Annotated in this window: 35 protein-coding genes and 1 tRNA gene (1 of these 36 running past the window's edge); 10 read left to right on the top strand and 26 right to left on the bottom strand. The window is 42.5% G+C overall.

What is annotated here, in order from left to right; genetic code table 11:
• Positions 1 to 390 carry the end of an AraC family transcriptional regulator gene (locus FAZ19_RS01150; protein ID WP_136818768.1) on the top strand. It extends 480 nt beyond the left edge of the window, so 390 of the gene's 870 nt are visible here — the last part of the coding sequence; its start codon lies off the left edge, out of view; its stop codon occupies positions 388 to 390.
• 11 nt (positions 391 to 401) lie between these two features.
• Here FAZ19_RS01150 and FAZ19_RS01145 read toward each other — a convergent pair whose 3' ends face one another.
• The 5 genes from FAZ19_RS01145 to FAZ19_RS01125 are packed head-to-tail and all read right to left on the bottom strand — an operon-like array spanning position 402 to position 12,544.
• The gene (locus tag FAZ19_RS01145) at positions 402 to 3,863 is read right to left on the bottom strand and encodes a malectin domain-containing carbohydrate-binding protein (protein WP_136818767.1); all 3,462 of its coding nucleotides are present in this window, start codon (positions 3,861 to 3,863) and stop codon (positions 402 to 404) included.
• Positions 3,864 to 3,865: 2 nt separating this feature from the next.
• Entirely contained in the window at positions 3,866 to 6,652 is a 2,787-nt protein-coding gene (locus FAZ19_RS01140) for a glycoside hydrolase family 95 protein (protein ID WP_136818766.1), read from the bottom strand.
• Positions 6,653 to 6,659: 7 nt separating this feature from the next.
• Entirely contained in the window at positions 6,660 to 8,231 is a 1,572-nt protein-coding gene (locus FAZ19_RS01135) for a glycoside hydrolase family 28 protein (RefSeq protein WP_136818765.1), read from the bottom strand.
• A 1-nt stretch (position 8,232) separates the two neighbouring features.
• On the bottom strand, positions 8,233 to 9,765 hold the full coding sequence (locus FAZ19_RS01130) for an MGH1-like glycoside hydrolase domain-containing protein (RefSeq protein WP_136818764.1): 1,533 nt from the start codon (positions 9,763 to 9,765) through the stop codon (positions 8,233 to 8,235).
• Positions 9,766 to 9,778: 13 nt separating this feature from the next.
• Entirely contained in the window at positions 9,779 to 12,544 is a 2,766-nt protein-coding gene (locus tag FAZ19_RS01125; RefSeq protein ID WP_136818763.1) for an alpha-d-galacturonidase, read from the bottom strand.
• A gap of 260 nt (positions 12,545 to 12,804) precedes the next feature.
• Between FAZ19_RS01125 and FAZ19_RS01120 the strand changes: the two genes are divergently transcribed.
• From FAZ19_RS01120 to FAZ19_RS01110, 3 genes are all read left to right on the top strand, one after another.
• Positions 12,805 to 13,557 carry a DUF6263 family protein gene (locus FAZ19_RS01120; RefSeq protein ID WP_136818762.1) on the top strand — a complete coding sequence of 251 codons (753 nt, stop codon included), beginning with the start codon at positions 12,805 to 12,807 and terminating at the stop codon, positions 13,555 to 13,557.
• Positions 13,558 to 13,795: 238 nt separating this feature from the next.
• Entirely contained in the window at positions 13,796 to 15,325 is a 1,530-nt protein-coding gene (locus FAZ19_RS01115; RefSeq protein ID WP_136818761.1) for a SulP family inorganic anion transporter, read from the top strand.
• Positions 15,326 to 15,405: 80 nt separating this feature from the next.
• Complete coding sequence (locus FAZ19_RS01110) at positions 15,406 to 16,989, top strand: peptide chain release factor 3 (RefSeq protein WP_136818760.1); 1,584 nt, start codon at positions 15,406 to 15,408, stop codon at positions 16,987 to 16,989.
• 65 nt (positions 16,990 to 17,054) lie between these two features.
• On the opposite strand, the gene gcvH is transcribed toward FAZ19_RS01110, so the two are convergent.
• Positions 17,055 to 17,435, bottom strand: a complete 381-nt coding sequence (gene gcvH / locus FAZ19_RS01105) for a glycine cleavage system protein GcvH (RefSeq protein WP_136818759.1) — start codon at positions 17,433 to 17,435, stop codon at positions 17,055 to 17,057.
• 101 nt (positions 17,436 to 17,536) lie between these two features.
• Between gcvH and FAZ19_RS01100 the strand changes: the two genes are divergently transcribed.
• Positions 17,537 to 18,733, top strand: a complete 1,197-nt coding sequence (locus tag FAZ19_RS01100) for an anhydro-N-acetylmuramic acid kinase (RefSeq protein ID WP_136818758.1) — start codon at positions 17,537 to 17,539, stop codon at positions 18,731 to 18,733.
• 55 nt (positions 18,734 to 18,788) lie between these two features.
• Here the strand turns inward: FAZ19_RS01100 and FAZ19_RS01095 are convergent, their stop codons facing one another.
• The 9 genes from FAZ19_RS01095 to FAZ19_RS01055 all read right to left on the bottom strand — a co-directional run bounded on the left by FAZ19_RS01095 (position 18,789) and on the right by FAZ19_RS01055 (position 28,172).
• Positions 18,789 to 19,451: a DUF2461 domain-containing protein gene (locus FAZ19_RS01095; protein WP_136818757.1), complete on the bottom strand. Its 663-nt coding sequence runs from the start codon at positions 19,449 to 19,451 to the stop codon at positions 18,789 to 18,791.
• Between the two features lie 94 nt (positions 19,452 to 19,545).
• Positions 19,546 to 20,346 carry a phosphatidate cytidylyltransferase gene (locus tag FAZ19_RS01090; RefSeq protein WP_136818756.1) on the bottom strand — a complete coding sequence of 267 codons (801 nt, stop codon included), beginning with the start codon at positions 20,344 to 20,346 and terminating at the stop codon, positions 19,546 to 19,548.
• On the bottom strand, positions 20,336 to 20,566 hold the full coding sequence (locus tag FAZ19_RS01085) for a putative signal transducing protein (protein ID WP_136818755.1): 231 nt from the start codon (positions 20,564 to 20,566) through the stop codon (positions 20,336 to 20,338). Before FAZ19_RS01085 ends, FAZ19_RS01090 begins: the two co-directional genes overlap by 11 nt.
• A complete protein-coding gene (locus FAZ19_RS01080; RefSeq protein WP_136818754.1) occupies positions 20,541 to 21,482 on the bottom strand; it encodes a CPBP family intramembrane glutamic endopeptidase in 942 nt (313 codons plus the stop codon). Before FAZ19_RS01080 ends, FAZ19_RS01085 begins: the two co-directional genes overlap by 26 nt.
• Before the next feature lie 61 nt (positions 21,483 to 21,543).
• A complete protein-coding gene (locus tag FAZ19_RS01075) occupies positions 21,544 to 24,828 on the bottom strand; it encodes a S41 family peptidase (protein ID WP_136818753.1) in 3,285 nt (1,094 codons plus the stop codon).
• Between the two features lie 220 nt (positions 24,829 to 25,048).
• Positions 25,049 to 25,783 (bottom strand): zinc ribbon domain-containing protein, encoded by a 735-nt coding sequence (locus FAZ19_RS01070; RefSeq protein WP_136818752.1) that lies wholly within the window; start codon positions 25,781 to 25,783, stop codon positions 25,049 to 25,051.
• On the bottom strand, positions 25,783 to 26,880 hold the full coding sequence (locus FAZ19_RS01065) for a Nif3-like dinuclear metal center hexameric protein (protein ID WP_136818751.1): 1,098 nt from the start codon (positions 26,878 to 26,880) through the stop codon (positions 25,783 to 25,785). The genes FAZ19_RS01070 and FAZ19_RS01065 overlap by 1 nt, the downstream gene beginning before the upstream one ends.
• The gene (locus tag FAZ19_RS01060; RefSeq protein WP_136818750.1) at positions 26,881 to 27,369 is read right to left on the bottom strand and encodes a hypothetical protein; all 489 of its coding nucleotides are present in this window, start codon (positions 27,367 to 27,369) and stop codon (positions 26,881 to 26,883) included. It lies immediately after the preceding gene.
• A gap of 92 nt (positions 27,370 to 27,461) precedes the next feature.
• On the bottom strand, positions 27,462 to 28,172 hold the full coding sequence (locus FAZ19_RS01055) for an SAM-dependent methyltransferase (protein WP_136818749.1): 711 nt from the start codon (positions 28,170 to 28,172) through the stop codon (positions 27,462 to 27,464).
• Positions 28,173 to 28,424: 252 nt separating this feature from the next.
• Between FAZ19_RS01055 and FAZ19_RS01050 the strand changes: the two genes are divergently transcribed.
• Positions 28,425 to 32,474 (top strand): hybrid sensor histidine kinase/response regulator transcription factor, encoded by a 4,050-nt coding sequence (locus tag FAZ19_RS01050; protein WP_136818748.1) that lies wholly within the window; start codon positions 28,425 to 28,427, stop codon positions 32,472 to 32,474.
• 59 nt (positions 32,475 to 32,533) lie between these two features.
• Here FAZ19_RS01050 and FAZ19_RS01045 read toward each other — a convergent pair whose 3' ends face one another.
• The 9 genes from FAZ19_RS01045 to FAZ19_RS01005 form a co-directional block, all read right to left on the bottom strand.
• Positions 32,534 to 34,243, bottom strand: coding sequence for a RagB/SusD family nutrient uptake outer membrane protein (locus FAZ19_RS01045; RefSeq protein WP_136818747.1), 1,710 nt, complete (start codon positions 34,241 to 34,243; stop codon positions 32,534 to 32,536).
• Between the two features lie 10 nt (positions 34,244 to 34,253).
• On the bottom strand, positions 34,254 to 37,280 hold the full coding sequence (locus tag FAZ19_RS01040; RefSeq protein ID WP_211245408.1) for a SusC/RagA family TonB-linked outer membrane protein: 3,027 nt from the start codon (positions 37,278 to 37,280) through the stop codon (positions 34,254 to 34,256).
• Between the two features lie 362 nt (positions 37,281 to 37,642).
• Positions 37,643 to 40,522 carry an aminomethyl-transferring glycine dehydrogenase gene (gene gcvP / locus FAZ19_RS01035; RefSeq protein ID WP_136818746.1) on the bottom strand — a complete coding sequence of 960 codons (2,880 nt, stop codon included), beginning with the start codon at positions 40,520 to 40,522 and terminating at the stop codon, positions 37,643 to 37,645.
• 233 nt (positions 40,523 to 40,755) lie between these two features.
• A complete protein-coding gene (locus FAZ19_RS01030) occupies positions 40,756 to 42,069 on the bottom strand; it encodes a nicotinamide mononucleotide adenylyltransferase (protein WP_136818745.1) in 1,314 nt (437 codons plus the stop codon).
• A 64-nt stretch (positions 42,070 to 42,133) separates the two neighbouring features.
• A complete protein-coding gene (locus tag FAZ19_RS01025; RefSeq protein ID WP_136818744.1) occupies positions 42,134 to 42,676 on the bottom strand; it encodes an NUDIX hydrolase in 543 nt (180 codons plus the stop codon).
• Between the two features lies 1 nt (position 42,677).
• Positions 42,678 to 44,417 carry a phospho-sugar mutase gene (locus FAZ19_RS01020; RefSeq protein ID WP_136818743.1) on the bottom strand — a complete coding sequence of 580 codons (1,740 nt, stop codon included), beginning with the start codon at positions 44,415 to 44,417 and terminating at the stop codon, positions 42,678 to 42,680.
• Between the two features lie 131 nt (positions 44,418 to 44,548).
• Positions 44,549 to 45,184 carry a hypothetical protein gene (locus FAZ19_RS01015; protein ID WP_136818742.1) on the bottom strand — a complete coding sequence of 212 codons (636 nt, stop codon included), beginning with the start codon at positions 45,182 to 45,184 and terminating at the stop codon, positions 44,549 to 44,551.
• Position 45,185: 1 nt separating this feature from the next.
• Positions 45,186 to 46,058: an SDR family oxidoreductase gene (locus tag FAZ19_RS01010; RefSeq protein WP_136818741.1), complete on the bottom strand. Its 873-nt coding sequence runs from the start codon at positions 46,056 to 46,058 to the stop codon at positions 45,186 to 45,188.
• A gap of 1 nt (position 46,059) precedes the next feature.
• Positions 46,060 to 46,827 (bottom strand): enoyl-CoA hydratase/isomerase family protein, encoded by a 768-nt coding sequence (locus FAZ19_RS01005; RefSeq protein WP_136818740.1) that lies wholly within the window; start codon positions 46,825 to 46,827, stop codon positions 46,060 to 46,062.
• Between the two features lie 193 nt (positions 46,828 to 47,020).
• Here FAZ19_RS01005 and FAZ19_RS01000 point away from each other — a divergent pair, with 193 nt between their 5' ends.
• The gene (locus tag FAZ19_RS01000) at positions 47,021 to 47,545 is read left to right on the top strand and encodes an ExbD/TolR family protein (protein WP_136818739.1); all 525 of its coding nucleotides are present in this window, start codon (positions 47,021 to 47,023) and stop codon (positions 47,543 to 47,545) included.
• A 33-nt stretch (positions 47,546 to 47,578) separates the two neighbouring features.
• On the opposite strand, the gene FAZ19_RS00995 is transcribed toward FAZ19_RS01000, so the two are convergent.
• Positions 47,579 to 50,221, bottom strand: a complete 2,643-nt coding sequence (locus tag FAZ19_RS00995) for a TonB-dependent receptor plug domain-containing protein (RefSeq protein WP_136818738.1) — start codon at positions 50,219 to 50,221, stop codon at positions 47,579 to 47,581.
• Positions 50,222 to 50,336: 115 nt separating this feature from the next.
• Between FAZ19_RS00995 and purD the strand changes: the two genes are divergently transcribed.
• The 3 genes from purD to FAZ19_RS00980 all read left to right on the top strand — a co-directional run bounded on the left by purD (position 50,337) and on the right by FAZ19_RS00980 (position 53,309).
• The gene (purD, locus tag FAZ19_RS00990; protein ID WP_136818737.1) at positions 50,337 to 51,611 is read left to right on the top strand and encodes a phosphoribosylamine--glycine ligase; all 1,275 of its coding nucleotides are present in this window, start codon (positions 50,337 to 50,339) and stop codon (positions 51,609 to 51,611) included.
• Positions 51,612 to 51,709: 98 nt separating this feature from the next.
• A tRNA-Glu gene (locus FAZ19_RS00985) sits at positions 51,710 to 51,781 on the top strand.
• 535 nt (positions 51,782 to 52,316) lie between these two features.
• The gene (locus FAZ19_RS00980; protein ID WP_136818736.1) at positions 52,317 to 53,309 is read left to right on the top strand and encodes a hypothetical protein; all 993 of its coding nucleotides are present in this window, start codon (positions 52,317 to 52,319) and stop codon (positions 53,307 to 53,309) included.
• A 364-nt stretch (positions 53,310 to 53,673) separates the two neighbouring features.
• Here the strand turns inward: FAZ19_RS00980 and FAZ19_RS00975 are convergent, their stop codons facing one another.
• Entirely contained in the window at positions 53,674 to 57,450 is a 3,777-nt protein-coding gene (locus tag FAZ19_RS00975) for a beta-galactosidase small subunit-related protein (RefSeq protein ID WP_136818735.1), read from the bottom strand.
• Between the last annotated feature and the right edge of the window lie 221 nt (positions 57,451 to 57,671).

The raw sequence follows: 57,671 nt of genomic DNA, 5'->3' as shown, positions 1-57,671 counted from the left end.
GCCGAAGGTGAAGAATACGATACCATTGTCAAGACGCAAAGTGCGTTTTACCAATCCAATGAAGCGGAAAGCATGCGGCTTAATGACGTCTTCAATTTTACCCATTCGCACTTCAAAAAGGATATTTCGCTCGAAGAGGTCGCTAATATTTCGAATCTTAGTGTCACCTCATTTTGTCGCTATTTCAAAATGATGACTAAAAAAACGTACTACGATTTTTTAATTGAAATACGAATTAGCCATGCCTGTCGTATGCTTGTCGAAAATAAGCTCCCTACGGAAGTCATTTGTTTTGAGTGCGGATTCAATAACGTGTCCAACTTTTACCGTCACTTTAAAAGAGTCACCGGCATGACACCCTTAGATTATAAAAGAAGGTACCTAAGCTAAGACATTACTCCTCATCGTACATCAAGATTGTCAACATATACATCCTTCGCATCCGCCGCATAGAGTTTTACAATGTAGGTACCGGCGTTAATCATCGTTGATGTGTTCTCATCAAGATAATTCCATTTTCCTTCCCGTGTGGGCTCGAATGTAACAGCAGTCTTCGGTTTTAAAATAGCACCATCCTTGGCCAATACCTCATAAAACCCGGATTTCGCTTCCTTGCTCGCATTATGGTATTTGAATGTTAGGGCGTAGATATCGGCCACACCTACTTGAATTTCCCATCCCACAAAACCGCAGTCGCGCTCCATATACTGCAGACGCTCCTGCCCCTGAAAATCAACCCGGGTCATCTGCTCCGATAGCGTAGATTGGTTTGCCTTATACCCACTGGTTTCCTTCAGGTCGTACGCCGGTTGTAAACCGCTCTGCACCTGAAATGCATAGATCGCTTCGGGCCCCGCATCTGGAAGAGTCAGAACTTCCTCTCTATCCACTATTCTCCTTGATACCAAAAATTTCTCTCCTGTGTGCATCACTACGCTATCTCCCGTATTCTCGTAGGTGGGTACCCCTGCTTTCGAAATCACATAAAAATTAGTCGGATAATTAAAGGTGAACGATCGCTTGCTCTCCGCTGTTCGGAAGTAATCCGATCCATATAAAAAAGAGGGAAGATATTGAAAAGAACTGTCTATATCCATCCAGGAGTTCACAACAAGATTTTCCGCTTGTGTAGGCTTAATATTAAAATGGACTGATTTCCTTTCTACGTTTGCTGTCCCTCGTTTCGCAATGGCAATAGCCTGAATAAGGGCTTGATTGGAATAAACCCTCGGGAAGTTGATTATAATCTTTCCATTGTCAACCAAAATTTTATAGCTGCGCTTTAGGGCTTTATCATGACCTACTTCTTTCCAGATATCCAACTTATCTTCGATCACATTATCATTGATCGCGACATCAAAAAGTCGCCAGCCCGTACCATCTGCTATACCCCCTGTACCGATCCATGGTTCCGCAAAATAAAGCTCTACGAGATACTCGCCGTTCTCAACATCGAACTCAAAAGCTAGTTTATCCTGTCCGTACCGGAAGGTTTGAAACAGTGCCCAATCTTCCACGCCTTTGATCGGATCAAACGTGCGCCGTTGACTTGCGAAGTAGGAGTTCACTTGATAGTTATCTGCCCAGGACCGAGATCCGGAACCCGTCTCGCTGGTATAGGGCTGATCCGCCGCCCAAGTTTGACCAAATGCATCGACATAGATATCCCCACCACAGTTTACCCGATACAAATACGTCTGGTTTACGTCTCCTTTGAGCAATTCAGACTTATCGACCAACCGGGTGAAGTGGGGACTTTTGGGTAGGTGGTGAAGGATAATGGTATCTCGCGCTACGACCTGCCCACCTATTCGGCCTTCGGCCAGCAGCACATTATATTGTATATCGACATTATTAAATTCGAAATGCCGGCCGAGGCCAGGGTTTGCGAGTTTACCCAGTGATCGATTGTCAACATCATTAAAAAGCTCTACTTCGTCGCAATTAGAATAAATTCGAATATTGTTCTTTAGCCCCGGTTCTATCCATCTATTGGGCCAAGTGTGCATGGCAATATAAACCATGGGATCCTCCTTTGACGCATAATGCGAACGATACATGTAATAGGCATCCAAGGGCTCTCCCCAAGGCGTTAAAATTCCCTTATAATTCACCGGGCCGATTTTATCCAGATCCCTAAACCCTTCGCCTCCCTGTACACGACCGGGGTTATCATGTGAATTCCACAGCCATAGGTAATGCCCGATAGATTCTTCTTTGACCGAATCCGCTAGGCGGATTTTCGTTTGCAAGATCTCCGAAAAACGTTCTTCACTGTATTCATTGTGATTTGGCAGGTAAGGCCCCTCACTGTGCAGCTCGAGACTTCTCCAAGCACCGTACTCACCAACCAGCACCTGCCGCTTCAGATCTTCTCCATAAGTGTTGTGGTGTCCACCATAGGTTCCTGTCCAATTTTGAGGAACATCCCAGTCCGTACCGCTACCACCATTACATGTAGTTACTAGTCGCTGGATAGAGGCGGTTGGATCAAGCTCCCGGATGATCGCTGTACATTCCTTCGCAAAATCTTCCGGTAATGTGCTTTCATTTTCTAAGCCCCACAAAAAAACAGATGGACTGTTTCTTCTTTCCTTTACCCAATCCCGGAGCAAATTTTTAAAGTTTTCTCTAAATGCGTCATTGTCAAACCAGATATGCGCTGCCATCTGGGTCCAGAGTAAGATTCCATTTTCATCCCAAAACTGCTGGTAGCGCAAATTATGTGGCTGATGTGCATCCCGAAAAGAATTAAATCCCAACGACTTCATTTCCCGAACACGTGCAGAGATCTCTTCATCCGCAAAGGCATGTGAATTCCCCAGCTTGTGTTCGTATTCTGCTATCCCATGGATGAAAACGGGCTTATCATTTACAAAAAGTTGATTTGTACCATTTGGTTTCAAGCCCTTTGGCCAGCTGATTTTTCGGATTCCATATGGTACCGTCTCCTGATCTAGTACCCTCTTCCCATCTTTTACGATTGTTTCGATCGTATAGAGATAAGGCTGCTCGGGCGACCATAATGTTGGATTTTTAATAACAATATCCTTCAACTTTAGTGTGAGCCCCGTATTCGCTGCAATAGCTTGTTTACTTTGGGAAGAATACAGCACCCGTCCTTTATGATCTTTTAACCGCGTATCAATACGTAAGTCGCGGGCTTCGGTAGCGTTATTTTTTACTTCTACGGTATGGTGAACAACCGCCTGATCGGAGCGGATGTTTTCATCATTCCAAACGTGTACGCCAAATGGCTCAATATTGACTTCGTTTTTGATGATGAGGGTTACTGGCCTAAATATACCCAATGGCTGCGAACCCTCCGAAAAACCCCTTTCTGGCGAACAGCCCCCATCAACCCAAGGTAGATCACGGATATCAGCAGGATGATCTGCTCTAACCGCCAGTACATTTGGGCGTCCATCCGCAAATAGGACATCTGTCACATCTATTGTGAAGGTAGTCCGGCCTCCGGCGTGATAACCAACCCGCTTCTCGTTCAGCCATACCGTCGCATAGGATCCCACCCCTTCAAAAAAAAGATAATACCTCTTCTTCGTATCGTTTTTGCCTTTTTTCAGTTCAAATGTTTTCCGATACCAGGCATAACCGTGGAGATTCCCATGTAATTGCCGCCGATAGCCTGCATATTGATCCCAATTATGCGGTACCTGCACCTGCTTCCATTGCGATGCACCTTCAAAATCGAGTTGTTGAAACCCCTCGTATTTAGCCGTATCACTTTCATCCATTGCCGTGCTCCATCCTGCATGTAGCGAAAGCTGTTGCCGAGGGTTTTGTTGAGCTGATACAACAATCGGAAAAAGCAGCACCAGAATGGAAAATAAATATGGGAGCATAGTTAGTTTATGTGTTTGAGGCCTGAATCGAATGTATAAGTCTTCCCTGTTTCTGTATTCAGCTGTATGTTATTTTTGCCGTATCTCAAGCTTAGTGGCTTCCCTGCTAATGAGCGCACCACTAATGTGGTCAATTTACGATCCTTCCAGGCAAAGTCCATTTCAAATCCCCCCCGAGCCATTATTCCTTTGATACTGCCATCGGAAAACTTAGCGGGCAAAGCGGGCAATAAGTCGACGTAGGAAAGATGACTTTGTAAGAATAGTTCGGCTATACCTGCTGCACCACCAAAATTTCCATCAATCTGAAAAGGAGGATGTGCGTCAAAAAGATTCGGATAGGATCCGCCATTGCGGTCCGCAGGACGGAGCAACATTTTTATCATTTTTAAGGTATGCTCACTATCTTGAAGACGTGCCCAAAAGTTTATTTTCCAAGCCAAACTCCAACCGGTACCATCATCTCCCCGCATGACCAGGGTTTGCTTCGCCGCATCCATTAGCTTCGGTGTCGCCTCCATATTGATTTCATTCCCCGGATGCAAACCCCATAAATGAGAGACATGTCGGTGTTTATTCTCCGGATCATCCTTGTCTTCCAGCCATTCTTGCAGCTGCCCGTATTTCCCGATCTGATTCGGTGCAATCTTCGCGTGCATCTGTATGATGGAATCCCTTAGAGCCGCATCGCTATTCACGATATCCGACGACTGTATAAAGATGTTAAATAGGGCCCGAATAATCTGATGATCCATGGTGGGCCCTTTTACCAGGCCGCCATTTTCAGGTGAATTCGACGGTGTGCTCACGAGCCATCCGGTCTCTTTATCTTCTACGAGCACATCCTTAAAAAATAAGGTTGCCTCTTTGATGATATCATAATGATCCTCCAAAAAATGGAGATCTTGGTTGAATAAATAATGTTCCCACAAATGCGTCACAAGCCAGGCTCCGCCCGTAGGCCATATGCCATGATTGGAGTTGTTAATGGGAGCTGTACCACGCCAAATATCTGTATTATGATGAAGTACCCATCCCCGCGCGTTGTAATACTGCTTAGCCGTTTTTTGGCCAGCAACCCGTAACTCACGGATCATCTGAAATAACGGTTCATGCAGCTCTTTTAGATTTAGCACTTCCGTTGGCCAGTAATTCATTTCTAAATTGATATTGGCCGTATATTTACTCCCCCAGGACGGCTCGAGCAAGTGATTCCATACGCCCTGCAAATTTGCAGGCTGCGTGCCTTCCCTCGAACTTGCTATTTGTAAATAGCGGCCATATTGAACATATAGTGCAACAAAGGAAGGGTCGACATCACTGTCAAAATTAGCTAACCGTATACTTGTCGCTTGTTTACTTTGCGGTCCCAAATCAATCGAAAAACGATTGTAAAGGTGCTTATAATCTTGTTGATGGTCGCGAACAACCGCCTCAAAGGATTTTTCGGCAATTTTCTGTTGCACGGCCTGCGCCTTCTGGTAGCCGTCGCCCGTAATATCTTTGTAGTTTACAAAATTAGTCGCCGCAGAAAGGTAAATAGCGGCCTCATCCGCACCTTTAACCTCGATCCGATTGTTTACCACCTTAGCCGAACCGTTGGTAACATTTATACGAATCAAACTGCTGCCCACTAATCCGCCCTCTTTGACATGCACTGTTAAGGAAAGTGTACGCTCATCTACTTGTTCAATCTTATGCTGCACATGTTTGGTTTCTAGTGCGAGGCTAAATGTTATCTTTTTCTTTTGATCGGCAGAAAGTCGGATAGCGATTGCCTGATCGGGAAAACTCGCCAGATAAGTCCGCGTATAGTGCGTGCCACCTAATGTATAGTTGACTTCAGCCAGCCCCTCATCCAAATTTAATATGCGCTGATAATCTTTTGCTGTTTCATGTGGAAAAGATAATTTAAGGCTTCCGAAAGGCTGATAAGCGGCTTGATAGGTACCTACTTTCGGCGCATGGTCGTCTTGAACAGTGTATTTCCAGGAGCCATTTAATGATCGCAGCTGTCCTTCCGAGCTCACCAAGCCAATATGCCGACTCGTATCTTTATAGCCGGCTATTCCTCCCTTTCCAAAAAAATTAATGACCTGGATCGCGACGACATTCTTCCCTTCTTTCAATACGCCTTTCGGAATCTCGTAATTACGCTTCGCAGATTCCCCCTCGCTACTGCCGATCAGCCTGCCATTCACGTAGGTATAATCCAGATCCCGAATACGATTCAGATCCAATGTCCAGCTGTTGGTTAGATCCGTTTTGGATAAATAAAATTCTTTACGAAACCATACCGCTCCGTCGAGACCCTCCAATCCCACCGATTCCCATCCTTCATATGCCGGAACGGCTAAGCTTTTCCATTGCGAATCGTCGAAACGAAAAGCCGAGGGTCCATCCTCTTGTTGGCGGATCTCACCTACTTTCGTTAACCATTGGCTAGGGTCTTCGGTTTCACTTTTCAATCCCATGAATTCCCGCATGGCCAACTCTTCGGCCTCCTTCTGCTTGCCAACTTCCAGTAAATAGCGGATGCTATCTAAGTATTGATGGGCATTCGCCGCATTATAATCCCGTGGAGATCCTGTCCAAAGTGTTTCTTCGTTAAATTGAATCTCGTCTTCGGCTATACCACCAAATATCATCGCGCCCAACTTGCCATTGCCAATAGGTAACGCCTCTTCCCATACACGTGCAGGAGTGGAGTACCATAGTTTATTTTGCGCCAACGATAGTGTCGAACAAAAAAGAACTAGAACGAGCAGTTGTAAACGCGTCAAATACATATGCTTTTTATTTGGTTATATTATTTTGGATTTTCACCATCTTATTTTCTTCTTTTATCACCTGCTTCACATGGGAGAAGTTATTGTTGTGAACGGCGATATCGTCGTTCTTGCTTCCAACCACTTTCAGAAACAGATTCGTTCCGGGATACGGGAAGTTATTTTGGATATTCACCTGTTTCGCTTCCTCCAATACGATCATCGCTTTATCGGGCTGAGGCGTAAAGTTCTGGATCTTCTGGATATCCAAAAAAACCACATTTTTGGCTTTAATCAATGGCTCATTGGCTACATCTACCTGCACATTTAGAAAACTGATGTTCTTGGCATTCTCCAACGAAAACCCAGCCTGGGCCTGCATGTTAATATTTGCAAAGCTGACATTTTCAACGGGCATCTCCAACAGTCCCCTTATAAGCCCCACACGATTGGTATTTCCGGCCATATCACTTATGAAAATATTCTTAAATGCAGGCGTTCTTTCGGACACAGGTTCTACGTCAGTTTTCGCATACTGCATGTCCATCACGATTGCCTGATCGCGAATATTACGCATGACGATATTACTGACCCGGATGTTTTCCACGACTCCACCACGTCCTCTCGCTGTCTTAAGGCGTATCCCACGATCTGTTCCATCAAAAACGCAGTTGGAGATCACGATATTTTTTACCCCTCCAGACATCTCGCTACCGATCACGACTCCACCGTGCCCGCGTAGCATCGTACAATTGGTGATCGTATAATTTTCTGCTGGAATATTTACTTTCCTCCCTGATCGATCCTTACCCGACTTAATGGTGATGCAATCGTCTCCAACACTAATGTGGCTGTTTGCGATATGAACGTTTTGACAAGATTCCGGGTTGATGCCATCGGTATTGGGCGAAGGTGGATTATCGATCGTTATACCGTCGATCGTTACATTATTGCAATACTGTGGATTAATTGTCCAAAAAGGAGAATTTTGAATCTTGATATCCTTGATCTGAACATTATTGCAGTTTAAAAATTGAATAAACGGCGGCCGTAAAAACCCTCTTTCTACCCAACCGGGCAGATCAGGAGCGAGTACATCTTTATTTAAGCGTTTGAATTCTTTTTGCCACTTACTATCTTCTGTAAGCTTCTTGACCTCTACTTCCGAAAATCCCCACCATTTCTTCCCGTGTCCATCGATTAACCCCCGCCCAACAATTGCAATATTTTCTAATCCATTGCCATAAAACAGGGGCGAAAAATTTGTTACTTCCGTGCCTTCCCAACGGGATTCAACCATGGGAAGATAATGATCAAAATTATCACTAAAGTGGAGTTCCGCTCCTGCTTCAATATGTATCGTTATATTACTTTTCAAATGAATGGGGCCAGTGAGGTATTTCCCGGCCGGAAAATAAACAGTGCCCCCTCCTTTATTCGCAGCGGCGTCAATTGTGTTCTTTATGGCCTGTGTATTGATGGCCGAACTATCGTTTTTCGCACCAAAATCCATCACATTAAAGAATTCCTGAGCACCTACTTCTGATCCAAAAAACAAGGAGATCCCGATGAAAAATCCAGCAAATAGTTTGTTAAGCATGTTAGTTTAATTTTATTTTAATATTCTTTAGTTTCTTGGTATGGGCAACCTTATTTCCGTCTACATACACCGTTAAGCCTTTTCCTTTGTCATATCGTTTTCCGTCTTCATCCCAATAAATGGAAACATCCTTTCCATGATAGGCGAGATCGGTCAATGCGAAATAGGGCCATTTTCCTGACGGAATTAACGGTTTTATTTCAAGTGTATTTTCGACTTGAGGTTTCAATCCGATTAAATCCTGTATAACGACATCCACAAAGGTAGAGTGGTTATAAAATTTACTTCTTGGGTGGTCGCCTTTCAACCATTCCCCCGTACTTTCGTCCTGATATTCCCCGATATACGGCTTTCCGTCCAATACATGTGATTTGGCGTATTTCTGCACCTCTCGATAAAAATCCGTTTTCCCAACCTTTCCATGGTGTTTGTAGTCCGCCAACAGATTGGCCATACCTCGTAATGTTTGCGAGGTAGCAAAAGGCCAAAGGGCACCATCCCATTCGCAGCTATGTCCTGACCCCCTCGTTCTAAAGGTTGGTTCCCTTCTTTCGGCTGTAGTTAGTCCCCAAGGGGCGTTGAAACCCGCTGTATCCGAGACTTGGTTCCAAGCTTCGGCATATTGCTTTTTATCCGCTGGAATATGAAAATACCAAGGAATAAAACCGATCGCCTCGCGTGCGCCGTGCAAACTGCCATCCGGTAATTTGGTCTTGAAAAATTTATCCTCTTTATCCCACAGCGAATCGATCACTTTTGGTTTTAGTTCGCGCACCTTTAACTCATATTTTGCCTTCAAATCCGTATGACCTACAATTTCGGCAATTTCAGCAAGGGCTTTTGCATTGGCATACATATAACTGTTTATTGTGGGTCGCATATTCTTATCTCTCCGGCTTCCGGAAACCGACTCTTCCATACCATCCTTTACATCGTGCTGCCAAAACAAGCCATTAGGCAACTGACGCTCTTCCTCCCATTTCTCGTAATCCAGATCGAGATCTTTTATCCGACTCGATAAATAAGCGGTATTATTTGATACCTTGTGGTAGGCAAGCAACGCATCTGGCAGCCACGAGCTAAATTGATGAAACCGGGGCTTTGACTGCCCTTCGTCTGCCTTGTAAAGCCAAAAATCAATGTACTCCTTTAAAAAATCGTTGTTCCGTAGCCAGCGTCCTTCGTATAGGTGGTGACCTAAGGCACAGCTAATGGAATTGAACTTTCCCGCATGCTTTACCGGCTCTATGAATTCGGTTACGATCGTTCCTTCGGGGGTAGTCTTGATATGCTTCCGAAATGACCACCAACGGAAGTAGTATATTTCTTCTATATCTTCATCCGGACAGTCAAAAAGGGGAATATTCGTCTTAAGCCATTCTCCGGAGCGCTTATTATCGATTAGATTGATAACGGCTTCATTGTCTTGGCTGTTAAATTTTGTGACATACTGTTCCAATTTTGTATTGAGATCAACCTGTGCTATGGCTAAACAGGGAAATAATAACAACAGTACCGATACACGTCTTTTCATACTTCTCTTCTTTTTACAGTTTAGTTTCCTTATAATACCCAAATAAATCGTCCAGATCATCTCCCTGATTATCAATATCGGCATTATAGGGATGCAATAATTCGCTATCTTTCACAAATCCTAAAATTACGGCTTCACCTTTTGGCAACTTAAGCTCATGTTGGCCGGCCGGAAAAGAATAGCTGTGTATATCAATCATCGGCATATATTGAACGCGCATTGCATTCCGTATCTTTGCCTCCGCTTGTCCGTAATCATTTGCAGAAGCATCAATTTCCAATACCGGTTTCGGTGCAAAAACTTTATCCGTACTATTAAAATACCCTACCAGTACTTTGACCTGTTGTGCGCTCTCAAATTTTAACGAATAACCATTTAATTTTTGCTGTTCGGAATTAACCATAACTGCCTGTAAGCCTTCCAATTCTTGCGGCAGGTGAGTCACCACCAATTCCTGGTCTATATATAATTTAGCACCTTTTTTCAACGGCGTAAACTTGGCGTCGCTTAACAATACGACGTCGCTACTGACATACTGTTTACTTTCTACCTCTTCTATATTCCCTTTATTGGCCAACGAATCTATTGCCGCTTTAAAGTTATCTAATTCTGTTTCAAAAACCGGCAGCACTTCTTTCCAATGCTTAAAGGTTGCGTCCACTCCCCGCAATGGTATTTTTCGTTGCTTTGTCTGCATACTGTTCGCGTATAGATACGAATGCTCCGTCAGATCTGTGAGGATTTTATAGGCTTCTACACTCCTTTCCAGATCAGGAACAGCAGCTTGTAAGGACGCGATATCTCCCGTATACTTGTAAGCTAATGTCTGAATGGCGGCTCTTACTTTATAACTGTAGTGCTCCGCCAGTGCTTTATGAATATACACATCATTTATTAACCGCTGAAATTCTTCCGTATGCTTATTCGCTACGCCAATCTGTTTCACGAGGTCCACAGCCTTGTTACCGTGTCTAACAATTTCATCTGCTACTTGAATCGGTGTTTCGCCGATATGAGGCTCATTCTTGAACTGCTTTTCCGCATAGTCGATGATCATTTCTCCTTCGGGCGCTTCAGATTCGTACAACATGGTAAATAGACCGTACCGAAAAGGATTGATCATCTGTGTCATCAGCATGCCCAATGTCGATGTTTGCCGGTTGCCATCGGTAATTCCAAATCGCCTTAAAATTTTTGGCGATATTTCGCCTATCTCTTCCAGCGCGCTTAACAGATTACCTGCATCCTTCTCCGTTATCCCATAATAATCTTTCAATTGATCAGACCAGAATGCCTGTTCTTCTTCTTTACGACGGTCCACCTTCCAGGCGTACCTGGCCCATGCCCGGTACCATACCCAATCCCGATCCAACTGCAACAATCGTTCGTCTGCTTTATCCGCTGTATAGGGCCAGTCCCAATAGGACGCCTGTGGATAGATGTGGATACCATTGGAATGATAAATATCGTGCATGGCATGTACTGATTTTTGGATAAAATCCGGCGAAGCATATCGAAATGGCTCTAGATTTGCCAAGATATGTACATTTTGTATGTGTACACTTCCCATCGCGCTAAGACTTCGGTGGAGCTCAGCCCATTTCCCACGAGGCGTATACGTTGTTAGCGCCTCTCCATTATACTTGGCCATCGTATACAGGTTCTTGTATAGGGGCAGAGAGGCTTTCATCACCGCCGGTGCATCGGTATCGTGCGCTCGTAATACAATCGGTGGTTCTATCGTACTTCCATTTGCATTCAGTCCGTCCTGTACACCCGGGATAATCGTCTTTGTAAACCAGTCAATATCATCTTGCCCAACGCCTTCCATGGCTTCTCCCAATGTAACCAATAGACCTACATTCGGATACTTCTCCACAAAAGCTGCGATGGACTTCCGCGTGTAGTCCGCTATTAAGGGCGTGATAACGCGGTTTCTTTCCTGTGTTTTTAAATTGTGCTTCTCGGCAAAAGGCTTTGGCAATATAATATTATAAAACATCTGAATCACCCAAATGCCGCGCTTATTCGCCTCTTGGGTTAGAAAACCAAAAATTTCCTCATTCTTGGTAAATGTCTCGTCATCCACCTCCAATGCGTAGGGATAATCCTTCAATTTGACCAACGATGAAAAGGGATGTCCATTCCACAAATACAACGTATTGTATTTGTTATCCAACAGCATATCCAGATATTTCAACCAAAGCTCTTTATCGTAAAACCAGGGAAAAAGATCTTCCGTATACGGATACTCATACACCTCTCTACCAGGTAAATAACCCGTTTTTTGCATACCAATCGAAGTACCTCTGAGTACCATTTCGGGTGCATCAATGTAGGCAATCGAATTTTTGTTATTATAATGGTTTTGATTGATGACCTCCAAGCAGCCGTACAAAAGTCCGGCTTCATCTTTCCCGATAATTACCAATGCCGAGGCTGCATCCTTTCTATAAACCAAAAAAGACTCCTTATCTATCAATTTATCGAGTAAGGATCTAGGCACCATCTTGTTCAGGTTTGAAGATCCTGACGATAAACCCACTAGCACATCAGCAGCACCCAAGGGAGTTGTCGTTGAAAATGGCTTACACGCGGCTTCCTCAACATTCAGAAATTCCCTCACACGCTCGACAGCGTAGTTAAAGCGGGCAGTATTGCTAACTCCATCCCTAGAAAAAAAAACACTTTTTTCGCGAGCGGTCGTGTGCAGAACAAACACCAAAAAAAATGAAAATACCAATAAAAGCTGTTTTCTAGAAGTCATTTGTCTATCCATTACTTATTTTATAGCGCCACGAAAAAGAATAAAAAGCCTCCCTTATCTTTACCATATAAAGTGAAACCTGCTTTAACACTTCGCTTATAATTGTCAACTCAAAAAAACACATTTTTGCGCTTTTATTCATGTGGATAATTATCTTCTTATAACAAGATATTACCATATGCGAATCTTCAATCGAACTATTATTCTAAATTGAGCGATAATATCTAATCAAAAAATGCTATCTTTCCACATTGATTCATAAAATTAACACCATGCAAAAATTAAGTTCCTTACTGCTATTCGTTTTTTTTATTACGTATACCCAGGCCCAAGAAAAAGTATTGTTGCGTTTGGCTCCACAGCAGGGAGAAACGAAAACGTATGAAATGATTATGAAATCGGATATAGAAGGGCCACAAAGCATGATCATGGACATGAACATGGGGTTAACGATGACTGCAAAAGAAGTTACTACCGACTCGATCACTTACGAATCGAAGTATGGTAAAATACGTACCGACATCAACGCCGGAATGATGACGATCTCTTATGATTCAGAGAAAACGCCAGAAAATCAAATGGAGGAAATGATGGCTTCTCAATTCAAGCCGCTACTGGAAAGTACGCTTTCTATCGTGATGGACAAAAGGGCAAAGGTCATCAGCATGGATTTTCCGAATGTTCCGGATCAGGCATTTGATAGGGGAAGCATCCAAGGGATGTCTATATCGTTCCCAGAAAATGAAATTGCAATCGGAGATTCTTGGGATTCGGAAATTGCCCTGGAGCAATTGGGCGCCAAAGGCACAACAACCAACACGCTGACCGAAAAAACAGCAGATGGATACCGTGTTTCCGTTTCAGGAAATTACACCGATAATTCCGGTAATTTTATTGGGACGGCAACAGGTTATTATGTTTTGGATCCAAAAACCTTTTTTACAAAGAATTCTACGGTTACTTCTGAAATGGAATTTCAAGGATCAAAAATAAAATCAACAGTAGAATTGAGAGAGGTTAACTAACGCTTTTTTTTAATGATCTATTATTTTCTTTTGTTTTCTCAAAAGAACCTCTATTTTTGTGCCGACTAAAAGCTGTTTCACAGTCATGGTATACTAGATAAAAGATGCACTATTCTTTTTCTGGTTAGCTAGCCGGAATCTTGGAATTCTCCTTCAATAAAATCTAATAAACCTTTATATTGTTTTTAGTCGCTCTTTACGAGAGCTACGCTGTTTTATTATATCTAGATTCAATTTAATGGAAAAAGCATTCAATTTACAATCGATTCGTAATCTGAACTTTAAAAATGAAATTCTTGCTGGCCTAACGGTGGCGATGACGATGATTCCCGAATCACTTTCTTTTTCCATCTTAGCAGGATTATCTCCTTTAACAGGACTGTATGCAGCTTTTTTAATGGGGCTCGTTACATCTATCCTTGGGGGCCGTCCAGGTATGGTATCGGGGGGGGCGGGGGCAACTGTTGTTGTACTGATCGCGCTTGCTTCCAGCCATGGCGTCCAATATCTTTTTGCCGCTGTAGTATTGGCCGGGTTACTACAGTTTTTAGTAGGTCTATTCAAACTAGGGAAATTTGTCAGGTTGATCCCGCAGCCTGTCATGTACGGATTTTTGAACGGTCTGGCGGTCATCATATTCATGGCGCAAATCGAACAGTTTAAATTGCCTGGCGATGCAGCGGGCTGGATGAGCGGCACGCCCCTGTACACGATGATGGGTTTAACTATTCTTACCATCTTAATTGTTATCGGTCTACCTCGTCTAACAAAGGCAATACCAGCGTCGCTAGTCGCTATATTAGTTGTCTTCGGATTGGTAACCGTTTTTGGTATAGAGACTAAAAAGGTAATAAATATTGCCTCTGTTAGTGGTTCTCTTCCTACTTTCAGTATCCCGGAAATTCCGTTTACGTTTGACACATTAAAACTCATTTTTCCTTATGCCCTCGTTATGGCCGGTGTTGGACTTATTGAGTCTTTGTTGACATTAAATATGGTCGATGAAATTACCAATACGAAAGGTCGATCCAATAGGGAAGCCATGGCACAGGGAACGGCAAATGTGGTTAATGGCTTTTTCGGTGGTATGGGGGGATGTGCCATGGTGGCACAGACCTTGGTCAATTTGAATGCCGGCGCACGGACACGGTTGTCTGCCTTCATCGGTGCAATCGCTATTTTGGTCATCATATTGGTTGGGGCGCCCTTTATCGAACAAATTCCAATGGCTGCGCTCGTAGGTGTAATGATGATGGTTGCCATCGAAACATTCGAATGGGTTAGTTTTCGCATCATAAACAAATTTCCAAAGTCAGATATTTTCGTCGGCATCCTCGTGGCGCTTATCACCATTATCCTACACAATCTTGCCCTGGCTGTACTAATAGGAGTCGTCATTGCGGCATTAGTGTTTGCTTGGGACAATGCCAAACGCATCAGAGCCAGAAAGTTTATTGATGAAGATGGTGTAAAGCATTATCAGATCTACGGCCCATTGTTTTTCGGTTCGACCACGGCCTTTTTAGAAAAATTTGAAGTAGCGGAAGATCCCGAACAAATTGTAATCGACTTTCGCGAAAGCCGGGTAGCAGATATGTCTGCCATAGATGCGCTTAATAAAATTACCGAGAAATATGCAAAACTCAACAAAAAAGTGCACCTTAGACATCTCAGTGAGGATTGTCGGATACTGCTTGGCAACGCAGGAACCTCTATTGATGTGAATATTCTAGAAGATCCGACCTATAAGGTAATGCCCGATGCCTAGCGGCTCAACAAACTAACCAGAGTTAGGGACATTTTATTTATATTCTTATTTGTCACCAAAGCCCTGTTACAACAAACAGCATGAATCCAACAACAGAAAAAAATAAAAGAAAAACCTTCGGGATAATCAGCCATCCGGATGCCGGAAAAACGACACTGACAGAAAAATTTCTCCTTTTCGGGGGTGCTGTGCAAACTGCAGGAACTGTAAAGCGAAACAGAGGCGCAAGAACCGCTCTTTCCGACTTTATGGAAATCGAGAAACAACGTGGAATATCAGTTTCCACTTCGGTAATGGGGTTTACGTACAAGGGGTGTCAAATTAATATCTTGGACACACCAGGGCACAAGGATTTTGCTGAAGACACCTACAGAACCCTTACGGCCGTGGATTCCGTAATATTAGTCATCGATTGCGTAAAAGGGGTGGAAGAACAGACGGAAAAGCTTATGAAAGTATGCCGCCTACGTTCCATTCCGGTTATTATATTTGTTAACAAATTTGACCGGGAAGGGCGTAATCCATTTGAGCTTTTGGAAGAAATCGAGCAGCGACTGGATATTACCACCTGCCCAATGACCTGGCCAATCGGAATAGGATCAACTTTTAAGGGTGTTTACCATTTGTACAACAGCTCGCTTAACATTTACAGTGCGAGCAAAACGAAGAAAGCCGATGATTATATAGAGATCAAGGATCTAAATGATCCGAAATTACCTAAGTTGATCGGTGAATCCCTAGCAAACTCGCTAAGGGATGAGGTGGAACTTGTCTCGAATGAATTTGAAAAGTTCGACGAACCCCTTTACCAAGCGGGATATTTGGCGCCCCTGTTCTTTGGCAGCGCCATTAATAATTTTGGTATACAGGAACTGCTCGATACATTTATATCCGTAGCGCCGTCTCCCCAAGCGCGAGAAACATTGACCAGGACTGTTTCCCCTAATGAAGAACCGTTCACGGGATTTATTTTCAAGATACACGCCAATCTAGATCCTAGACATAGGGACCGAATAGCTTTTTGTCGGATTTGCTCCGGCAAATTCAAAAGAAATACCTTTTACTATCACACGCGCCGAGAAAAAAGATTAAAATTCTCTTCACCGACTACATTTATGGCTTCGGAAAAAACAGTCGTGGAGGAAGCATGGCCTGGTGACGTCGTGGGGCTCTATGATGCAGGTAATTTTAAAATTGGCGATACATTAACTGAAGGCGAAAACCTTCAATTCAAGGGTATTCCGAGTTTCTCTCCCGAAATTTTCAAAGAGCTCGAAAACATGGATCCCCTCAAGACCAAACAGCTGGACAAGGGGATAGAACAGCTGGCCGACGAAGGACTGGCGCAGGTATTTACATTTACGCTTGGTCGACAACGTATTGTCGGTGTAGTGGGGGAACTGCAGTTCGAGGTAATAAAATTCAGGCTTCTACAAGAATATGGCGCATCCTGCACATTTAGGGCAAGGGAATTCTCGTCAGCAAGCTGGCTAAGTATGGAGGATGATGATGCGCTTAAACAATTTTCGGCATCCCACCGCCATAATATTGCCCATGACAAGGAGAATAGGCTCGTATTTTTAGCCAATTCTGCTTGGGACCTGCAGCAGGCAAAAAGTAAATTTCCTACACTCAAGTTCTATGAGACATCCGAATACAGATAGCACTGCAACAAAAGACAAAAGGCCTTCCATCACTGAAAGGCCTTTTGTCTTAAAAATCGTATTGATTATACATTTACCTCGGATTTGTAATCCTCTGCAGACAACAAACCATCGATATCTGCGAGGTCTGCTAATTTTGCACGGATAATCCATCCTTCACCATAAGGATCTGTATTTACTAGTTCAGGAGAGGCATCGATTGCATCATTGATAGCGACCACGGTAGCTGTAACCGGCATGAATAAATCTGAAACAGTTTTCACAGCTTCGATCGTACCAAATACTTCGTTTGCTGCTACTTCCTCTCCTACAGTATTGATATCGACAAAAACGATATCGCCTAATTCACGCTGTGCAAAGTCTGTAATACCAATTACAGCCTCATCTCCTTCTACACGAACCCACTCGTGATCCTTTGTGTATTTTAATTCTGCTGGAAAATTCATTTTTTTTGTTTTTTTCCAAACTTAGATAAAATTGCTTTTTATAACAAATATAAGTTTTGTATTTGATTGCATATAAATGCAGATTTAGCTAAGTTTACGCTATGAATGCGCAAATCCAACAGCTTTACAACATCGGCAGCAAGAGCGATCGTCTGATCATAGGCTTAATGTCCGGTACTTCTCTAGATGGCTTGGATATTGCACTTTGTCGCATCCAAAATAGTGGTATAAAGACTAGACTTGAGCTGCTTCATTTCGCTACACTGGACTATACAGCTGATTTTCGTAACAAAGTAAGGCGGGTTTTTGCAAAAAGAGAAATTGACCAGCAGACACTCTGTGGGTTAAACTCATTTATCGGCATGGAACATGCCAGACTGATTCAGCGTGCCTTAAATAAATGGCAGATCGAACCTGCACAAATAGATCTTATCGCAAGCCATGGTCAGACCGTCTACCATGCTCCGCAGATCTTGACCAAAGACCTGTCACTTCCCAACAGTACACTACAGATAGGTGATGGCGATCATATCGCCGTCCATACAGGAATTATTACCATCTCCGATTTTCGCCAAAAACATATTGCGGCGGGCGGCGAAGGTGCTCCATTAGCAGCTTACGGCGACTACCTGTTGTTTACCGACGACGTAGAAAATCGTATCCTATTAAATATCGGCGGAATTTCGAATTTCACTTTCTTGCCCCATACGGGCAGTGACCTGCAGTCTTTCGCCACAGATCTAGGACCGGGCAACACGATGATGAACCAATATGTCGCTACATATTATGGCATAGAAATGGATACACATGGAGAAATTGCGAAGCAGGGAACGGTACATCGCGAATTATTGTCCGCTCTACTTGCTGAAGAGTTTCTGCAGCAGGACTTCCCAAAAACAACAGGACCTGAGCTATTCAATCTTCAGTACCTGAAGCAAATACAACAGCAGACAAATACAAGCTCGCTAAGCCATCCGGACGTACTGGCTACCCTCAATGCCTTTTCGGCAAAAGCGATTACCCAAGGTATTCAAAAGGTGACAAAAGGACTTCAACAGATAGCTGTATATATGAGCGGAGGGGGTATTCATAATCCATTGCTGATTGAAAACATCCGTCAGGATCTTCCATCGGTGAAAATCGAATCCATGCAACAGCTCAACATGGATCCCGATGCGAAAGAGGCTTGTCTATTTGCACTATTGGCTAATGAGACCGTGGCCGGGAGTCCGGAAAACTTTAACAACATTAAAAATTCTCCCGCCGTCTGTATGGGTAAAATTAGTTTTCCTAGCTAGCGCTTTCTTACCGCATGCAGGTATTGCAAATTTGTAGATTTGCGAATTCGCATTTTTAACTATCAATTGCCTGATGAATGAATAGCTTAAACGGATAGATATCCTTGCAGGTATTAATCACTTTATCCAAGGCATCGGCACTTTGCATCTCTTCGTCCGAAAACTGCTTATACAGGATAAAACTCTTGAGTTTTAATAATTCAATATTTGGATCGTTCGCATCATATCCCGCCGGTGGTCGCACCAGTTTATCCTCTTGAGACAGATCTTCTGGCTTCCAGCCACCTGCTGCTAGGGCGTTGACAAACTCAACAGCATTGTAGTCAATCTCCTGACGTATCGCATCGAGGTGTTCTTTCTTTGGTCTCCAATAGCCTGCCGCTAAAAAATTGTTTCCCGATTCGATATGGATATAATATTCCGGTCCATCCAATTTACGTCCATCTATCGATATTCCTGCCGCCAACCAACTCTTATAGGGCGTCTTGTCTTTCGAAAATCGGATATCCCTATAAATCCTAAACATGCATTTTGCCGCCTTGATGTCCGTATTAATCTGCAAATCAAACTCCGACAATCGCTGAATCATTGCTTCGATAAATTCCTTTACATTCTGATTAGCGAGATCGTAATCCTCTTTGTGTTCCTGAAACCACTCCCGTGTATTATTTTTTTTGAGATTTCGTAAAAATGAAAATGTAGCTGAACGAATAAGCATAAGTAGATATTAGATGTAAGAATTGAGATATTAGACTAAAATTCAAAACTTAAATTTAAAAAAAAGCATACCATGAAATCATTCTAAATTCTTATTATTGAATGAGTAGTAAAAAAATAAAAACCAACGGCGCAGCAATCAAAAGTCCGTCAAAGCGATCAAGCAATCCACCATGTCCTGGTAGAATCTTTCCCGAATCCTTTACACCAAGACTCCGTTTTAGCATGGACTCAACCAGATCTCCAAACGTTCCGAACACACCTATGATAATGGCCATGGTAGCCCATTCCCATTTTTGCAACGAACCAAAATACTGCGCTAGATTAAGTGCGACAAAAAAAGCGAGCAATACGCCCCCAAAGAAACCTTCCCACGTTTTATTCGGAGAAATGCGTTCAAATAGTTTCCGCTTACCGAAACTCCTTCCGGCAAGATAAGCACCCGTATCGTTAGACCATAGAATAATCATAAAACCAAGGGGAATATATGGATTGTATCCACCTTTGATAAATCCCAATGAAAGGAAGAACAAAAAGGGAAAACTCGCATATATCACGCCTAAAAACGTATAAGCGATATCATGAAATGGCTGCGTACGCTTACTAAATAAGGATACGATAAACACTACGGAGAACAATGGCAGAAACAACCAAACTTCATTCAACGGAATCATGCCAAGACAATACAGACTTACTAAACCGCCTAATACCAAAGCAGTAATTAGTCCTACCGGTACATTGGGATGCACGGTATCACTTTTCACCATCCCATAGAATTCGTATAGACACCAGGCGCCCAGCAAACTAAAGAAAACAACAAAACTATATTGTCCTAACAAGATAGCTCCAATCAATACGGCTATAAAAAAAAATCCGGTGATCGCTCTAGTCAGCATCTGTTGGATTTTGAGAAGTGGCACCGTAATCATTAATCAGACTTTCCGCCTCTTGTACTTCTTCTTGTGGCACATACAATTCTATCCGCCCAAATAAGTATGAAGAATCTTGCTTATTCAACAACACGGCCTTTAGCCCATGTTCTTCAAGCATTTGCTTCACGATTTCACTTTCAATTGCGTTGTTATACGTTCTAATTTTGGTCCAGTCGTTCTCCATTTATCTTCCTATTCTGATGTACATGTTTATAAAAAAACCAGCCTATTACAGCTGTAATTAATAAACTGCCAAGATACACAATTATTGGGTAGGTTTCACTAACCTGCAAATCTGCATATGTTTTTCCCTGTTTCGTATACACGTAGGCTAATACGGCAACAGAGGCATTGTTGAGAAAGTGGCAAATAATAGGTATCCAGATATTGCGCGACCAAACCAGCATATATCCGAAAAACACGCCCAATATCAAGCGGGGAAAAAAGCCATAGAACTGCACATGAATGGCACTGAATATGATAGCTGTTATCCAAACCGTTAGGTGATGATTTTTGAATACCCGTTGAAAAATCTGCTGAAGCGATCCACGAAAAAAGTACTCCTCGGCGATAGCGGGTAAAACTGCCATGACGACGATATTGAGCAATAATAGATCAATACGATCCACCATGACAATATTCTGGGTGAGCACCGCCATATTGTCTTCCTGTACACGCATCCAATTTTCCACCTCCTTAATCGACTCAGGTAATTGCATACGCATATTCCATTCTCCAATAAGTTGCATCAAAGGAGCAAAAGCAAATAAGAGCGCTGCAGCTAGTATATAGCTTTTTATATTGGTAATCTCCCTAACTGGAAAATAGGTATAATAGCTTTCAATTTTTTGTAAGAAGATTGCAGGCAACAGAAATGTCCCAACAGAACTACTCGCCAGCAACAGATACAAAAAAGTAAGGTTACTACTGCCGGTATAAATCGAATTGGTATCCGTAATCATACTTCCCCAATCTCCGGTAAAGATCACTTTGCCCGCAAGCACGATTATCTGCATCGCAATGCTTAGCCCGATAGTGAGAACTACTAAAATAAGGAGCGACTTCCCCGGCGAATTCGGTGATGCTGTGTATCCATTCATAAGTTAAAGGTAAGTATTATTAAAAAAGCAAAGGGCAATTTTTTTTGCCCTTTGCTTTTTTTTAATTGACACGGATCGGATCCGCTGGTTTTTTAATCTTCTTATACGGATACGTTTTCATTTCTTCCAACAGAAGCTGAACCGTTTTCTCCAATTGTGGATCCTTGCCTTCTAATAGCTCTTTTGGCATCTGTTCGACAAAGATATCAGGTGCTACTCCTTCATTCTCAATGATGTAGTTACCGTTAAGGTCAAACACACCAAAGTTAGGTGACGTAATACGTCCGCCATCCAACAACGGTGGATACCCCGAAATACCCACTAAAATCCCCATGGTTGTACGGCCGACTAATTTGCCTAGTCCTTTAAACCTAAACATATAAGGCATCATATCGCCTCCTGAACCTGCGTTCTCGTTAATGATCATGGCTTTAGGACCGTAGATTCCATTTCCCGGTGTGGTAAAACTTTTACCGTCACGGATGCCCCAACCTGCAATCAGGTCACGGGATAATAGATCAATGACGTAATCGGCTACCGAGCCGCCTCCATTATTTCTCTCGTCCATCAAAAGGGCCTTTTTGTCCATCTGCGCAAAATAATACCGATTGAAATAGGTATATCCCTCCTGTCCAGTGTTGGGCATGTACACATAAGCAATCTGACCGTTACTCATTTGATCGACCTTTTTTCTGTTATTTTCAACCCAATCCATCCTTCGCAAAGCAATTTCATCTGCGAAGGAGATTGGCTTCACCACGACATCCTTACCCCCATCATACGATGGTTTCGAGTTGATTCGGAGCGTTACTTGTTTATCTACCCGTTGCTCCAATAACTTATAAATATTCACCGAGGCATCCAATTTTACCCCATCCACACCAACAATATAGCTTCCTTCTTTAATATTCAATCCAGGTTCTGCTAAAGGTGCTTTAAATGCTGGATTCCAGTCCAAGCGTGTGAATATTTTATTAATCTTATACACGCCATTGCTCGCTTCTAGATCTGCTCCTAATACACCTGTGCTTACGGATGGCGTAGAAGGCTCATCACCCGGATAAATGTAATTATGCCCCACGACCATCTCGCCCATCATCTCGTTAAGCAGATAACCTAGATCAGAGCGGTGATTGACATAGGGAAGAAATTTTTCATATTTTCCTTTGATAGCTGTCCAATCGGCACCGTGCATATTCTCTACATAGAAAAAATCCTTCTGGAGCGACCACACCTCATTAAATACCTGATTCCATTCCGCGGCAGGGTCTACCTCGTACTTGAAATCGTTTATATTCAACTTGCCACTATCTGGAGCAGGCTTCTGTCCGGCCGGTACGATAAAATAGTCTTTACCATTCGAATAGATCATCCGCTTGCCATCAGCACTTATTTCAAAACCCCTCACATTCTCGATCAAAGTCTTGTTTTCCAGCTTATCCAGATCGTATACACCTAATGTACCTCCCCGGCGATAGACGAGCATTTTATCTACACCGCCATCTAAACTATAGTAACCTGCTGGTAGCGGCAAGGCCACGATACGGTTGTTGATTTCGTCAAAATCTACTTCCAATTTTTTCACAGGTTCTTTTTCTTCCGCAGCATCCTTTTTGTCATCCTTCTTCTTACGATCCTCTTTTTTATCCGCCTTTTTTGGCTCTTCTAATTTATCTTCTTTTACCGTTTCTTCGTCACTTTCGTTTTTGAAGAGAGAAGGTGTCTTTTTTGATAGGATGAAAGCGTATACACTATAATTAGGACTCCGCTCATAAGCACTCATGTGTAAGCCCGAATTGGTCAGTCCCGTGTTGGTACTCGCCGCAAAGAAAAGATATTTACCGTCTCTACTGAATGTCGGACTGCCGGCCTGACTCATGCCATCTGTTATTTGATGGCTTTTTCCACTTTTCAGGTCGTACATAAAAATTGCACTCACTCCGTTAATCAAAGATTTGGAATAGGCAATCCAATTGGAATCAAAGGACCAGGCCGATTCAAAGTGATTACGGGTACGTCCCAAGGTAGAGCTTAATTTATCCGAATCCACTAGGGTGACATTTTTACTGATCACGTCGACATAGTACAGGTTAAGATGGGCATCATTGAAAAATAATTTCTTGCTGTCGGGCGACCATTGGGGCTGAAAATAAAAAGGTCCTGCTCCTAAATTAATATAAACCGCTTCTTTGACCGCCTTCTGGTCGCGAAGAACCAATTCATATTTTCCGTTTTTATCGGATAGGTACGAAATCCATTTTCCATTTGGTGACCAAGCAGGGAAACGCTCATGGCTCCCTGCTTCGTTGGAAATATTCCGGGCATCGCCCTTTTCCTTCGGCACGGAAATGATTTCACCACGGCTTTCAAATAATGCTCTTTGTCCCGTAGGTGAAATATTAAAGCCTCTAATATCGTCTCTTAGATTTACATAATGTGTTCTTTTGTACAACGCGTCGGCATGTACAGCAATAGCTAATGAATGCACGCTTTTGCTATTTACCTCCAAAATATGAATACGTCCTGCATATTCAAAGGTTAGCTCGTTGTCGTTACCCTGCAAGGTACGTACATCGTAATCGGTATAGTTTGTCAGCTTTTCTACCTTCTTGGATTTTACATCATAGCTAAAGATGTTAACAATCTTATCCCTATCGGATAAGAAATACACCTTACCTCCTAACCAAATTGGCTTTACATCATTGCATCTTTCCCCGGGAACAATTTCCACGTCTTTGGTTTTGGTATCAAAAATCCAGATGGAAGGCATACCTCCGCCTCTATAACGCTTAAATGCAACACGATCCCGTTCCGTGGGATCTCCATTTTTGATGTAAGCCCAATAGCGACCATCTGCTGAAGGGCTACCCTGATAGGCCTCCGGCATTAGTAATGGTGTAGCTAATTCTCCCTGCAAGCTTGTCTTGTATAATCTTGCGCCTAAAGAATAGTTGAATTCACGGGTAGTCGTAAAATACACTTCATTGTTATTCACCCAGCCTCTCATCACATCCGAAGCGGGGTGAAAAGTAATGCGTTTGGGTTCGCCGCCCTTCACAGGCACCACATAAACATCGGTATTGCCATCGTAATTACCGGTAAAGGCTATTTGTGATCCATCGGGAGAAAAAATCGGATTTTGTTCTACGCCTGGGTTTACTGTCAGTCGTCGTGGATGCTGTCCACTTTTATCCGCAACCCAGATATCACCTCCATACACAAAGGCAACGTGCGTCTTACTTATACTCGGGTTACGCAACAATAAGGTTTCTTCTTGCGCCTGGCTATTATTTAGGTTAACAAAAGTGAATGCAACACCTAAGTAGAAGGATATTTTTTTTAACATATAGAGATAAGAATATTGAGTAGCAAATATATTTGATTTTCAACAATTAGTGCCATTATATCCAAGTTGTTGCATATATATAGGCATCAACAAAACTTTCATGATCCATTGGATCGCCAACAGGCATGAAAGTTCTTGATGGCCTTTGAGAAATAGACCCTTTCAGAAAAAAAAACGCCGGAAATTAATTCCAGCGTTCATGATTCTACATAAAATTTTTTTAATCTTCAGAAGCGATTTCCTCATCAACTAAGACACGGCCACAGTGCTCGCAAATAATGATTTTTTTGCGTTGACGAATCTCAGACTGCAACTGAGGTGGTATCTTGTTGTGACAACCTGAACAGCTATCACGCTCGATAGAAACAACGGCAAGGCCGTTTCGGTAAGAATTACGGAGCCTATTATACACTTTCAACAAACGCTCTTCGTTGTGTTTTGTTGCATCTTCGGCTTTAGTCAACAAGGCATCTTCTTCAATTTGTGTTTCAGAAGTGATTGTTTCCAGTTCATTTTGCTTAACCGCTAATTCAGCTTTGTTAAAATCCAGGTTGCTCAACGTCTTGTCGTAGCCTTCCGTTTTATTTTTGATTTCAAACTCGGCTTCTTTTATACGTTTTTCGCAAACTTGAATTTCAAGACCTTGAATTTCGATTTCCTTAGAAATAGCATCATACTCACGATTGTTTTTCACTTCGTTCAATTGACCTTCGTATTTCTTGATGGCAGACTGTGCGTCTTTAATCATGTTTTTACGTTTTACAATTGAATCTTCTAAATCGTCAAGATCTACTCTAATTTTTTCAAGACGCGTTTCTAATCCAGCGATTTCATCTTCTAAATCAGCCACTTCAATAGGAAGTTCACCACGCACTTGGCGAATTTTGTCTATTTTAGTATGGACCGTTTGCAACGACCATAATGCTTGTAATTTTTGTTCTACGGTTTGTTCCATTAACTGTAGTATTTGATTGGATTTGTGTCTGTTTCCGTTATTAAGACAGCAAAGTTAGCAAATTTTTTCCGAATTATGTCGAACAATAATTCTTGCGTAAATTGTTCACTTTCAAAATGTCCGATATCTGCAACTATGATTTGACCTTCCGCATCGAAAAACTCATGGTACTTATAATCTGCGGTCACATAAACATCAGCCCCTGACCGCTTTGCATGTTCCAACAAAAATCCACCTGCACCTCCGCAAACCGCAACCCGCGAGATTTCTTTTCCTAAAAATTGTGTATATCGAATCACATTTAGCTTCAGCTTTTCCTTTAAATACGCCAAAAAGTCCTTTTCAGACAAGGGAGTTTGCAAATTTCCAATTATTCCTGATCCGATATGACGCGATGTATTTTCCAGCGTCATGATGTCATATGCAACCTCTTCATAAGGATGAGCAGACAGTAGCGCCACCACAATCGAACGCTCTAAGTGGCTTGGATAAGCGACTTCTATTCGGGTTTCTTCCACACGCTCTTGACTTCCCACCTCACCAATGGTAGGCGTTGTGCCATCTAGCGGACGAAAAGTACCATAACCTGCCGAATTATAGCTGCATTGGTCATAATTACCGATATGACCAGCTCCTGCATCGAACAAAGCCTGACGCACCGGCTCCACATCTGTTCGAGGCACATATACGATCAACTTCTTCAACAGTCCCGATTTAGGACTTAAAATTGCCTGGGCCTCCAGCCCGAGTTTGTCTGCAATTTTCGAACTCACACCTCCCACGACATTGTCCAAATTGGTATGTATCGCATACAACGCAATGTTGTTCTTAATCGCCTTGATAACAGTCCGTTCCACGTAATTCCGATTATTGAATTTCTTCAACCCCTTAAATACGATAGGGTGGTGCGATATGATAATATCACAGCCTTTTGCTATCGCTTCGTCGACGACAGCCTCCGTACAATCTAAGGAAATAAGTGCCTTTGTAATCTCGTCTTCCGCATTGCCAACAATAAGTCCAGCATTGTCATATGATTCCTGATAAGACAAGGGGGCAATACGCTCCAAATAATTTGTCAGTTCTTTTATCTTCATTTAGTTGATTTTAGCGGTTGAGCTATCGCTTAGTGTATCCGTATGCCTATTATGTGCTTTCAATAGCTTTTTATATTCTGCAATTTTAACCCAGTATACGATAAGATATATGAAATTAACCAGTGAGGCTAAATATCTCAAAAAGATAGGCAACGGCAAATTTCCGACCAAAAAGGAAACGGCAAAAATATAGCCCTGCTTACGTGTGGGATTCTCTTCAACGGCAATCTTCCGATCAAAAAATTCATTGTTTAGTGAATCAGCTAGCCGACGTACGACCTCAAAATTCCAATAGATGTTAAAAAAAGGAACTGCCAAAAACCATGCCTGGCTCGGTAATATGCATAGATTCTCCTTTTGTATTAATTTCAGTGTGGACCGCACCGTATTCGCAAAAAACAGCCACAATGTAAGCTGTATTATGGCTCCTATAATGAGATAAGGCAGTATCTTCTCTAAGTCCGGGTTATTCTGTATTAATTCTTCCATATGTTTCACTTCACTTTAACAACAGACCTACCAGCTTAGCATTCTACTGTTTGCTATGCGGCGTTTCCATCAGGGATTAAATTTACGCAGACTTAAACAAACAATAAAAAGATTGCGGGAATCTTGTGCAATTCCTGCGGTTTCTTTTTCCAGGCTGCTATAGACATGGTTTTAATCTGTTCGTCCGCAGCGGTAAGATTACTGGATATACTTAACAGCGTAGAGGGTTTACAAATGCGCAATAATTCACTGAGCAATTGATTATTCCGAAAAGGTGTTTCAATAAAAATCTGTGTCATCTTTTCCCGAGCACTTTGATTCTCCAAATCCTTTATCCGCTTGGCGCGCTCTCCCTTGTCAATAGGTAAATAACCCTGAAAGGTAAACTTTTGCCCATTAAAACCCGAGGCCATTAATGCGAGCAGAATAGAACTTGGTCCAACCAAGGGTATTACCTGAATGCCTCTTTTATGTGCCTCTAGAACTATATCCGAACCGGGATCTGCCACAGCGGGACATCCTGCTTCCGACATGAGCCCAATATCCTTACCTTTCAGCACATTCGCAAAAACCTCGCCGTAATCCATTTGACCACGGGCATGTTTTCCATAGTCGTGCATAATTAGTTGATTTTGGGGTATTTTCAACCCCGCTAACTTTAAGAAACGCCTTGCCGTTTTCTCATTTTCCACTACATATTCGTTAATAGTATCGATTATTTCCTGGTGCAAGAACGTATAAGACGATTTCTCAGCACCTTCCGCAAGCGGTACAGGAATCAAATAAAGTTTACCAGCATTCATATACGCAAACCTATAAAATTAAACCAAGAAGTTTTTAATAATTTCGCTCATTCTGCATTATTCGATATTAGTTGTTGCCCAATGCCTCTTTCTTCCCGTTAGCTAAAAGCCAACAGGAAGAAAGAGGCAATAAATAAATCAAACTTGTACAAATACGATATCTTTAATATCTTACCAAATTATACGACAGGATTTATAATCTAAAGACATCTTATCTGTATCTTTAGTTAAGTGATTTTAAACGGAATAATTGTGAAGAGAGCTGCATCATACTGCCTAAGTTTAGTTTCCATACTATTTTTTTATTGCTTTTCGTTTGCGCAAGAAATTGGAATCACGTCTGTCGGCGTTGAACATGAATTACCTTCGTTAACTGTTAACCGAACTTTTCAGGACAGTGATGGCTTTATTTGGTTTGCTACTGCACAAGGTTTTAGTCGGTTTGATGCTTTTAATGTACTCAATTTCAAACTAAAAAATAATGACGGCAACCTCATTGCTGATCAAAATATAACGTCGATAAGTGAAGTAAAAGGTTTACTTCTGTTAGCGACCCAAAATGGATTGTATATGATGGACAAGCGATCGTATGCAGTGCTCCCTTTTCCCGATCGAGCATTGGAAAATGCAAATATTACGACCATCCATATTGATGGGGAGTCCAACATTTGGGTAGGAACCCTTAATGCGATCTATGTATACAGACCAGATCTTAGTCTTTTAAAAAAATACATACACGATCCGAATAACAAAAACACCATCCCTTCGGGTACGGTCAGTATCATTTTTGAGGATCGCCGGGGGAATATGTGGATGAGCGTCTGGAGCGAAGGGCTTTTCAAATTGGACAAAAACAAAAACAGGTTTATTTCCTATCCACAACTAGGACTAAGAAACAACCCTTTCAAAATGTTGGAAGACGATCATGGGCAACTTTGGATCGCTACCTGGGGAGACGGACTCTTTCTATTCAATCCCGACGATCCAAAGAACTTGTACCAGGAAGTTATCATAAAAAATAAAAGGAGGACAGGGAAAGAAGAGCTTTTTTATGACATGATCCAAGATCGGCATAAAAAATACATCTGGATTTTGTCATTCTCCGGCGTATCTACCTTTGCGTATACCGCAACAGGAGCCCTAAAAGCAATTGATCAATCGTCCGTGTTTGACAATACGTCCAATATTTTCAATGGTATCTATCAAGATCGAACAGGCACACTATGGTTATCTATCGGAGGCAAAGGTGTATCCGCCATTCATTTTGATCGGCCGAATATGCGGTATTTCGGCTTTGAACAGGTGAAGCAAAGACATGGTTTATCGCCAATTCTAAATATGCTTTATCGGGACAACGACGGTCAGCTTTGGTTCAATCTGGAACGGATTGGTCTTGGTAAATTTGATCCACAAAAAAATATAGTATATACCTATAGCAACACCAGTTTTAAGGATTTGGTAGCTATCCGGGCGGTAACCTCCGCATTTGAAGTGAATAATGAGATCTGGGTTGGCTCGTCGTATGAACCAACCATATCGATTTTCCAAAAAAACGATGGAGCCATCCTACTAAAACGGCAAATAAATCTACTGGAAGGGAACCCGCAGGCTGGTATACCGCTCTTTTTCTTCGCCGATACGCACCATAATATTTGGATCGCGACAACGAACGGAATTCTTGTGCAGGGAAAAGACGACCAAGAGTTATTTGCGATCCAGGGTATACAGGACGATATCACGGCGATCTCCGAAGACCCAGATGGAAGTATATGGGTGGCGACCAGAAGCAAGGGGATTTATCAACTTAATCCGCAGAAACCGTGGAAAGCAAATCAGCGTATCGGCAAACATACACCAGGGCTGCTAACCGATCATATTGAAACCATGAGTACTGACGATCGGGGTAACCTTTGGATCGGCACAAAAGATGCACGTTTGCTGTGCTACCATATTCAGCAGAAAAAAATAGACGAGTTCGCCAATTCACAGCTCTTTTCGAAAAATCAGCTTCTTGATGTCATCTGTTTTGACCAAACCATCTGGCTGTCAACCACTAGAAATATATATAAGATAAACCCAACCAACAAAAACATTATAGAATATACTGCCAGCGACGGGTTAAATGTAAACATGTTCGCAAAACGAGCCTATGCAGTGGATCGAAAAAATAAATCTGTTTATTTTGGAGGATACAACGGCGTTGTACATTTTGAACATTCAGATTTTGTTGCCGAACATACCCCTCGTGTTATCGTTTCAGACATTAAAATCAATAATCAATCCGCCGTACTTCATTCGCAGAACCAAAAGTTTGACTTTTACAAGCAGTCACTTGTTTTGGAACCGGAAGACCAAAATTTAGAAATTAGCTTTACCTCTCTTGAATATAGTCACCCCGATAAAATTAGGTACGCTTATAAGCTAGAAGGCATAGACAAAGACTGGGTATATGCCCCACGAGAACGCCATTTCGCAACGTATAATAACCTGGGCAAAGGAAAATATCGCTTTTTGATTAAATCCACAGATCTTAACAATAAATGGAACTCGGCTGTTACTGAAATCACCATCAAAAAAAAGCCCGCATTTTACGAAAGCAACTTAGCCTATCTTATTTACACGCTGATTGTGATTGTCCTTATCTATTATATCATCACCTTTGCACTAAATAGACTGAAGTTACGCAGTGATTTAAGAATAGCGCAGATCGAAAAAGAAAAAGCGAATGAACTGATACAGACCAAGCTCAGTTATTTCACCAATATCTCTCATGAACTGCTAACCCCATTGACAATTATTTCCTGTCTAATCGATGATGTGCAGATCACCACGAAGAAAAACCTCTCCCAGTATGAAAAAATGCGATTCAATTTGAACCGCCTAAAAAGATTATTACAACAAATCTTGGATTTCAGAAGGGTGGAAAATAAGCAAATGGAGCTTCGTGTAAACCAAGGAATCATTAGCCATTTTATTGAAGAACTGTGTTCGGTTTACTTTAGTCCCCTGGCCAAACGAAAAAACATTCATTTTGATTTCCCTTCCCATCAACCTGAACTGGAAGGCTACTTTGATGCAGACAAGCTAGACAAAATACTGTTTAATATCCTATCCAATGCATTCAAATACACCCCGGATGCGGGTCGGGTTTCCCTATCTTATCAAAGCAGCAGCGAAAACGGCAGCACACACTTAATAGTACAGATTGCGGATACAGGAGTAGGCATTTCTTCGGAAGAAATCGATAGAATTTTTATCCCTTTTTATAATAACAAACGCACTACACAAAAAGAAAGCAATGGTATTGGCCTGGCACTCACGAAAGAACTTATCGAAATTCATCACGGGCGTATCACCGTAGACAGTGTACCACAAAAAGGATCCTGCTTCACCATTCGCTTTCCTATAGATAAAGACGCTTACCATGAAACCGAATTACAGGAAGTCGGCGAACAATTTAGGAGCGGGTTGAGCCTTTCTTCCGCTATCGGAGAATCCACTGATATGGAGTTTGCCCTACCGGATTCCGAAAAGCAGCAGCTCAACCTGCTGCTGGTAGAAGATAATGAAGATCTTCGACAAACGGTGAGCAATGTTTTATCAAAAAACTATAACATTTACCAAGCAACACAGGGCGAAGAAGCGCTCACCTTACTACGCAAGCACGAAATTGACATCGTCATCAGCGACATCATGATGCCCGTAATGGATGGACTGACGCTTTGCAAAACAATCAAGAAAACAGATGAAATCAATCATATCCCCGTTATATTATTAACGGCCAAAAATAGTATAGACGATCGAATTGAATGCTATCAGGCGGGGGCGGATGGTTATGTTAGTAAACCTTTTGAGCTAAAAGTGCTCGAAGCAAGAATACACAGCTTCGTGATCAACAAACGGACGAAACAGTTGGATTTTAAGGCAGACCGACAAGTCAATATCTCCACGCTAAATCATACGCCGTTGGATGAGAAGTTTTTAACAAAAATGCTCCACATCATCGAGGAGCATTTATCCGATTCAAAATTCGATGTGCTTGTTCTGGGGGATAAGCTTGGATTGTCTAAATCGACCTTATACCGTAAGATGAAAGTATTGCTTAATCTGTCTCCGAGCGAGTTTATCAAAAACATTCGGCTAAAGCATGCCTGTCAAATGATGGATCAAGACAAGTCCATATCGGTCAGCGAAGTGGCTTTTGCGACAGGGTTTTCTGATCCTCGTTATTTTGCCACTTGTTTCAAGGCCGAATTTGGACTAACACCTTCGGAATACCAAAAGGGTGGATCTCTGAACTAGAAAAATTATGGCTTTATTTACACCAAAATAGGGTAAATAAAGCCAACTTAAAACTACACTTATTTTGTATATCCTAGATTTTGAACCAGTCCTTCTCCTTCCTTGTTATTCAGCTGTATTTCAGTTAATGGAATCGGCAGTAATGCATTAAAATCCTGAAATCCAGACGTTATTTTATTACTAGGACCTTGATCCCCATTTAACGCGATACGTTCCTTCAACTTTCCAGTACGCACAAGGGTCATCCGTCTATTTTCTTCCGCTATCAATTCCCTAGCCCGTTCATCAAGAATAAAGTCAACTGTTATTTGCCCGGCAGATACAGCACCGAGCGTAGCATTTCCGGAATTCGTACGGGCGTCTTTAAACGATCTATTTCGCAATACATTGATATCGGCTGCAGCTCCTCCGGGATTATTCTGACGGAAACGCGCTTCGGCACGCAAAAGATAGGTTTCCGCGAGACGCATGACAGGCCAATCTTTTACCAAGGCATAGCCAAAATCATCTAGTGGATCATACCCGCCCCATTTGGTGGGAAAAGGATACCAAACTTCTAAACTATCTGTACGAAACGGGACCACCTTGTCACCTGTCTTGATAGTGATGTTTTGTACGCCCGCATCTTTCGCTACACGATAACCGTCTGCATCTACACCAATCTCGGTACTAAATCCCACGCGATTGTAATTGGTCGTGCGCCGGATATTGTAATTACTGTTGCGTATATCTCCAGCAAGTCCGTTCCATACCGTATATTTCATAAAATTACTCAACCGCAACCGTCCATTACCACGCCCGCCCAGCGAATCTGCATTTACCATTCCGTCCCATTTATGGTACGCCGGCTGCCATACCCGACGGTGTTGCGGATTATCAATAGTACCACCGTTTACCTCCCGGTTAAACTCGAGCTCAAAAGTCCAAATCGCTTCGGTATTTCCTTCAGAACGGCGCATATTTCCTTGACGGAACATATCGCGGTAATAATCTCCACCTTCTGCCAGGAATTTACCATACCGTTGCTCGATCAGTTTATATTTCTCTCCGTCGATGATATCCGTAGCTTCCTTTTCCGCCTTTTCGAAATAACTAGCATCCCGCATGCCCATGCGAAGGTAAGCTTCTGCCGCCAATTGCCTTGCCATATCCTTGTTGATACGACTTTCCGAAGCCGCACTACCTACCTCTGGAAGATTAACAACCGCAAAGGTCAGATCTTCTTCGATAAGAGCGTCGACAGTTGCCACAGGCGCTCTCGAATAATTAAAGGTGGGTACACTAATAGGTTCCGTTAGTAGCGGTACGTCTCCCCAAAGCGTTACTAGTGTATTATAAGCATAAGCCCTAAAAAAACGAGCTTCAGCGGCAGCGGCGGGATTACTTTCACCAACGGACTGAATAATACCATTCGCATTGTTGATAAATTCATAGCACTTTATCCACATATAGCTCACTCCGCCATTCTCGGAATTTAGATCCGCATACTGATAAAACGGATTTTCGACGCCTTCTGTTGAGCCGGCACTCGTTATATCCATCCCGATCTGCCAAATAGATAGAAAGCCCTGTCGTCCGCTATAACCATATAATTCCGCATAGATATAATGCAAACCAATCAATTGGTTTTCTATAGTAGACGGATCATTGGCATTCGCATCATAGTTGGAATAAGGCTTTTCCTCCAGGAAACTGTCGCTACAGGAGGCTGCGCTAAAAGATAGCAAAGCGAACAGCGAGAATATCTTTGTGTATTTATATATCGTCATGACTGTATGTTTAAAATGTAAGATTCAAACCAAAAACGTAAGTGCGGACCATGGGGTAGTTGAGGTTGTCGCCAACGCCGTCAACAGAATTACCTCTTGGCACGTCCCGCGCTTCCGGATCCCAACCAAGCCAATTGGTCCACGTATAGAGGTTTCGACCACTTGCGTAAAGCGTTACGCCTCCGACACCGATCCGGCTAGCAGCAGACTGCGGAAGATTATAGCTGAACGTAACGTCTTTTAACCGGGTAAAGCTGGCATTGGAAGGAAAAGCATAGCCATAAATATTGGAACGGTTACTCAGCGAGCGCCATTCATTGCTTTGGTTCTCCGGTGTCCAATAGCCGAGTTCGGCTGGTGTGCTCCGTCTTCCCATCTCATCCGATGCGCCACCGATCTGTGGATTATTGCGCATCGCTCCCTGTACGGTATTGATAAAAATATTTAGGGAAAAGGACTTGTAGGTAAAGCTATTTGTAATACCCCCGGTCCATTTTGGTGCTGTCTGCCCTAGAATAGAACGATCGTCGTTATTGATAATTCCATCTCCGTTGAGATCCGCCAACTTCACCGCGCCAGCTTCCGCTTGGGCATCCCATCCGTCGTTTACGTCCGCTGCAATTTCATCTTCTTGCCAGATACCCAATTTGGTATAATCGTAAATAACTCCAAGCGGTTGGCCAATAAACCATCGGTTTCCTAAATCATCTTTACCATCGCCGTAGATATCAACAATTTTGTTTTTATTGTGTGCAAAAACGAATGTGGTAGACCATTTAAAGTTCTCTTTTGCTATATTTTTGGTATTCAACATCACGTCGATTCCGGTATTTTCGAGTTTACCCAAGTTCGTAAACACATTTTGAAAACCCGTAAGCCGCGGAAGATTCTGCGAAAGTAGCATGTCTTGTGTGCGGGTTTTGTAGAAATCTATCGTACCGGTTATACGGTTGTTCCAGAAACCAAAATCAACACCCGTATTAAAACCGGCCGTTTTTTCCCAACGCAGATCCGCATTTCCCATGCGTACCCGGTAGCGTATCGCGGCGCTGGATAAGCCATTCATAGCAAGCGGATTGGAATTCATCAAAAAAAGCGCGTCATATATACCTATGCCCTCATTTCCTGACACACCATACGACATACGCCATTTCAAATTACTTACTACATCTTTCGTATTAGCCATAAAGGATTCGTTGTGGATATTCCAAGCCACAGCGGCCGAAGGGAAAGTCCCGTATTTATGATTATCGCCAAATATAGAGGCAGCATCACGACGCACCGTCAAAGTCAACATATAACGGCTGTCGTAGCCGTAATTTATCCGCGCCATCTGCGAAACGGAACGATAAAGGTCGGCAAAAGATGAAACTTTTTGTGTCGATGCACCGCCTAGATTACCCCAGCCTAACGCGTCGTTCGGAAACACTTCTCCTGTCGCGATTGCTTCCTGGTAGTATTTACTCTTTGCGGCATACAGACCCGTGAAATCAATACGGTGTAAACCAAAGTCCTTGGTGTAGGTCAAAATATTTTCAATGGTATAGGTCTGCGATTCCCTGTTCGTAATGCGACCTAAACCCGCAAAATTATACACGGACTCCCCTTCATATTCGTTTGTGCGTTTAGGAATAAAGGAATATCCCCCGTTAAACTTGTACTTCAAGCCAGCCAATGGTGCCCAAATATTTTCGAAATCTGCTTCAGCGTACCCGTTCAACGATACATTAAACTCTCTTCTTTCCGGATCCAAAGTCGTAGGCAGAAGTGGATTCGACCACAATGATTCGGAATACATCGGAAATTGTGTTAATGTACCGTCGTCATTATACATTCTGGCATAAGGACTCATCGCCGCCGCCTGCATTAAATTGGCACGGCCTCCATCCCTATTGTGTGCAACAATAAAGGCTGATGTTCCCACTGTTAAGTACTTTGTGGCATTAAAATCGGTATTTGCCCGGAATGAATAGCGCTTGTAATTATACCCTTTTATGATCCCCTTTTGATTCAGGTAATCAGTCGATATAAAATAACGCGCATTGTCGCTTCCTCCCGAAAGACCTATATTATGGTTTTGAATAACGCCAGTCTGCATTACCGCATCGAACCAATCAGTTGTGTTGCCGCTAATATAGTTATCATATTCAAACTCGTTCCGCACGGGACCGCCATTGTACAAGCTCGTATTCGTAATGCGCGCATACTCGGCATACTGCTTCAGCAAATCTTCTCCAGAAACCGGTTCTAATATATGAGCAGCTTCTTCGACACCGCCATAACCGCTGTAACGAATCGTCGGTTTACCTGTCGTTCCTCTTTTTGTCGTGATCAAAATAACACCATTCGATCCATTTACACCATAAATTGCAACCGCGGAAGGATCCTTCAGTATTTCAACGGACTCGATGTCATTGGGATTGATATCATTGACGGATCCATCCGTTTTGGAAAGTGGTATTCCATCTACCACAATGTAAGGACCTGTAGTCGCGCTAAAGGAATTCCTTCCACGAATTAACGCCGAAGGCGCATCACCCGGTACGGATGACGCCTGGCTGATGTTTACGTTGGCCACGGCTCCTTGTATGGCCTGCATGACATTATTTACAGGTAACTTCGATAGCCGATCTTTTGGAACCGACGCCACCGATCCCGTAATATCAGATCGCTTTTGTGCACCGTAGCCTACGACAACCAATTCCTCCAGCATATTATCAGATGGAATGAGCAACACGTCGAGCGTGTTTCCTTGTCCCACGGTAACTTCTTTATCGGCATAGCCTACGGAAGTAAAAATTAAAACCGATCCTTGGGGTGCATCTATCGTAAATGATCCGGCAGCATCCGTCTGGCTTCTTGTAGTACGACTTTCCTTTACCGTTACGGTAACTGCCGCGAGTGCCTCATTTGTATTTGCATCTTTGACTGTTCCTCGTATCTGGGAACTTTGCGCTAATCCGTACATGGAATAACATAGTGCGCACAGCAATATTACAATGGTCTTGTACCATCTGCTTCTTATTTGATTTATCATATAGATTTTATTGGTAACGGCATCAATATGGCTGACGCCGATCGTTTTAAAATGGATTGCCTAGTTTTTGGGAGTGAAGTATTCTTGTATCCCAAATCATGAAGTATCTGTGTCTCGCTGTTTCATTTGTATTTTTGGTTTATATGGTGCAACTGGGTCAGTCAGCCTTCCGCTATACAAAGAGAACGTTTTGTAACAAATTTGATGTTTAGTTATGGTTCAAAAACGTCAAAAATTAGTTCAAATGCCGAAAAAGAGTTGTCTCTATGGCCTATATCATACAATCTTCTTGATGTGGGATACAAATAATAAAGCCCCCATACGTTAAATATGGAGGCTTTATAGGAAATAGATAAAGGGCCTTATGCCTCGATATCTGCGTACTCTTCGATAGAAGGACATGAACAGATCAGCATCCGGTCGCCTTGCGAATCGTTTACGCGGCCAACAGAAGGCCAAAACTTATTTACTTTCAAATATTCCAATGGATATGCGGCAGTCTGACGGCTATACGTCCTATCCCACGCATCTGCTGTCACGACTTCTGCTGTATGAGGTGCATGCTTCAATACGTTTTCTTTTTGATCAACCTCACCCTGCTCGACCGCAGCAATCTCTTTACGGATCGCAATTAGGGCGTCACAAAAACGATCCAATTCGGCTTTCGATTCCGACTCGGTTGGCTCTACCATTAAGGTCCCTGCTACAGGAAATGACACCGTCGGTGCATGGAAACCGTAATCCATCAAACGCTTAGCAATGTCTCCTACCTCAATACCAAAGTTCTTGAAGGCACGGCAATCCAATATCATTTCATGTGCACAACGTCCGTTTGCTCCAGCATATAACACCGGATAATGGTTTTCCAAACGTGCTTTGATATAGTTTGCATTTAAAATTGCCATTTTCGTCGCATTTGTAAGTCCCGCAGCGCCCATCATTGCAATGTAGGCATGTGAAATTACCAAAATCGACGCCGAACCAAATGGCGCTGCTGAAACAGCTGATATTCCCTGCTCACCTGATATTTCAACGATCTCGTGGTTAGGTAAAAACGGAACCAAATGTGCTGCCACACCGATAGGTCCCATGCCTGGGCCACCTCCACCGTGTGGGATACAGAAGGTCTTGTGCAAGTTGAGATGACAAACGTCAGCTCCGATAAATCCGGGACTCGTTATGCCCACCTGCGCATTCATATTTGCACCGTCCATATATACTTGCCCGCCGTTATTGTGTATAATCTGACAGATTTCGATAATAGGCTCTTCGAAAACGCCATGCGTAGATGGGTAAGTTACCATCAACGAATTCAGCTGTTCACAATGTACTTCTGCTTTCGCCTTCAAATCCGCAACGTCAATATTACCACGTTCATCGCATTTTACGACCACCACTTTCAATCCTGCCATCGAGGCGGAAGCCGGGTTAGTACCATGCGCTGAGGCAGGGATCAGACATACATTACGATGTCCTTCACCACGGCTTTCGTGATAGGCACGAATAACCATTAAACCAGCATATTCACCTTGCGCGCCTGAATTGGGTTGAAAAGACATTTTAGCAAATCCGGTAATCTCCGATAGCCAGTCATTCAATTCATTGATCAACTGCATATATCCTGTCGTTTGATCCGCAGGAGCAAATGGATGTAATCCGCCAAAGCGAGCCCATGTCAACGGAACCATCTCCGTGGTGGCATTCAGCTTCATGGTACAGGATCCCAATGGTATCATGGAATGACATAGCGAAAGATCCTTCACTTCCAAGGATTTAATATAGCGCAACATTTCACTTTCTGAATGGTAGCTGTTGAAAATTGGGTGCGTTAAATATGCCGACGTACGAACCAATTCTGCAGGGATCGACGAGATTTCCTCTTTTGCCCAATCCATTAAATCCATCTCGGAATGTACTTTCCCTTTAATCTTAGCGAATACTTTAACAATTGTTTGGACATCTTCAAACGTCGTGGTTTCGTCGATCGATATACCTACCGTACCTTTATGATAGAAGAAATTCAAGTCATTATCTAACGCTTCCCCTTTTAGCGTACCTACCTGATCACCCACCTGAAACCGTAAGGTATCAAAATAAGCTTTATTCATTTGCTGATAGCCTAATGCCTGGATAGCTTTATCTGCTAATTTTGCGAGATCATTGATACGCGATGCAATATGCTTAATTCCTTTGGGTCCGTGGTATACGGCATAGAACGAAGCCATAATGGCAAGTAAAGCCTGTGCCGTACAAATATTAGAGGAAGCCTTATCACGACGGATATGTTGCTCACGAGTCTGCAAAGCCATGCGTAATGCATAATTACCGTTAGAATCCGACGTTACACCGATGATACGGCCTGGAATATTACGCTTGTATGCATCTTTGGTCGCAAAGAAGGCTGCATGAGGACCGCCAAATCCCATTGGCACACCAAAACGTTGGGAGTTACCGACCACAACATCCGCACCCCACTCGCCCGGAGGCGTCAACAATGCTAATGACATCAAATCTGCTGCTACACAAATGGTTATATTTTTTGCATGTGCGCTCTCTGTAAAAGCCCTGTAATCACATATCGAACCATCCGCTGCTGGGTATTGGATGAATGCTGCAAACACATCATCCGTCAAATTTGACACAATGATATCTGCAACCCGAATCTCTACACCAAAAGGAATGGCTCTGGTCTGCAATACGTCTAAAGTTTGCGGATACACGTTTGACGTAACCAAGAAAACATTTGCGTCTTTATTTTTACGCGCGCTATATAGCATAAACATCGCTTCAGCGGCCGCCGTCGCCTCATCTAACAGCGATGCGTTGGCAATTTCCAAACCCGTTAAATCGGAAACAGCGGTTTGGAAATTTAATAAGGCCTGTAAACGACCTTGCGCAATTTCTGCTTGATAAGGTGTGTACTGCGTATACCATCCTGGATTCTCCAGCACATTACGCTGAATCACTCCCGGTACATTCACATCATAATACCCCTGACCAATAAACGACTTGACTACTTTATTTTTCTCAGCAATCTGCCTTACTTTTTCCAAGTAAGCTACTTCACTTAGCGCCGGAGGAAGATTTAATTGATTTTTAGCTCTAATCTGAGACGGAACAGTTTGTTCAATCAATTGATCTAAAGAATCGACGCCTAAAAAGGCTAACATTTCTTTCGCCTGCTCAGCACTTGGGCCGTTGTGGCGATCTTCAAATTTTTCTTGGTAATATACGTTACTCATTTTGCCGTTTGATTGGAGTATTTTCGTAATCACTTAACGTACTGTATTTCAATTAAGTTAAGCGTTTTTAGTTTTTGTGATTTTTGATGCGCAAAGATACGCTTTTTCAAGCGAATTAATTCGTATAAATTGCTTATTCTTATAAGGGTATGGAATCAATCGTTTGCGTATTTTAACGACCTTTTTAGTAGTACATCGCCGAAAAAAATATCGTCATCCAGTTTACTCTATTTTTAAACGGTTTTCACAAATTTCTCGTCGTAATTTTCAATATCGACGATATAGTGGTTTTTGATCAGAAAATCAAAAAGGGGTTTCGCTTCTTCCGACACCGTCATATTTTTCGTGGTAATGATTTCGTTATTTTTTTTATTCAGATACGGGTACGCATAAAGCTTCACGTCTTTGCTGAACATTCCAGAAATATAGGTAAGAAGTTCGTTGGTATACTGTTCTTTATTGTAATTGTCCGAAGTAAAGATGTTGCGCAGATTGGATACGTTGGTGGCAATTCCGACATGTTTGGGTCGAAATGTTTTGACAAATTCAGCTAAATGATTGTTACGTCGAAAATTAGAAACCATAATGTTGTTTCCTGTGGAACACAAATATTCAGCGCGTTCTGCAAAATAGTTTAAATCCGCATCGGTAATGGTATTATCTTCGTCTAATGCATTTCCCATCAGTACTTCAATAAGAACCACCGTGTCCTCAGGGACGGCCTGTGTATTCTTACGAAACTGCTCAACGGCTAAATTAAAAAGGTCGAAGTTGGGGTTCGACTTCTGGCGATATTTCGTACGTAGAATAATGATGTTTTTTTTATATAAATAATCCTTTATTTGCACGGCCCTCCCATCAGGTCTGAAGATCGCCGCGTTGGCAAATCCTTTTGCGATCAGGTAGAGGTTAATCAAGCGCTCGTTTACCTGTTCAAAAATAGGCCCTGAAACCTTGACCAAGTCGATTTCGACAGAACCTACAGAAAGATTGTCGACCAACGATTCAATCATTGTTTGCGGATCATTTGCATAAAAATATGCCGCAAACACCAAGTTAACACCAATAATCCCCAACACCTTGGACTGCAACCTATTGTCGCTATCCAACAAACGTATATGAATAACGATATCATTTGTGGGGCCTCCTACTTCATGTTGAAAACGTATCCCTACCCAGCCGTGTGGTTCATTTGTTTTTGCAAAATTCAGGGTTGTGACTGTATCCGCAAACGCAAAAAACGTCTTGTTCGCGTACTTATGTCCCTGAAGACGTTCGGTGAGCAAATTGAACTCATGTTCAATCATTTTGGTCAATCGTGTACGGCTCACATAGCGCCCCGACTCTTCGGCTCCATAAATTGCGTCACTGAATGCCATATCATAGGCCGACATCGTCTTTGCAATCGTTCCCGAAGCAGCCCCTGCTTCAAAAAAATTGCGGGCCACCTCCTGACCCGCACCAATTTCTGCAAACGTTCCGTAAATATCTGGATTAAGATTAATCTTTAGTGCTTTTCGTTTTGTTTCGAATATCTCTCTTGCCATTTTGCAAAGGTACAAAAAGTTACCTCACTCTCGTATCTCACACCTAATATCTCTCGTCTAGCACCTACAACATGCCCAAATGTTTGAAGGCATAAAACAATGCCGAAGAATGCAGCGCCTGGCCGATCTTGTTCTCAAATAAAAAAGTCTTGGCTTCTTCTATAGACATTAAGACCACGTCGATATCTTCTGAGTTGTCCAATTCCTGTTCCTGCACTTTCTTTCCTCCTTGTAATACGTAGGTATGGGTAATGTTTCCACTTGTCGCCGGGTTAGCATACAGCTCGGCTATCTTTTCGATCGAATCAAAGGCATAACCGGTTTCTTCCAGCAATTCTCTTCGGGCGGCATCTTCTGGATCTTCTCCCTCTTCTACAACCCCAGCCGGCAACTCCGTCATTATCTTTCCTGAACCATGCCGATACTGCGTCACAAATAGCACTTGATTCTCGGCTGTAATGCCGATCATATTAACCCAAGTCGGATATTCCAGCACATAATACTCGTCCTTTATATTACCATTAGGCAATTGCAGCTTATCTACCCGTAGCGTCGCCCAAGGCCGTTGAATAATATATTTAGAATCTAGGAGCGTCCACTTTTCCATATTAGTTTTTTACGATATCCGCCATAATTCGTTTCACTTTATCCTCTAATTTCTGCGCTACATTATCGTATTCTGAAGCAGCGGATAAATTTTCTTTTACCGAACAATAAAATTTAATTTTCGGCTCCGTACCTGAAGGACGAGCTGAAATCACATCACCGTCTACCGTGATAAATTGCAATACATCCGACTTGGGTAAATCGATGGTATGCTTTTCACCTGTCGTTAGGCTATAGGCTTCCTTGCTTTCATAATCCCGGATTTCGCGCACGGCAACACCACCCAATACGTTTGGTGAATCCGCACGAAGGTCGATCATCATCTGTTTAATTTCGTCGGCACCCGCTTTTCCTTTTTTTGTCAATGAAATCAGCTTCTCTTGGTAAAACCCGTACTTCTCATAGATCTCCAGCAGCACATCGAAAAGTGATTTGCCTTGACTTTTAAAATAAGCTGTCATCTCCGCAATAAAAGCACAGGAGTTAACCGCATCCTTATCACGTACAAGGTCGCCCACCAAAAAACCATAGCTTTCTTCACCACCGACCAAATAGTTCTCTTTCTCTTCCAGTTTCGTAATGACTTCGCCTATAAACTTAAATCCCGTTAAAGTTTCGTAGCATTTTACATCAAAACTCGCGGCAATATCCGAAAATAGGTTAGACGTAACGATGGTCTTCACTATATAATCCGCATCTTGTAATTCACCCTTTTCCTTTTTGGCCGACAGTACATAGTAGGTAAGCAAACTCCCAATCTGATTACCATTCAGCAGCTGAAATTCGCCCTTTGCATTCTTAACGGCCACACCTACACGATCTGCATCGGGATCTGTTGCCATCACAACATCTGCATCAAGCTCCTCGCCTTTACGTTTGGCCATAGACATCGCCTCTTCTTCCTCCGGATTGGGGTAAATCACGGTTGAGAAATTTCCATCGGGCTTCGATTGCTCTTCCACCACCGCTACATTCCTGAACCCCCAAGCTTCAAGTATTTTGGGAACCAGGGTAATACCCGTTCCGTGAATCGGCGAAAACACAATCTTGAGGTCCTTCTCTGCAGCAACGACCTCTGGATGAATGCTTAGCTTTTTATTTGCATCAATATAGATTTGATCAAAATCTTCTTTTAAAACCGTAATATTCTCGGTATTCCCTTCAAACTTAATTTCGGCAACCGACTGTATGGCATTTACCTCGGTAATCACATTTTTATCATGAGGAGCAACCAGCTGACCACCATCATTCCAATAGGCCTTGTAACCGTTGTACTCCTTGGGATTGTGTGAAGCAGTCAGCATAACACCCCCTTGGCAACCAAAATGGCGCACCGCGAAGGAAAGCATAGGTGTTGGGCGTAACTCTTCAAACAAGTAGACCTTTATGCCGTTGGCTGAAAATACATCCGCCACCATTTTCCCAAAAACCTGCGAATTATTACGACTGTCGTACGCAACCGCAACTTTCAGGTCTTCTTTAGCAAATGCCTTTTTAAGATAGTTTGACAAACCCTGCGTCGCTTTTCCCAAGGTATATTTATTCATTCGATTGGAACCTACCCCCATGATACCGCGGAGACCTCCTGTGCCAAATTCCAGTTCCTTGTAGAATGAATCCAGTAGCTCTGTTTCCTCTTTCTCATCTACTAACTTTTGTACCTGCGCTACTGTATTTTCATCATATTCTGCCGTCAACCATTGTTGAATCCGGCCATTTGTTTCGTTATCAAAGTTCGTCATGACTAACACTATAATTTTTTGTTGTAAATATAATTTTAATGCACCAAAATGCACTTATAAAACCGTCGCTAATCCAATAATTTTTTCACGATCTATGTAGGCAACAAACGGGAAACACGCATCTTCGGACGCTATGCATCACAACCTGCGTAGGCTCTGTCGAGCACCGTAATATACCAAACGCCTTCCTCGTGCTGCAGGTGAAAAATCAGCGGGTCCTTAGCCGTGAGGATAACACGGTAGCTTTTCCTTTCGGCATTCTTAATTGCATCAATTTCCGCGTCAGAAAATTCCTCTTGATTAAATTCCCTCTGAAATAATGCTATCCTGGATAATTGGTCTGGATGTGCTGTTGTATCACAAAAGAAACCTTCTTTGCTCCACTTCTCCGTGCCGCAATCAAAAGTTGGAAGCGTCTCGAAGGTCAGTACATAATCGTTGGAAAAAGTAGGATAAGGAAAATGCGCCGGAACAGGAGTTCCGAAATCAATGCTATCTACCTTCGTAAATACATCGGCAACCCCAGGCCTATGTATCACTGTGAACCCTAATTTTGGGTGTATGAGCGCATTTGCTTTCTCATTGTCCTGGTTAATATAGGCTCGTACGAAGCGGGTGACAACTTCACTGAGCTGCTGAACTTCCTCCATCGTTTGAGGGGCCTTAATGTAGGTGCTATCCTGTGTCTCTTGTTCCTTGCTTTTGTTTTGATTACAGGCGGATAATAAGATCAGCACGCCAGAAATAGTAAAAAATAGCGATTTCATTCTATGCATTGTTTTTTCGTATTGTTTCTTCTATCATATCCCACATTTCTTCGGGAACGGCTTCCATTCCATTCATCTGTCCAGCACCTTGTAACCACTCCCCTCCGTCGATCGTGATAACCTCTCCGTTTATGTATCCTGCAAAATCAGACACTAAAAACGCTGCTAGATTAGCCAGTTCTTGGTGATCCCCTACGCGCTTCAGCGGCACACGGTTTTTAAAATCAAATTTCTCGGCCAGCTCTCCTGGAAGTAATCTATCCCAGGCACCTTTGGTCGGAAATGGACCGGGAGCAATCGCATTATGCCGAATGCCATATTTCCCCCATTCTGCGGCCAAGGAACGGGTCATGGTCAATACTCCTCCTTTGGCAACAGCGGAAGGCACCACATAACCCGACCCTGTGAATGCATAGGTCGTAATGATATTCAGTACACTCGCTTGTTGCTTTCGTTTTATCCAATTCTTACCAAACGTCAAGGTACAATTTGCAGTACCCTTTAGCACGATGTCTATAACTGTTGAAAATGCATTGGCAGAAAGCCGCTCGGTTGGTGAAATAAAATTACCTGCTGCATTATTGACCAATACATCCACTTGCCCGAAGACCTCCTCACTTTTGGCGAGAAGCTGGTCTACTTCCTCAATATGACGAATATCACAGGCAACAGGTAATACCCTATGGCCTGTTTTACCTGAAATCTCTGCCGCCGCTGTTTCAAGAACGGTCAATTTACGACTTGCAATAACCAGATTGGCACCCAACTCGGAAAAATAGGTAGCCATAGCCTTTCCCAGCCCTGTGCCCCCCCCTGTTATTACAATAGTCTTACCTTTTAAGGCATTTTCTTTCAACGCTCCCTGGATATTCATATTAAGCTTTTTTATGCGTTAAGTTAGCAATAATCGTTTTCATAACGGTCCGGGTGGCTGGAGACCACCATTGTTTTAAAACTTGATCGATCACCGTATCATGATTTTCGGAAAGCGTTGATAAAAGCGATTTCCTTAAATTGAGCTTTGTAAGCCGCCACGCATTTTTTTCAAACTGGGTAACACTTTTCACCTTACGCATAGAGGCGTTCTGGATCCGATTGAAATCCACCACTTCGTCCACCAGTCCCACTTTCAATGCTTCCTGTGGCTTGAGTAATTTACCTTCTAACAAAAAACGATAGGCCTGTGCCTTGCCCAACCAAAAACTGTACAGTTCAAATATGCTATCTGGTACAACGATACCTACCGGTACCTCATTCAATCCAATAATATATTCCCCTTCCGCCATAATACGATAATCACAACAAATCGCTAAGACACACCCTCCCGCCGGACTATGCCCTGTAATCGCAGAGACAGCTGGCTTAGAGAAACTTGCCAAGCTATGAAGTAGCAACATGAAGCGGCTCCAAAACTCCTTCATTTCTTCGGCATTGTAATCATAAAGCGTAATTAGATCCAATCCCGAGGAGAAGAACCCCTCTTTACCCGATAATATCAGCCCTTCAATTGCGGGGTCTACCTCGGCTTCCTGAATCGCTGCAATAAGTTCGTTCACCATATGGATGTCAATTGCATTCGACTTGCCCCGATCCAAGGTAATATGAAAAATATGATCGTCTTTTATGACTTTTAAAAAATTCATCGTTTCAACTTAGTTCCACCAAAAAATTACGAAGACAGCACCTATACTGTCTTGTATATACACAACCTAAACTCCATTAAGTTTGACACAAGATAAGCATTTTTTTATACACCATTTTATGGAAAGAACAGCTTTACATCATCATTCATATAAATAATCTACTTCTTTTGCTTAATCACTAATTATCGAAACCATGGCAGAATTAAATCAAAAATCAGCGCCCGTAACGACAAAGCAACATCGTGTACGCCGGCAAGCACCAAAGGTCGATCTTACCGCAATGGTCGATCTAGCCTTTCTATTAATTACATTCTTCATGTTAACGACGTCGCTTAACAAACCGAACTCGCTGGATGTGGCCATGCCCGATAATGGAAACGAAAAACCCGTGGAGATAGATGAACGTCGGATTATTTCACTCCTGCTTGCGGAAAATGAAGTAACCTGGTACCATGGGAATCTCGACCAGCCGCTCTCGAAACCACAAAAAATAGAGCTAGAATCGCCGGAGCTGCGGGCTATTTTGTTAAAATTGAAACGTGCTATTCCCCTTACAACCGACGGCAAAGATATGATCGTATTGATTAAGCCGAATAAGGATGCACGCACCAAGGACATCATCCATGCACTCGACGAGATGCAGATAACCGATACTAAACGATACATGATCAGTAAAATCTCTTCGCGAGAGAGCGATTTAATTGCTTCATTAAAATAGAAAATGGTGGGATTTAAAAAATCCCACCATTTTCTATTTTACATCAAACTCAATGGTCTTCCTACCGACCCGTCCGCCTAAATCGATTCCCTCAATAACCATTAAATATTTCCCTTTCCCATCCGAAGTGAAAAATTGAAAAGAAGTTTGCCCGTCCTTATCGGCAACCAGGCTTGGATCCCAATGTATGGTAGTGCGGAAATCACGATTAAGTTGACCTTCATCTGTTACATCGTAGGCCGGTTTGTAAAACGTTCTGTTTACATGTATACCCTGTGGCTGTATGGTGACTAATCCTTTCGGCGTAAAGCTTCGCATAGCTGATGCTCCCGTCTTCGAAGTAATAATCAGCAAGCCATTACCTCCATATGAACCGTATATCGATGTATAATTAATATTCCGTAATACTTCTATGCTCTCCACATCAGCTACATTAACCATCGACAACTGATCTGCTTCGATGTACATCCCATCTAATACCACCTGCATAGGGACATTTCCGCGGGTATTATACGGAATACCCCCCATGAAAGTCACTCCCATTAGACGGCCCGCAAGACACATCTCTAAGCTTGCACAGGTAGACAAATCCTCCGCTGAGATAATCTGATCGGCATTACCAGATCCATTGAGATTACTGGAGTTTTCCGCAGCACGCTTCTTTTTTGCCCGCACCACCACTTCTTCAATAGCGATCGCTCTCTCCATCAACCCCTTACGTTCCAATTCGGCAAAAAACTGCTTTGAATTATTAATTTCGTCTTTATAAAAACTATTGATATCGCTTCGTTCTAAGGCCGCATTCCGATTCGCAGAAATCAAAGGCATTTCGGGAGTATTGATCTCGATGTCAATATTATTTTTCCCTTTCTCATTTTTAGCCGAGACCAAAAACTTGACACTATCGGGGAACAATAACTGGTCGAATTCAAAATAACCTTCTTCCGAAGATAGGGTATCGACATAATCCATAAAATTTTTGGTGGAAATAAGCTGAACAGAGGCATTCGGCTCAACGGCTTTTCTACCTAGCTTTCTAGTGTAACCGGAAATCTTCAAGGACTTTTCCGGTTCAAATCGAGGCGTATCGACGATGCCCAGGCTTTTCCAATCCAGACTTCTCCATCCTTGTGTGAGCATTAGAAAATCCAGATCCGTTGTTTTTACATCATTACTAAAATAATAGCCCGGGTTTTCAATGAATCCTTTTAAGTCCGAACTCAAAAACAACGTGGATAGTATATTTGGAGCTACCGCATAATCATCTTTAATTTTAGACAGGTCGACCACAGCTGCCGATAACGCCGCATATCGAATACTATCCCCTTGTGTCCCTACATTCAACTTCACCTCCACTTTCTCCCTCGTAGCATAACTAGCTTTATCCAACTTTAGTTCCACGGGAAGTACGCTCTCCGGTTTATAGCTAAAAAAAGCACGCTCTACCACCGGTACAAAGCGATCATTTAGAATGGAGATTGTTACGACCCCGGTTGGCAATTTAGCCTTATCCACGGCGTAAACCAATTCGTTCTTCGTTAACTTTTGTTTCGACACGAAATAAATTTGCCCTAGATGCTGTACGACGAAATACATGTCCTTTTGATCGATCAAATCCGGAGACGCATTCAACTGGGCATATACTTTACTTGGATTTAGATTATTAACGAGAAGCGAATAACCTGATTTTTCTGCCGCAGGGAAAGGCACTTCTATTTTGGATCCGTCCGAAAACTCTGCAAATGCCTTAAGTACATCATTCTCACGAACAAATAGGGATGATGCCCCCATCCCCAGTTCATTTGTTTCTACAGAAACAACCGTGTCCGCTCCAGTTAACACGACAAGCTTCGCCTTTATCCCCAATCCATTCGGTTGAATCGCCTTTATCCCAATGTTGTTGATGGCATTGGCCAACAATTTACCCCCTTCCGGAAAAACTTGCAAATTATTGTCCTGTTGCGGTATACGAGCTTTGATCAGCTTCGTGATATTCATCTTCTCCATATTTTCAAACCGGAGTTTAATAATTGGCATTTGATGCTTCTTATTTACTTTTATGGTTGCTACTCCCTTCTCATCACTCGTTGTTCGCCCTTTATCTACCGATTCGCCTTCGTTCATTACTTCATAACGTATACTTGTTTTAACAAGCGGTGTTCCGGCCATGCTTTTCAAAGCAATCGAATAGATGTGATCTTTCTCCTCCGATACGACGGATGTCGTTGTCAAGACATTGTCCAGACGACCGTTGCTGATCTGGATCGTACGATCGTAAAAATAGGCATCGTCGTAATTACGCATCCAGTTGCTATACGCCCGAAGTCGGTAGGATCCCTCTACTATCGTGTCGCTCAATAACAGATCGCCAATGCCTAAGCCCGAAATCAATGGAATTTTTATAGCAGCTACAATCTCCTCACTGGGACTAATCAACTCCACATTAGCAATGCCGCTCAAATTGGAAAAGAAATTGTGAATGCCGATCGTCGTATACGCCTTAAACCAAATAGTTTCTCCCGCCGTATAAGCATACTTATCCAGGTGTAGATACATTTTCTCCTGTGGGTTCGCTTGATAAAAATCATCCGCTTTCGCTAATGTGTTTTGAATATCTTGGGTATAACCCGTTGAACAAACCAGCAAAAAGAAACATAATAGGCAAAAGGCTCTCATAATTATTGTCAATTGATTTAAAATCTAATAGGTGAAAGATAAAAAATATTATGCAATTCGCATTATGATAGGTAAAAATTTATGTAATCTTAACAGACATCAATATCTTTGTTCCATGAATATCTTAATCGTTGGATCCGGTGGACGTGAATCTGCCTTTGCTTATAAACTAGCACAAAGCCCCAAACTATCAAAACTTTTTATTGCTCCAGGCAATGCCGGAACGGGTGCATATGGTCAAAACGTACCATTGAAAGTGACCGATTTTGAGGGAATTGCAGCTTTTGCCCTAGAAAACAGTATCGAGATCATCTTAGTAGGACCAGAAGAACCATTGGTAAAAGGAATTCATGATTATTTTTTAGATAGAGCAGATGTTAGGCACATCGCGGTGATTGGTCCGCAACAACTTGGTGCCCAGCTGGAAGGATCCAAAGACTTTTCAAAGGAGTTTATGTTCAGACATCAGATCCCTACTGCAGCCTATAAATCCTTTGACAAATCAAATTTAGAAGACGGATTGGCATACCTCGACACCCAGAACCTTCCGATTGTCTTAAAGGCCGATGGATTAGCTGCCGGTAAGGGTGTTTTGATCTGCGAGACTCTTGATAATGCCAAAGACGAACTTACGGCAATGATTGCCGATGCTAAATTTGGCGATGCGAGCAGTGTAGTCGTTATCGAAGAGTTTTTAAAGGGCATTGAACTTTCTGTATTTGTATTGACCGACGGAACTTCCTATAAAGTACTACCTTCTGCAAAGGATTATAAACGTATCGGCGAAGGTGATACGGGTTTGAATACCGGCGGAATGGGCTCCATATCACCTGTACCGTTTGCAGATGAAACCTTTTTAAGCAAAGTAGAAGAACGTGTTATCAAACCTACGATTGAAGGTCTTAAAAAAGACAACATTCCCTATAAAGGATTTATCTTCATCGGCCTAATGAACATCGACGGCGAGCCTTTTGTGATCGAATACAACGTACGCATGGGTGATCCAGAAACAGAGTCGGTACTTCCTCGCATAGAATCCGATCTTGTCGATCTGTTGGAAGGCGTTGCACAAGGAAATTTAGAAACGCGCTCGTATACGGTTTCACCAAAAACGGCAGTTACCGTCATGTTGGTATCGGGTGGTTATCCGGGCGACTACGATTCGGGGAAAGTGATTTCCAATATCGAGAATGTAAAAGAATCCATTGTATTCCACGCTGGCACGAAAGAGGTAAACGGCGAAGTGGTGACTGCAGGTGGACGCGTAATAGCCGTCACTACATTACAGGATGACCTTTTTTCGGCATTACAACAGGCAACGGCTGATGCCGGGCGTATTTTTTATCAAGGAAAATACTTCAGAACGGACATTGGATTCGACCTTATTTAAAAATAAAAAATTAAGATCCAATAAGTTACAATTTTGGCGGTGAAAATATTTTGGAACTTATAAAAAAGCCTCTATATTTGCATCACCAAATGAGAAATGGCCCGTTCGTCTAGGGGTTAGGACGTTAGATTTTCATTCTAGAAACAGGGGTTCGATTCCCCTACGGGCTACAAAATTGCAAAAGAGGCAAGATTCAGATCTAATTCTGGTTTGCCTTTTTTTATTACTTATAATCCACTGAAAATAAGCGATATACGAGACTGTCAGATTTATCCTCGGGGTTCGATATTCATCTGTTTTCTTTCTATAGCTATCGCATTGTATCATTAAGCTTGTTAAATAAAGGGAATAAGAGCCGACTCATCGCCTTCCAGCCATTGTTCTATGAACCTGTCTATTCCCTTTTTGACCTATTGCATCGTCGAATTCGAACACAAAATTAGCCAATGAAAAACGAGTCGGAAGTTATGTTTTTGTTAACATAACATTAACCTGGCTGATTCCTGCTGTATTATAGGGATTGCTTAATATGCGTGGCAGCAAATATTTAGGTTCTATGCAAGTGTATCATCAAGACGTGGCAAATGTTAGCTTTTTTATTTTCTGTTAAGTTGCGATTAAATTTTGCTATCCACATTGCCAGTTGAAGTAAATAGGTTTAACTTTATCCTGATAAATTATATAGGGATTAAAATCCAAACAATCATGTCCAAAATAAATTATTTATTCCTAATTATCCTGTCCTTTGCATCTATTCGGATGGCCTCGGGTTCCGATACTAAAGTACCTGTTAAAGAAAATAAAAACGTACAGGATCCTGTGTTCCAAGGTATCCTGACCACAAAGGTTTCACTTGCAGGAGTCGATCTCAGCACGATCACAGAGAATATTGATTATCAAAAGGGGGATATCCAGCAACAGCTCGCAGCTTTATACAAAAGCATTCCAGCTCAGGATTTTGCTCGAATGCAGTCGATGATGGAGAAAAATCCGATGCTTGGAATGGCCATGATCATGACGCCTCCGCAAGCGACTATCTATATAAAGGATAAGGTGGCCATGGTCAAGACCAAAGGGTTAGGGTACGAGATACAGCACTACCATAATGAACAAAGCGATGAAGCTTTTCTTTATACGGCTTCGCTGATTCAGCCGACAGAGGCGGTAACCTCTGCCTATAAGCCCTCTGATGGGTACGAAGAGCTGTTCACAGCAGATAAGCGTATTTCCTCCCAAAATTTTAAGGTGGAACGGTCTTCCAATACAGCAGACGTCGCAGGCTATATGTGTTCCATTGCGACCTATACACCAAAGGCTTTGCAGCAGGAAGCGCCTTCTTCATTAGGCATGCCTGCCATACAGTTACACAAACTGGTCGTGTATACGAGCAAAGATCTTCCGAAAGTGATCAATTTTTCACATCCTTACTATTTGCCCGAAGATCATGGGATTATGCGCATCGACATCTACCTGGATAACGGGAACGAACCTACCATGGTGTATGAAATAGTCTCCGTCAAAAAGACGCCCGTAAGTGACGATATGCTGATTGCAAAGAAAACAGCACCGTTGTATGCCCTAACGGATATAGACTACGGGATGAAGCTACTGGGGATTATGATGGGCGGTATGGCTGCTTTCGGTGGCGAGGATGACGATGACGGAATGGAAGAGGGGGAAGGAGAATCGCAAGGATGAAAAGCAGATGCCTATACACAGTACGGTCAACCGGGTGGCCTACCCTGATCCTTCGTTCAGACTGATGATCAAACTCATCCAACAGCTGTTGAGGTAAGTAAGTTGTGGATACCCCAAAATGACCATTGACAAATTCCAGTTTTGATAGTGATGCAAAATAAGGCACATGGTTTTAACTTATTGGTCAGTTCATGTTATGTTAAAGCTTGGAGGGAACATATAACTATTATTTAACTGGCAGGCCTTAGCTTATGCATCATAAATATCTTGTTAGTATTACACGTTTAGTTCTAGTCGATACAAACAGCTCAGATGGATGTCGGAGCAAAATTTTGAAGTTTGTAGATTTCTCAGATCTTCAACTTTACTTATTGATTTTAAATGGTTTTATCGAACTTGTGAACTGTATGGTTTGAGGAATGGTTTGATATTTATTAATAACCCCGATTGCCGTGCATCCTACCCCGGTAGTTTGGTAGTCGAAATTGAATGTTACACCATCCGATTTGATCAGATCATAGGTGTATTTTGCCTTTGACAAATTTTCGGTGCTGTAATTATAGCAATTGAAATTGAATGGATTAGCCGCCGAGAACTCAATTCCGATTCCTTCAGCATTTGCCAGTCGTACATAGCGGTTGTCGGTTCGCAAGCCACAATCCTGAGGGAGCAAATACGGTACAAACATCGCATCAACTGTCGACTGATAAAGCCCCACACGGTAGCCGGTTTTGCGGTCTGGATAATTCTCCTCCGGCCCACGTCCAAACCATTCTACATGTTGCATTTGGTCATCGAAAACCCATTTTGTTCCGATGCGTGGCAACGACATGGGCATTTTTCCATTCGGATTAATCGTGTGCTGTAAACTAATTTCACCGTCGGGCGTAATCGTATAAATCATCTCGTTTTCGAAGCCTGCACCGCGTCCATTTCCAAAAAGAGCAATTTCACGAATACTGACAATTGTATTTTCAGCCTTATTTTCAACCCGAAATGACTCAAGTTTTGACTTCATTTTATCCAGACCGATGGAATACCATGAGGTGGCAACCATCCTTCCGTAGCCCTCTATTCTAGGAAATACATTAACCGCAGGATAGGTCCAGTCGTCCTGTTCATTCGCCAGAGGGGCACGCCAAACATTGAGTTGTGCTCCCTGTTTCAGCAATTCTTTGCCCATGTATTTCATGGAGTACAATTGTCCATCGGCTTTATTAAAGGTATAATCGAAATTTACTCCGGATACAATCAAATGTTGCTCATTATCTGTCACTTTTAAAGGATTGGTCTGATGCTGTACCAATTTTTTATCGGCAGGAACAATCCATGGCAATTCCAATTGATCCCAATACAGTTCAAAACCCTTCGGTGCCCATTGTGCAGCTTCTTTCGAATGAAAACTAACTGTTGCCAAATAAGTTGCACCGGCTTTTAGCTGAGGCTTTGGAATAGGAAGAACGTAGATTTTCTTTGCTTCCGGTTCGGCATCCACTTCCAATTTTCCTGAAGCTATTGATATTCCATTTTCCTCCAGATTCCAACGTGCTTCAAAGGCATTCGTATTGGTAAAAAAGTTTCGGTTCTGCACTTCAATTTCCATTTTTTCGGCATTGCTCCACTTTACAGAAATGGGTTGAGCCGACTTTTTTATTTGCCACATTTCAGGCTCCGGAACCCGATCGGGCCAAATACTTCCATAGGTACGCGCGCCAATTCCATAGCTAAAAAACTCGCCATCGTTTTGCTCATGTTCAAAATCGAGCCACAAAGCTGCACGATTTTTCAAGTCAGGTTTTGCTGTAAATAAATCATTGATTTCAATCGCTGTACGGAAAATACCCACCTGATCGATAATGGCATCGCACAAATAACCGGAGGTATGCTGACCATGTGTCTCGGCATTTTTGCCCACATTAAGAGGAAAAGGGAAATTAGTAATGTTCCCGGTGACCGGTTCTTCAGCCACCTTTTTGTTGTCGATAAAAAGTGAAATCGTCTTCCCGTCATAAATACCGGCAACATGATGCCAGTTTTGTGTCCAATCTTCGGGTAATGCACCACGGACAACTGTTTTTTTCGAAGTGTAGATATAGAAATCGAGCGAGTTGTCACCCACTTGCTGCAAACCAAATTGATAGTTTCCTTTGGTGAGCAGTGTTCCACCCATTTTCATTAAATCGCGTGGAAAAATCCAAAACGAAACCGTTAGTTCATCACCCGAGATTTCAATATTTCTATCCTGATAAACTTCCACCCATTGGTCGTGACCATTCAGATCAATGCCTTTTCCATCATGGCCGGCAACCAGTTTTGCGCGTCCCATAATGTGAGTTGCGACCTTGTTGGGTGAAGAATCTGTCAATTTACGAACCGGTTCGAGCAAACCTGGACTCACGAAATCCCAGATTGCACCGCCCATGATGCGTGGATACTGGTAAATGACATCCCAATATTCATCCAGTCCACCACCAGCGTTTCCAGCTACCGAAAGGTATTCGTCCATAAACGATGGTCGCGGATCAACACTTTCTGGAACCATCCCCACCTGTGTTTTGAGATCAAAAGGAGAAGGATAACGTGGGCCAATAATCTCTTCGCAGTGATGCGAAAAAGCATTCCCTCCATACATCCAGTATCGTGTAGTATCGTATTTCCGTCCTTCGTCAATTACAGCACATATATTTTTCCCTTCACCACTCTCGTTGCCTGCGCTCCAGAAAAGAATGGAAGGATGATTGCGGTCGCGCAATACCATGCGTTTTACACGGTTGCGGTACATGGGTTCCCAGTCCGGATTATTGCCAAGGGATTCTGTAGCATGTGCTTCATTTCCGGTTTCATCGATGATGTAAAACCCATATTCGTCTGCCAATTCTAAATAGCGCCTTACAGGTGGGTAGTGTGATATGCGTACACAATTTATATTGAATTGTTTAAACAGTTCAAAATCTTTCCGAATAGTGGCTTCGTCCATAGTATGCCCCAAAGTGGGGTGTTGCATGTGCGTATTGATGCCGTTAAGTTTTATGGCCTTGCCATTGAGGTAGAAAACCTGATTTCGGATTTCGGTTTCTTTAAAACCTATACGACCAGTAATTACTTCTTCGATTTTTCCCTCATTGTTTATTAATTCCAGCGTTAACCGGTAAAGATTGGGCGTTTCTGCGGTCCACTTTTTAGGATTTAATACTTCTGATGAAATACTAACAATTTGCTTATTATCAGCAGTTATTTGAACTGCATCAGAAGCAAAGTTCTGAACCAACACATTGTCTGAATTAAACAGCGAAGCTCGAACCTTGTAGTTCTGTTTATTTGTTTTCGATTGATTATTTACCGTAATCTGCAAATTCAGTTTTGCGTTCTCATAGTTTTCGTCCAGGTCGGTAGTGGCATACCAGTCGAAGAGATGCACATCCGCTTTTGCATACAACCAAACATCGTCGAAAATACCAGCCAGGCGCCAATAGTCCTGACTTTCGAGATACACTCCATCTGAATATTTAATTACGTTGACGGCAATGGTATTTTTTCCCGGTTTCAGGAAACTGGTCACATCATATTCTGCGGGCTCTTGAGCACCTTCGTTGTAGCCCACTTCCTGTCCGTTGATCCAGACAAATGATGCCGAAGCGGTTTTCTCCATGCGCAAAAAAATGCGTTTGCTTTTCCAATTTGCCGGTAGGGTAAATGTTTTGCGATACGAGCCTGTCGGGTTGTATTCGCGCGGGACAAAAGGCGGATTAGAGCGAAACGGATGTGCAACATTTCGGAACAAAGGATCACCAAAACCCTGCATTTCCCAGTTGGAGGGAACTGTAATTTCAGACCATTTCTGATCATTAAAATTTGATTTAAAAAAGTCGTTGGGTGTACCTTCCGGAGTATCGGCATAATGGAATTTCCACCTTCCATTCAACGGAAGCACATTTGCTGACTTCGATTTCTGAAGATTTAATGCTTCACCAACCGATTTAAAAGGAATACAAACCGTGTGACCTTCAGTCTGGTTGATTTCAAATACCGCTGTATTTTCGATGAAAGGATAAACGTTCGCAAATTTCGATTGCTGTGCTGAGATTGTAAAACTTGCCAGAGTGATAAATAAACCAACTATTAAACCAACTATTTGTTTCATGCTCGATTACGTTTTTATCTTGATGAATACTATATTTTTTCTCGAATATAGACTGTATAACATACACTAAAGCACAATTTTACTAAATAAGTGCGTCCTTTAGCTTTTTCGTAATTTCAATTGTCAGCACGAGTGCTACCGGATCGCTGTAATCTTGCTGTCGTCCCGTGGTCTCATGGTGTAAATATAAATGAATGAGCGCTCAATTAATAATTATAATT

Source organism: Sphingobacterium alkalisoli, assembly GCF_005049105.1.
GTDB classification, from domain to species: domain Bacteria; phylum Bacteroidota; class Bacteroidia; order Sphingobacteriales; family Sphingobacteriaceae; genus Sphingobacterium; species Sphingobacterium alkalisoli.
Note: the sequence above shows the minus strand (reverse complement) of the source record. Positions and strands in the feature narration are given on the sequence as shown.

Excerpts from the sequence above, each read along its gene's own strand:
- FAZ19_RS01020 (WP_136818743.1), bottom strand. The coding sequence starts at position 44,417 with ATGACGAACTTTGATAACGAAACAAATGGCCGGATTCAACAATGGTTG.
- FAZ19_RS01010 (WP_136818741.1), bottom strand. The coding sequence starts at position 46,058 with ATGAATATCCAGGGAGCGTTGAAAGAAAATGCCTTAAAAGGTAAGACT.
- FAZ19_RS00995 (WP_136818738.1), bottom strand. The coding sequence starts at position 50,221 with ATGAGAGCCTTTTGCCTATTATGTTTCTTTTTGCTGGTTTGTTCAACG.
- FAZ19_RS01100 (WP_136818758.1), top strand. The coding sequence starts at position 17,537 with ATGAATGCGCAAATCCAACAGCTTTACAACATCGGCAGCAAGAGCGAT.
- gcvH (WP_136818759.1), bottom strand. The coding sequence starts at position 17,435 with ATGAATTTTCCAGCAGAATTAAAATACACAAAGGATCACGAGTGGGTT.
- FAZ19_RS01140 (WP_136818766.1), bottom strand. The coding sequence starts at position 6,652 with ATGTATTTGACGCGTTTACAACTGCTCGTTCTAGTTCTTTTTTGTTCG.
- FAZ19_RS01030 (WP_136818745.1), bottom strand. The coding sequence starts at position 42,069 with ATGGCAAGAGAGATATTCGAAACAAAACGAAAAGCACTAAAGATTAAT.
- FAZ19_RS01130 (WP_136818764.1), bottom strand. The coding sequence starts at position 9,765 with ATGAAAAGACGTGTATCGGTACTGTTGTTATTATTTCCCTGTTTAGCC.
- FAZ19_RS01095 (WP_136818757.1), bottom strand. The coding sequence starts at position 19,451 with ATGCTTATTCGTTCAGCTACATTTTCATTTTTACGAAATCTCAAAAAA.
- FAZ19_RS01125 (WP_136818763.1), bottom strand. The coding sequence starts at position 12,544 with ATGGATAGACAAATGACTTCTAGAAAACAGCTTTTATTGGTATTTTCA.
- FAZ19_RS01060 (WP_136818750.1), bottom strand. The coding sequence starts at position 27,369 with ATGGAAGAATTAATACAGAATAACCCGGACTTAGAGAAGATACTGCCT.
- gcvP (WP_136818746.1), bottom strand. The coding sequence starts at position 40,522 with ATGAGTAACGTATATTACCAAGAAAAATTTGAAGATCGCCACAACGGC.
- FAZ19_RS00980 (WP_136818736.1), top strand. The coding sequence starts at position 52,317 with ATGTCCAAAATAAATTATTTATTCCTAATTATCCTGTCCTTTGCATCT.
- FAZ19_RS01055 (WP_136818749.1), bottom strand. The coding sequence starts at position 28,172 with ATGAATGCTGGTAAACTTTATTTGATTCCTGTACCGCTTGCGGAAGGT.
- FAZ19_RS01070 (WP_136818752.1), bottom strand. The coding sequence starts at position 25,783 with ATGGAACAAACCGTAGAACAAAAATTACAAGCATTATGGTCGTTGCAA.
- FAZ19_RS01025 (WP_136818744.1), bottom strand. The coding sequence starts at position 42,676 with ATGGAAAAGTGGACGCTCCTAGATTCTAAATATATTATTCAACGGCCT.
- FAZ19_RS01145 (WP_136818767.1), bottom strand. The coding sequence starts at position 3,863 with ATGCTCCCATATTTATTTTCCATTCTGGTGCTGCTTTTTCCGATTGTT.
- FAZ19_RS01000 (WP_136818739.1), top strand. The coding sequence starts at position 47,021 with ATGGCAGAATTAAATCAAAAATCAGCGCCCGTAACGACAAAGCAACAT.
- FAZ19_RS01005 (WP_136818740.1), bottom strand. The coding sequence starts at position 46,827 with ATGAATTTTTTAAAAGTCATAAAAGACGATCATATTTTTCATATTACC.
- purD (WP_136818737.1), top strand. The coding sequence starts at position 50,337 with ATGAATATCTTAATCGTTGGATCCGGTGGACGTGAATCTGCCTTTGCT.
- FAZ19_RS01110 (WP_136818760.1), top strand. The coding sequence starts at position 15,406 with ATGAATCCAACAACAGAAAAAAATAAAAGAAAAACCTTCGGGATAATC.
- FAZ19_RS01085 (WP_136818755.1), bottom strand. The coding sequence starts at position 20,566 with ATGGAGAACGACTGGACCAAAATTAGAACGTATAACAACGCAATTGAA.
- FAZ19_RS01015 (WP_136818742.1), bottom strand. The coding sequence starts at position 45,184 with ATGAAATCGCTATTTTTTACTATTTCTGGCGTGCTGATCTTATTATCC.
- FAZ19_RS01115 (WP_136818761.1), top strand. The coding sequence starts at position 13,796 with ATGGAAAAAGCATTCAATTTACAATCGATTCGTAATCTGAACTTTAAA.
- FAZ19_RS01090 (WP_136818756.1), bottom strand. The coding sequence starts at position 20,346 with ATGCTGACTAGAGCGATCACCGGATTTTTTTTTATAGCCGTATTGATT.
- FAZ19_RS01040 (WP_211245408.1), bottom strand. The coding sequence starts at position 37,280 with ATGATAAATCAAATAAGAAGCAGATGGTACAAGACCATTGTAATATTG.
- FAZ19_RS01120 (WP_136818762.1), top strand. The coding sequence starts at position 12,805 with ATGCAAAAATTAAGTTCCTTACTGCTATTCGTTTTTTTTATTACGTAT.
- FAZ19_RS01075 (WP_136818753.1), bottom strand. The coding sequence starts at position 24,828 with ATGTTAAAAAAAATATCCTTCTACTTAGGTGTTGCATTCACTTTTGTT.
- FAZ19_RS01045 (WP_136818747.1), bottom strand. The coding sequence starts at position 34,243 with ATGACGATATATAAATACACAAAGATATTCTCGCTGTTCGCTTTGCTA.
- FAZ19_RS01065 (WP_136818751.1), bottom strand. The coding sequence starts at position 26,880 with ATGAAGATAAAAGAACTGACAAATTATTTGGAGCGTATTGCCCCCTTG.
- FAZ19_RS01080 (WP_136818754.1), bottom strand. The coding sequence starts at position 21,482 with ATGAATGGATACACAGCATCACCGAATTCGCCGGGGAAGTCGCTCCTT.
- FAZ19_RS00975 (WP_136818735.1), bottom strand. The coding sequence starts at position 57,450 with ATGAAACAAATAGTTGGTTTAATAGTTGGTTTATTTATCACTCTGGCA.
- FAZ19_RS01135 (WP_136818765.1), bottom strand. The coding sequence starts at position 8,231 with ATGCTTAACAAACTATTTGCTGGATTTTTCATCGGGATCTCCTTGTTT.